46 protein-coding genes, 4 pseudogenes, 1 riboswitch and 2 other annotated features (1 of these 53 running past the window's edge) are annotated in these 57,671 nt (G+C 34.5%); of the genes and pseudogenes, 40 read left to right on the plus strand and 10 right to left on the minus strand.

The genetic code is table 11. The annotated features are described in order from the left end of the window. Positions 1–231 precede the first annotated feature (231 nt). Complete coding sequence (locus tag BAU27_RS15790) at positions 232–513, minus strand: hypothetical protein (RefSeq protein ID WP_071771405.1); 282 nt, start codon at positions 511–513, stop codon at positions 232–234. Positions 514–747: 234 nt separating this feature from the next. Between BAU27_RS15790 and BAU27_RS15795 the strand changes: the two genes are divergently transcribed. The 8 genes and pseudogenes from BAU27_RS15795 (at position 748) to BAU27_RS15830 (ending at position 10,602) form a co-directional block, all read left to right on the plus strand. After that, positions 748–1,893 carry an MFS transporter gene (locus BAU27_RS15795; protein ID WP_071771406.1) on the plus strand — a complete coding sequence of 382 codons (1,146 nt, stop codon included), beginning with the start codon at positions 748–750 and terminating at the stop codon, positions 1,891–1,893. Between the two features lie 263 nt (positions 1,894–2,156). Continuing rightward, positions 2,157–2,353 (plus strand): annotated as a pseudogene (locus BAU27_RS32650) (HesB/YadR/YfhF family protein); the annotation flags it as partial. A gap of 396 nt (positions 2,354–2,749) precedes the next feature. Further along, positions 2,750–3,871: a citrate synthase gene (mmgD, locus tag BAU27_RS15805; protein ID WP_071771407.1), complete on the plus strand. Its 1,122-nt coding sequence runs from the start codon at positions 2,750–2,752 to the stop codon at positions 3,869–3,871. 98 nt (positions 3,872–3,969) lie between these two features. After that, positions 3,970–5,406 carry a 2-methylcitrate dehydratase gene (gene prpD, locus BAU27_RS15810; RefSeq protein ID WP_071745524.1) on the plus strand — a complete coding sequence of 479 codons (1,437 nt, stop codon included), beginning with the start codon at positions 3,970–3,972 and terminating at the stop codon, positions 5,404–5,406. Positions 5,407–5,424: 18 nt separating this feature from the next. Then, positions 5,425–6,333 carry a methylisocitrate lyase gene (gene prpB, locus BAU27_RS15815; protein WP_071745525.1) on the plus strand — a complete coding sequence of 303 codons (909 nt, stop codon included), beginning with the start codon at positions 5,425–5,427 and terminating at the stop codon, positions 6,331–6,333. 155 nt (positions 6,334–6,488) lie between these two features. After that, positions 6,489–8,198 carry an acyl-CoA dehydrogenase family protein gene (locus tag BAU27_RS15820; RefSeq protein WP_071745526.1) on the plus strand — a complete coding sequence of 570 codons (1,710 nt, stop codon included), beginning with the start codon at positions 6,489–6,491 and terminating at the stop codon, positions 8,196–8,198. A gap of 16 nt (positions 8,199–8,214) precedes the next feature. Further along, complete coding sequence (locus tag BAU27_RS15825) at positions 8,215–9,105, plus strand: NAD(P)-dependent oxidoreductase (RefSeq protein ID WP_071745527.1); 891 nt, start codon at positions 8,215–8,217, stop codon at positions 9,103–9,105. Positions 9,106–9,141: 36 nt separating this feature from the next. Continuing rightward, positions 9,142–10,602 carry a CoA-acylating methylmalonate-semialdehyde dehydrogenase gene (locus BAU27_RS15830; RefSeq protein ID WP_071771408.1) on the plus strand — a complete coding sequence of 487 codons (1,461 nt, stop codon included), beginning with the start codon at positions 9,142–9,144 and terminating at the stop codon, positions 10,600–10,602. 70 nt (positions 10,603–10,672) lie between these two features. Here BAU27_RS15830 and BAU27_RS15835 read toward each other — a convergent pair whose 3' ends face one another. Continuing rightward, on the minus strand, positions 10,673–11,305 hold the full coding sequence (locus tag BAU27_RS15835) for a LysE family translocator (RefSeq protein ID WP_071771409.1): 633 nt from the start codon (positions 11,303–11,305) through the stop codon (positions 10,673–10,675). Between the two features lie 148 nt (positions 11,306–11,453). Then, a complete protein-coding gene (locus tag BAU27_RS15840) occupies positions 11,454–12,506 on the minus strand; it encodes an enoyl-CoA hydratase/isomerase family protein (protein ID WP_071771410.1) in 1,053 nt (350 codons plus the stop codon). 359 nt (positions 12,507–12,865) lie between these two features. On the opposite strand from BAU27_RS15840, the gene BAU27_RS15845 reads away from it, so the two are divergent. From BAU27_RS15845 to BAU27_RS15860, 4 genes are all read left to right on the plus strand, one after another. Continuing rightward, positions 12,866–13,123 carry a hypothetical protein gene (locus BAU27_RS15845; RefSeq protein WP_001119412.1) on the plus strand — a complete coding sequence of 86 codons (258 nt, stop codon included), beginning with the start codon at positions 12,866–12,868 and terminating at the stop codon, positions 13,121–13,123. Positions 13,124–13,305: 182 nt separating this feature from the next. Next, positions 13,306–13,545, plus strand: a complete 240-nt coding sequence (locus tag BAU27_RS15850) for a DUF2584 family protein (protein WP_071771411.1) — start codon at positions 13,306–13,308, stop codon at positions 13,543–13,545. Positions 13,546–13,560: 15 nt separating this feature from the next. Further along, positions 13,561–14,718 (plus strand): exonuclease SbcCD subunit D, encoded by a 1,158-nt coding sequence (locus BAU27_RS15855; RefSeq protein ID WP_071771412.1) that lies wholly within the window; start codon positions 13,561–13,563, stop codon positions 14,716–14,718. Further along, positions 14,715–17,804, plus strand: a complete 3,090-nt coding sequence (locus BAU27_RS15860) for an AAA family ATPase (RefSeq protein ID WP_071771413.1) — start codon at positions 14,715–14,717, stop codon at positions 17,802–17,804. Before BAU27_RS15855 ends, BAU27_RS15860 begins: the two co-directional genes overlap by 4 nt. 86 nt (positions 17,805–17,890) lie before the next feature. Here the strand turns inward: BAU27_RS15860 and BAU27_RS32370 are convergent, their stop codons facing one another. Next, the gene (locus BAU27_RS32370) at positions 17,891–18,064 is read right to left on the minus strand and encodes a hypothetical protein (protein WP_071745533.1); all 174 of its coding nucleotides are present in this window, start codon (positions 18,062–18,064) and stop codon (positions 17,891–17,893) included. Positions 18,065–18,447: 383 nt separating this feature from the next. Here BAU27_RS32370 and BAU27_RS15870 point away from each other — a divergent pair, with 383 nt between their 5' ends. After that, entirely contained in the window at positions 18,448–18,747 is a 300-nt protein-coding gene (locus tag BAU27_RS15870; RefSeq protein ID WP_071745534.1) for an ArsR/SmtB family transcription factor, read from the plus strand. Between the two features lie 58 nt (positions 18,748–18,805). On the opposite strand, the gene BAU27_RS15875 is transcribed toward BAU27_RS15870, so the two are convergent. After that, positions 18,806–18,991: a YkvS family protein gene (locus BAU27_RS15875; protein ID WP_000646796.1), complete on the minus strand. Its 186-nt coding sequence runs from the start codon at positions 18,989–18,991 to the stop codon at positions 18,806–18,808. A 646-nt stretch (positions 18,992–19,637) separates the two neighbouring features. Here BAU27_RS15875 and BAU27_RS15880 point away from each other — a divergent pair. From BAU27_RS15880 to BAU27_RS15925, 10 genes are all read left to right on the plus strand, one after another. Further along, entirely contained in the window at positions 19,638–20,840 is a 1,203-nt protein-coding gene (locus tag BAU27_RS15880) for an L-lactate MFS transporter (RefSeq protein WP_071745535.1), read from the plus strand. Positions 20,841–21,463: 623 nt separating this feature from the next. Further along, positions 21,464–22,249: a 2,3-dihydro-2,3-dihydroxybenzoate dehydrogenase gene (gene dhbA, locus BAU27_RS15885; protein ID WP_071771414.1), complete on the plus strand. Its 786-nt coding sequence runs from the start codon at positions 21,464–21,466 to the stop codon at positions 22,247–22,249. A gap of 177 nt (positions 22,250–22,426) precedes the next feature. Next, positions 22,427–23,626 (plus strand): isochorismate synthase DhbC, encoded by a 1,200-nt coding sequence (gene dhbC / locus BAU27_RS15890; protein WP_071771415.1) that lies wholly within the window; start codon positions 22,427–22,429, stop codon positions 23,624–23,626. 12 nt (positions 23,627–23,638) lie between these two features. Next, positions 23,639–25,255, plus strand: coding sequence for a (2,3-dihydroxybenzoyl)adenylate synthase (locus BAU27_RS15895; protein WP_071771416.1), 1,617 nt, complete (start codon positions 23,639–23,641; stop codon positions 25,253–25,255). A 31-nt stretch (positions 25,256–25,286) separates the two neighbouring features. After that, a complete protein-coding gene (locus BAU27_RS15900; RefSeq protein WP_071771417.1) occupies positions 25,287–26,180 on the plus strand; it encodes an isochorismatase family protein in 894 nt (297 codons plus the stop codon). A 33-nt stretch (positions 26,181–26,213) separates the two neighbouring features. Then, complete coding sequence (locus tag BAU27_RS15905) at positions 26,214–33,374, plus strand: amino acid adenylation domain-containing protein (protein WP_071771418.1); 7,161 nt, start codon at positions 26,214–26,216, stop codon at positions 33,372–33,374. Continuing rightward, positions 33,371–33,595, plus strand: coding sequence for an MbtH family protein (locus BAU27_RS15910; protein WP_071745541.1), 225 nt, complete (start codon positions 33,371–33,373; stop codon positions 33,593–33,595). Before BAU27_RS15905 ends, BAU27_RS15910 begins: the two co-directional genes overlap by 4 nt. After that, positions 33,595–35,037, plus strand: coding sequence for an MDR family MFS transporter (locus BAU27_RS15915; protein WP_071771419.1), 1,443 nt, complete (start codon positions 33,595–33,597; stop codon positions 35,035–35,037). Before BAU27_RS15910 ends, BAU27_RS15915 begins: the two co-directional genes overlap by 1 nt. A 64-nt stretch (positions 35,038–35,101) precedes the next feature. Continuing rightward, the gene (gene sfp / locus BAU27_RS15920) at positions 35,102–35,857 is read left to right on the plus strand and encodes a 4'-phosphopantetheinyl transferase Sfp (RefSeq protein WP_071771420.1); all 756 of its coding nucleotides are present in this window, start codon (positions 35,102–35,104) and stop codon (positions 35,855–35,857) included. 29 nt (positions 35,858–35,886) lie between these two features. Continuing rightward, positions 35,887–36,429, plus strand: coding sequence for a cold-shock protein (locus tag BAU27_RS15925; protein WP_071745544.1), 543 nt, complete (start codon positions 35,887–35,889; stop codon positions 36,427–36,429). Between the two features lie 44 nt (positions 36,430–36,473). Here BAU27_RS15925 and BAU27_RS15930 read toward each other — a convergent pair whose 3' ends face one another. Further along, positions 36,474–36,746: an HU family DNA-binding protein gene (locus BAU27_RS15930; protein WP_071745545.1), complete on the minus strand. Its 273-nt coding sequence runs from the start codon at positions 36,744–36,746 to the stop codon at positions 36,474–36,476. 203 nt (positions 36,747–36,949) lie between these two features. Between BAU27_RS15930 and BAU27_RS15935 the strand changes: the two genes are divergently transcribed. After that, positions 36,950–37,717, plus strand: coding sequence for a DUF3891 family protein (locus BAU27_RS15935; RefSeq protein WP_071771421.1), 768 nt, complete (start codon positions 36,950–36,952; stop codon positions 37,715–37,717). 14 nt (positions 37,718–37,731) lie between these two features. Next, positions 37,732–38,229: pseudogene (locus tag BAU27_RS31880) on the plus strand (DinB family protein). 272 nt (positions 38,230–38,501) lie between these two features. On the opposite strand, the gene BAU27_RS15945 reads toward BAU27_RS31880, so the two are convergent. Both BAU27_RS15945 and BAU27_RS15950 read right to left on the minus strand, forming a co-directional pair. After that, complete coding sequence (locus BAU27_RS15945) at positions 38,502–39,869, minus strand: alanine/glycine:cation symporter family protein (protein ID WP_071745547.1); 1,368 nt, start codon at positions 39,867–39,869, stop codon at positions 38,502–38,504. A gap of 107 nt (positions 39,870–39,976) precedes the next feature. Beyond that, positions 39,977–40,097, minus strand: a riboswitch (glycine riboswitch). Between the two features lie 218 nt (positions 40,098–40,315). Beyond that, positions 40,316–40,891: pseudogene (locus BAU27_RS15950) on the minus strand (hypothetical protein). Positions 40,892–41,022: 131 nt separating this feature from the next. Here BAU27_RS15950 and BAU27_RS15955 point away from each other — a divergent pair. The 8 genes from BAU27_RS15955 (at position 41,023) to thrS (ending at position 48,395) form a co-directional block, all read left to right on the plus strand. After that, positions 41,023–41,367, plus strand: coding sequence for a hypothetical protein (locus tag BAU27_RS15955; protein ID WP_071745549.1), 345 nt, complete (start codon positions 41,023–41,025; stop codon positions 41,365–41,367). A 149-nt stretch (positions 41,368–41,516) separates the two neighbouring features. Continuing rightward, positions 41,517–41,903: a DUF4440 domain-containing protein gene (locus BAU27_RS15960; protein ID WP_071771422.1), complete on the plus strand. Its 387-nt coding sequence runs from the start codon at positions 41,517–41,519 to the stop codon at positions 41,901–41,903. 402 nt (positions 41,904–42,305) lie between these two features. Continuing rightward, a complete protein-coding gene (locus BAU27_RS15965) occupies positions 42,306–43,124 on the plus strand; it encodes a nucleotidyltransferase (RefSeq protein WP_071771423.1) in 819 nt (272 codons plus the stop codon). A gap of 60 nt (positions 43,125–43,184) precedes the next feature. Further along, positions 43,185–43,568 (plus strand): PhzF family phenazine biosynthesis protein, encoded by a 384-nt coding sequence (locus BAU27_RS15970; RefSeq protein WP_083596038.1) that lies wholly within the window; start codon positions 43,185–43,187, stop codon positions 43,566–43,568. 2 nt (positions 43,569–43,570) lie between these two features. Next, positions 43,571–44,200 (plus strand): YdbC family protein, encoded by a 630-nt coding sequence (locus tag BAU27_RS15975; protein ID WP_071771424.1) that lies wholly within the window; start codon positions 43,571–43,573, stop codon positions 44,198–44,200. Positions 44,201–44,297: 97 nt separating this feature from the next. Then, entirely contained in the window at positions 44,298–44,663 is a 366-nt protein-coding gene (locus BAU27_RS15980) for a VOC family protein (protein WP_071771425.1), read from the plus strand. 456 nt (positions 44,664–45,119) lie between these two features. After that, on the plus strand, positions 45,120–45,827 hold the full coding sequence (gene rluF / locus BAU27_RS15990) for a 23S rRNA pseudouridine(2604) synthase RluF (RefSeq protein WP_071745554.1): 708 nt from the start codon (positions 45,120–45,122) through the stop codon (positions 45,825–45,827). Between the two features lie 125 nt (positions 45,828–45,952). Continuing rightward, positions 45,953–46,174, plus strand: a binding site (T-box leader). A gap of 35 nt (positions 46,175–46,209) precedes the next feature. After that, positions 46,210–46,431 (plus strand) — a binding site (T-box leader). Between the two features lie 44 nt (positions 46,432–46,475). Next, entirely contained in the window at positions 46,476–48,395 is a 1,920-nt protein-coding gene (gene thrS, locus BAU27_RS15995) for a threonine--tRNA ligase (protein ID WP_071771426.1), read from the plus strand. A 268-nt stretch (positions 48,396–48,663) separates the two neighbouring features. On the opposite strand, the gene BAU27_RS16000 is transcribed toward thrS, so the two are convergent. Beyond that, entirely contained in the window at positions 48,664–49,161 is a 498-nt protein-coding gene (locus BAU27_RS16000) for a DAPG hydrolase family protein (protein ID WP_071771427.1), read from the minus strand. Between the two features lie 159 nt (positions 49,162–49,320). Between BAU27_RS16000 and BAU27_RS16005 the strand changes: the two are divergent. The 7 genes and pseudogenes from BAU27_RS16005 to BAU27_RS16035 form a co-directional block, all read left to right on the plus strand. Then, positions 49,321–49,481, plus strand: a pseudogene (locus BAU27_RS16005) (TetR/AcrR family transcriptional regulator); the annotation flags it as partial. A gap of 26 nt (positions 49,482–49,507) precedes the next feature. After that, positions 49,508–49,822: a DUF2247 family protein gene (locus BAU27_RS16010; protein WP_302848837.1), complete on the plus strand. Its 315-nt coding sequence runs from the start codon at positions 49,508–49,510 to the stop codon at positions 49,820–49,822. 1,220 nt (positions 49,823–51,042) lie between these two features. Next, a complete protein-coding gene (hblC, locus tag BAU27_RS16015) occupies positions 51,043–52,362 on the plus strand; it encodes a hemolysin BL lytic component L2 (RefSeq protein ID WP_071771429.1) in 1,320 nt (439 codons plus the stop codon). Positions 52,363–52,428: 66 nt separating this feature from the next. Continuing rightward, entirely contained in the window at positions 52,429–53,649 is a 1,221-nt protein-coding gene (hblD, locus tag BAU27_RS16020; protein ID WP_071771430.1) for a hemolysin BL lytic component L1, read from the plus strand. A gap of 37 nt (positions 53,650–53,686) precedes the next feature. Further along, a complete protein-coding gene (gene hblA / locus BAU27_RS16025) occupies positions 53,687–54,814 on the plus strand; it encodes a hemolysin BL binding component B (protein WP_071771431.1) in 1,128 nt (375 codons plus the stop codon). Positions 54,815–55,076: 262 nt separating this feature from the next. Further along, the gene (gene hblB, locus BAU27_RS16030) at positions 55,077–56,477 is read left to right on the plus strand and encodes a hemolysin BL regulatory component HblB (RefSeq protein WP_071771432.1); all 1,401 of its coding nucleotides are present in this window, start codon (positions 55,077–55,079) and stop codon (positions 56,475–56,477) included. A 263-nt stretch (positions 56,478–56,740) separates the two neighbouring features. Continuing rightward, positions 56,741–57,037 (plus strand): gamma-type small acid-soluble spore protein, encoded by a 297-nt coding sequence (locus BAU27_RS16035; protein ID WP_139254660.1) that lies wholly within the window; start codon positions 56,741–56,743, stop codon positions 57,035–57,037. A 236-nt stretch (positions 57,038–57,273) separates the two neighbouring features. Here the strand turns inward: BAU27_RS16035 and BAU27_RS16040 are convergent, their stop codons facing one another. Further along, positions 57,274–57,671, minus strand: partial view of a DUF1259 domain-containing protein gene (locus BAU27_RS16040; RefSeq protein WP_071745563.1) — the 3' portion only. It continues 19 nt past the right edge of the window; only the last 398 of its 417 coding nucleotides appear in the window; its start codon lies off the right edge, out of view; it ends in the stop codon at positions 57,274–57,276.

Raw genomic sequence — 57,671 nt, forward strand, 5'->3', positions numbered from 1 at the left:
CACCGAACAACGGTGGAGGTCAGGGGGATACAACCCCACCGAATAACGGTGGAGGGGGCCAAGGGAATACAACTCCAACGCCACCAGCAACAACGCCACCAACTACTGGTGGGAACACAGGAGAAGCCCCTGTCAATAATGGACAATAAATAACGTATATAAAAAAGCACCAAAGGTACCGATAAAACGGTTCCTTTGGTGCTTTTTATATTATAAAGATTACTATTATTTTTAAATGTTAAAAGTACCATAGAAATTTTGAAAGTAAATTGATGGGAAATGATAAAAAATTTGAGTAGGAGGTACTGGAGGATAGCCTGGGTTATAGAAACCAGTACTACTAGGATGTGTGCCATGATTCCAATATACAGGGGTGACTTGCCCAGGAGTTTGGAATTGTTGCCAAGTAGCAGGAAGTTCAATACCAACATCGGAGCTAGCTGTATGAACAGAGGGGACATGTATTGAAGGAACTGACGGAACTGCAGTAACTATTCTTGGTGATACCCACATGAAACGATCACTCCTAAGTTTAATAATAAAATAGTATATTCTTTTAGAACATATAAAGGTACATATATAGGACTTTCGCTTAAAACATAGGTATAAAGTCGTAAGACCAACTTAAATTGATGGTAGACCATTTATTATGAAAAGATACGTCTATTAGCGGAGGGAAAGGGAGCATGAAAAATATACAATTGATGTGTTGATTGCAATATTTTGCGTGTTTATGGAGGAATTTTAATGGAACGATTATGGACGAAATCATTTATTCAAATGACTATCGCGATGTTATTTTTATTTACAGGGTTTTATTTACTTGTTCCAACGCTACCGCTCTTTATTAAAGAGATTAGTGGAAATGAATCACAAGTTGGACTGATGATGGGAATGTTTACAATAGCTGCAGTTGTAATACGACCGATTATCGGAGGAATGTTAGATCAATATGGTAGAAGATCTTTTATTATTTTCGGACTCATATTTTTTGGGATAACGATGTATTCGTATAATTTAGCATCGACTATTGTCCTTTTAGCTGTTTTACGCGTTATTCACGGAGTGACGTGGGCTGTTTCTACAACAGCAGTTGGAACAGCGATAACTGATATTATTCCAGATTCACGTCGTGGTGAAGGAATGGGCTGGTATGGCATGGCGATGACAATCGCGATGGCAATTGGCCCAATGATTGGATTATGGGTTGTACAAAATTATTCATTTCATGGTCTATTCTTGTTAGCGGCTCTTTTATCCTTTATGGCAGTCGTATTATCGTTAATAACGAAAATGCCATTCACGCCACAAAAAGAAAAAGGGAAAATCCAGCTGTTTGAAAAATCCGTTTTATCAATAACGATTGTTGTTTTCTTTTTATCATTTGCATATGGAGGAATAACAACATTTTTACCGTTATTCGCGTCATCAATTGATGTGAATCCTGGGACATTCTTTTTTGTATATGCAATTGCTTTAACAATTGTAAGGCCGATTTCAGGTAAATTATTAGATAAGTATGGAGAAGTATTTATCATACTCCCGGCACTATGTATTACCATTTTAGCGATAGTTGTATTAACGATTTCAAATGGTTTGACTGGTGTAATTATCGCAGCGGCATTATACGGTGTTGGATTCGGTTCAGCACAGCCCGCTTTGCAAGCAGCGATGCTGACAATTGTTGATCCTAGTAAAAGAGGAGTTGCTAACGCTTCATTCTTTACTGCATTTGATTTAGGTATTGGATTAGGTGCGATTTTACTTGGAGTTGTTTCACAAATGTTTGGTTACCGTATTTTATTTGTTGGTAGTGCAATTTCTGGATTAATAGCTTTAATTCTTTTCGTTGTTTTTGTAAAACAAAGATTAGGCAAAAAAGATTTTGCGTAAACAGGAAGGGCGAAGATGAAAATTTCAATTGAACATGATGCTCTACGATGATTTAAGGAAGAATTGCGTATAAAGTATGATGAATCGCTTTAATTTATTCCGCTATTTGCCGGGCAGTAAGACTCACACCTCAAAATTCGGCTGGAGCAAAGAAGTTAGGTGGTAGATAAACTGCTCGTAAACGCCCGATTGGTAAAGGCTAAAAATCAGAGGGAGATGAACAAAACCCCCACTGATTAAAGTTTCACTTTATTGAAATGTGCGGAGGAAATAGTGCAATTCATCCAGGATACTCTTTAGGAATTGTTTCTGAGAAACCAGTTCGGGAAATAGTGTCAGTTGAGAAAGACGGTATATTATTTTTATAGATTTTGATAATCTTTCGTACCTTCAAAACTATGATTTAGTTGTCAGCTATCGTAAAGAAACGGAAGAAATTCAATTTAATTATGTAAAATAATAACTTTATTAAAAATAAATAAATTTTATATAAGAATTATATTTATGAGAATATGAAATTAATATTATTAAAAACGAGCTGTGCATGAATGCAGCTCGTTTTTTTATATTTGTTAAATAAAAAGAGAGTAAAGGTATATTTAGTGGGATTATATGGATGATTGTTATATTTCGTTTTAAAAAATCGTAAAAGGATGTATGCCCTTTTCTTATAAAATATGAAAGTTATTTTTGAAAAATTGTATTATTACAGCAGAAAAAGTATAGGAAACTTATCATTATAAAATAAATTGAAATCTTCTAAAAACTCTGATACATTGAAATAGAAATGTAGTTTCACAGTATTGTAAAGGCTTACAGTTATGTGCACGAAGATCTATTAGGATTGGAGGAAATAATGATGAAAGCTGAAGAAAAATTTTCCCCGGGATTAGATGGTATAGTAGCAGCGGAGACGAAAATTTCGTTTCTTGACACAGTAAAAGGTGAAATTGTAATTCAAGGGTATGATTTAATCGAACTCTCAAAAACAAAAGAGTATTTAGACATTGTGCACCTTTTATTAGAAGAACATCTACCGAATGAAGATGAAAAAGCAACAATTGAAAAGAAATTAAAAGAAGAATATGCAGTGCCAGAAGGTGTATTCAACGTGCTAAAGGCATTGCCTAAGGAAACGCATCCTATGGATGGGTTACGTACAGGTGTGTCTGCATTAGCTGGTTACGATAGTGATATCGAAAACCGCTCGTTAGAAGTGAATAAAAGTCGAGGGTACAAGCTTTTAAGTAAAGTGCCAAATATTGTAGCGAATAGCTATCATATTTTAAATAATGAGGAGCCAATTCAGCCCCTTCAGGAATTGCCATATAGTGCGAATTTCTTCTATATGTTAACTGGTAAAAAACCAACTGAACTTGAGGAAAAGATCTTTGATCGTTCCCTTGTTTTATATAGTGAACATGAAATGCCAAACTCTACGTTTACAGCTCGCGTAATTGCATCAACGCAATCGGATTTATACGGTGCTTTAACAGGTGCAGTTGCATCTTTAAAAGGAAGCTTACATGGCGGTGCAAATGAAGCGGTTATGTACATGCTTTTAGAAGCTGGAAATGTTGAGAAATTTGAAGAACTATTACAGAAGAAACTTTATAACAAAGAAAAAATTATGGGCTTTGGACACCGTGTTTATATGAAGAAGATGGATCCAAGAGCACTTATGATGAAGGAAGCTTTAAAGCAGTTATGTGATGTAAAAGATGATTATACACTATATGAAATGTGTGAAGCTGGAGAAAAGATTATGGAGAAGGAAAAAGGAATTTATCCGAATCTTGATTATTATGCAGCTCCAGTATATTGGATGCTTGGTATTCCAATTCAACTGTACACACCAATCTTCTTTAGCTCTAGAACAGTAGGATTATGTGCGCACGTTATTGAGCAACATGCAAATAATCGTTTGTTCCGTCCACGCGTAAAGTATATAGGCGAGCGACATGCATTTAGTAAATAAAAACAACTGGGGAGTTGTTAGCGCCGCCCGCCAGATGGGTGTTTGACCGACACCCATCATTAATAATAACGAATTTTCGACAGAAAGGGAAGATTAGCATGATTAAAACAAATGAAATTAAACAAAAAGATGCATTATTAGAAGAAATTACAGATTATGTATTAAATAAAGAGGTTACAAGTGCGGAAGCATTCAGTACTGCTCGCTACGTATTACTTGATACACTTGGATGTGGAATTTTAGCACTACAATATCCAGAGTGTACGAAATTACTAGGACCAGTTGTACCAGGAACAATCGTGCCAAATGGTACACGTGTACCAGGAACATCTTATGTGCTAGATCCAGTAAAAGGTGCATTTAATATCGGATGTATGATCCGTTGGTTAGACTATAACGATACTTGGCTTGCAGCAGAATGGGGACATCCATCTGATAACTTAGGCGGAATTTTAGCAGTTGCAGATTATATTAGCCGTGTTCGCATTTCAGAGGGAAAAGAACCATTAAAAGTACGTGAAGTACTAGAAATGATGATTAAAGCACATGAAATTCAAGGCGTGCTTGCTTTAGAAAACAGCTTAAACCGCGTTGGACTTGACCATGTATTATACGTAAAAGTAGCAACAACTGCTGTAGTTGCGAAAATGCTTGGCGGAACACGTGACGAAATCTTTAATGCATTATCACATGCGTGGATTGATAATTCTAGTCTTCGTACATATCGTCATGCTCCAAATACTGGCTCACGTAAATCATGGGCAGCAGGTGATGCGACGAGTCGCGGTGTTCATCTTGCAATGACTGCTCTAAAAGGTGAAATGGGTTATCCAACAGCATTATCTGCGCCAGGATGGGGATTCCAAGATGTATTATTTAACAAGCAAGAATTAAAATTAGCTAGACCATTAGAGTCTTATGTAATGGAAAATGTATTATTTAAAGTATCATACCCAGCAGAATTCCATGCACAAACAGCTGCAGAATGTGCAGTGAAGTTACATCCGGAAATTAAAGAAAGATTAGATGAAATTGATCGTATTACAATTACAACTCATGAATCAGCAATTCGTATTATCGATAAAGAAGGTCCATTAAATAACCCAGCTGATCGTGATCATTGTTTACAATACATTACGGCAATTGGTTTATTAAAAGGAGATATCGTTGCGGACGATTATGAGGATGTAGTAGCAAATGATCCACGTGTAGATGAATTACGTAATAAGATGGTTGTTGTTGAAAACAAACAGTACAGTTTAGATTATCTTGAGCCGAACAAGCGCTCAATCGCCAACGCTGTTCAAGTTCACTTTAAAGATGGTACTGTAACAGAAAATGTGGAATGTGAATACCCACTTGGTCACCGTTTCCGTAGAGACGAAGCGATTCCAAAAGTTGTTCAAAAATTCACTGCAAATATGGCAGGTCATTATTCTAGTAAGCAACAAGAACAAATTCATGAAGTTTGTTTAAATGAGGAAAAACTAGAAAATATGAATGTAAACGAATTTGTAGATCTATTCTTAATTTAATAATAGGGGGAATTTAGAATGGCTTGGGTTGTGAATAAACAGTCAACACAAGAGGAGCTTGCGAATCGCTTTCGAATTTTAGTAGAAGCAAATGAAATTTTGCAAATTCCAGGTGCTCATGATGCAATGGCGGCTCTTGTTGCGAAAAATACAGGTTTTTCAGCTCTTTATTTATCGGGAGCTGCTTACACTGCAAGTAAAGGTCTACCAGATTTAGGTATCGTGACGTCTACTGAAGTAGCAGATAGAGCAAAGGATCTAGTAAGAGCTACAGATTTACCAGTTCTTGTTGACATTGATACAGGGTTTGGTGGAGTACTAAACGTAGCAAGAACAGCTGTAGAAATGCTGGAAGCGAAAGTAGCGGCTGTTCAAATTGAAGATCAACAATTACCAAAGAAATGTGGACATTTAAATGGCAAGAAACTTGTTACAACAGAAGAATTAGTTCAAAAGATTAAAGCGATTAAAGAAGTTGCGCCAAGCTTATATATTGTAGCACGCACAGATGCTCGCGGCGTGGAAGGATTAGATGCAGCGATTGAAAGAGCGAATGCATATGTTAAAGCAGGGGCAGATGCAATTTTCCCTGAAGCGCTTCAATCAGAAGAGGAGTTCCGTCTATTTAATAGTAAGGTAAATGCACCTTTACTTGCGAATATGACTGAATTCGGAAAAACTCCATATTATAGTGCAGAGGAATTTGCAAATATGGGCTTCCAAATGGTGATTTACCCTGTAACTTCACTTCGAGTTGCCGCGAAAGCGTATGAAAATGTGTTTACTTTAATTAAGGAAACAGGTTCTCAAAAAGATGCACTTTCTAATATGCAAACGAGAAGTGAGTTATATGAAACAATTTCATATCATGACTTTGAGGAATTAGATACTGGAATTGCAAAAACAGTATTATCAGAAGATCAATAGATAAAACAACGAAGGCGATGAGAATACATCTTTGGCAAAACGAACTGCTTGATGTGAAAAATCATCGCCTTCTGTTTTCAATAATAAGATATTCCACTCATCGTAGACGAGCATATGCAAAGAGCAATGAAGGCCGAAATGATAGGGGGATTCAGATGGAGAAAACGAAGTTACCTTGGGATGAATTCTTTTCACTCAATAAAGATGTGAACAATACTTTCTTTACACCAGAAGATTTTTCAGGGGATGAAGATTTAATTGCAAAAACGACAGAACAATTTGTAAAACAAGAAATTGTTCCGCAAATTGAGAACATTGAACAACATAACTATAACGTTTCTCGTCAATTATTTGAGAAAGCTGGGGAACTTGGATTATTAGGCATTGAGGTACCAGAAGAATACGGTGGGTTCGAATTAGGAAAGGCTGTCTCAGGTCTTGTAGCAGAGAAAATGGGTTACGCTGGTGCATTTAGCGTTTCATTTAATATACACGCTGGTGTAGGTACATTGCCTTACATATATTACGGAACGAAAGAACAAAAAGAAAAGTACTTGCCGAAAATCGCATCCGGAGAATGGATTGGTGCTTATGCTTTAACTGAGCCCAATGCTGGTTCTGATGCATTAAGTGCAAAAACGAGTGCAGTTTTGAATGAAGAGGGTACAGCTTGGAAGTTGAATGGTGAGAAGCAGTGGATTACAAATGCTCATATGGCAGATGTATACGTTGTTTTTGCGAAGACAAATAAAGGGATGACAGCGTTTATTGTCGAAAGAACATGTGAAGGTGTATCTATTGGATTAGAAGAAAAGAAAATGGGGATTAAAGGTTCTTCAACGGCGACGCTTATTTTAGAAGATGTAGTTATCCCTGCTGAAAATGTTTTAGGAGAAGTTGGGAAAGGGCATCACGTAGCCCTTAATATTCTTAACTTTGCTAGACTAAAACTTGCTTTTGGAAATATTGGAACAGCAAAACAAGCAATCGGTTTGTCGGTTCAATATGGAAAAGAGCGAAAACAGTTCCAAACGGAATTAGTAGACTTTACGATGATTCAAGAGAAAATTGCAAATATGATCATTGCTACATATGGAGCAGAAAGTGCAGCTTACCGTACAGCAGGTGTAATTGATGAAGCAATTCATGAGAGTGATGAAGATCTTATGAAAAAAATGTCCCAATTTGCAATTGAATGTGCACTGAATAAAGTAAACGCTTCTGAAACACTTGCTTATATCGTAGACGAAGCTGTACAAATTCATGGCGGGTACGGCTATATGCAAGAGTACGAGGTAGAACGTTTATATCGTGATGCTAGAATTAGTCGTATTTTTGAAGGAACGAATGAAATTAATAGATTAACAGTTGCAAAAATGTTAATGAAGCAAATCGAGCAAATAGAAGATGCTGAAGTAGAAATTGATGTAGCAAATGTAGAAAGAAACCATCGTTACATTTTATTAGCGAAAAAATTGTTGAAACAATCTTTGAAAACGCTCTCTAAAACTCCAGGATTAAAAATTGATCAAGAGCAAGAATATTCACGTGTATTATCAAATATGTTGACGGACGTGTACGTCATGGAATCAGCATTTTTACGTACGAGTAAAGCAATTAGTAAAAATGGTGAAGAAAAAGAGCGTACGAAACAAATGATAACGGATGTTATTTGTGAAGAAGGCTATCGTAAAGTAGAAGAATCGACGATTTCAATACTTTCAGCGGCTGTCACAGAAGAACAAGATAGACACGTAATGTTAGCTGAAATCCGTCAATTATTAGTGCCTTTATACACGAACGTATTTACGAAAAAGAGAGAAATTGCGAAAGCTATTATAAATCGTGGGAAATATATTGTGTAAATAGGAGGAAAGCGATATGAAAAAGATTGGTTTTATCGGCTTAGGTAACATGGGTCTTCCAATGTCTAAAAATTTAGTTAAATCAAGTTACACAGTATATGGAGTGGACTTAAACAAAGAGGCTGAAGCTTCCTTTGAAAAAGAAGGAGGAATTATTGGCTTATCAATCTCAAAACTAGCAGAGACATGCGATGTGATTTTTACAAGTTTACCTTCACCTCGTGCTGTTGAAGCGGTATATTTTGGGGAAGAAGGATTATTTGAAAATAGCCACTCGAATGTTGTATTAATTGATACAAGTACTGTATCTCCACAGTTAAATAAACTGTTAGAGGAGTCGGCGAAGGAAAAGAAAGTAGACTTTTTAGCAGCGCCTGTTAGCGGTGGGGTAATTGGAGCAGAAAATCGTACATTAACGTTTATGGTTGGTGGATCAAAAGACGTATATGATAAAACTGAATCTATCATGGCAGCGTTAGGGGCGAATATTTTCCACGTTAGTGAACAAATTGATAGCGGTACGACTGTTAAATTAATTAACAATCTATTAATTGGTTTTTATACAGCTGGTGTGAGTGAAGCTTTAACGTTAGCGAAAAAGAACAATATGGATTTAGATAAAATGTTTGATATTTTAAATGTAAGTTACGGTCAAAGTAGAATTTATGAGCGTAATTATAAAAGTTTCATTGCATCCGAAAACTACGAGCCAGGCTTTACTGTGAATTTATTAAAGAAAGATTTGGGATTTGCAGTTGATTTAGCTAAGGAAAGTGAACTCCACTTACCAGTAAGCGAAATGCTATTAAATGTATATGAAGAAGCGAGTAAAGCAGGATATGGTGAAAACGATATGGCTGCTTTATATAAGAAAGTTAGCGAACAATTAATTTCTAATCAAAAATAATAGACTTATATACATCATAAAAAAGGAGAGAATATAATGATTACAACTGAAATTAAACGAGTAAAAAATCATATTAATGGTGAGTGGGTAGAGTCTACTGGTACAGAAGTAGAAGCAGTTCCAAATCCAGCAACTGGAAAAATTATCGCTTACGTTCCGCTATCTCCGAAAGAAGATGTTGAAAAAGCTGTTGAAGCTGCAAAAGCGGCATACGAAAAATGGTCTAAAGTACCAGTTCCGAATCGTTCAAGACAATTGTATAAATATTTACAGCTTTTACAAGAAAACAAAGAAGAGCTTGCAAAAATCATTACGCTAGAAAACGGTAAAACACTAACAGATGCAACTGGTGAAGTGCAGCGTGGTATTGAAGCAGTAGAACTTGCAACATCAGCACCAAATTTAATGATGGGACAAGCTCTTCCGAATATTGCTAGTGGAATTGATGGATCGATTTGGCGCTATCCAATCGGTGTTGTTGCTGGTATTACACCGTTTAACTTCCCAATGATGATTCCATTATGGATGTTCCCACTTGCAATTGCTTGCGGTAATACATTCGTATTAAAAACATCTGAAAGAACGCCACTTTTAGCAGAGCGACTTGTAGAGTTATTCTATGAAGCTGGTTTCCCAAAAGGTGTATTAAATTTAGTACAAGGCGGAAAAGATGTTGTAAATAGCATTTTGGAAAATAAAGATATTCAAGCTGTTTCATTCGTTGGATCTGAGCCGGTAGCTCGTTACGTATATGAAACAGGTACGAAACATGGAAAACGTGTACAAGCGTTAGCAGGTGCGAAAAACCATGCGATTGTAATGCCAGATTGCAATCTTGAAAAAACAGTACAAGGTGTAATTGGATCTGCGTTCGCAAGTAGTGGAGAGCGCTGCATGGCATGTTCTGTTGTAGCAGTAGTAGATGAAATTGCGGATGAATTCATTGACGTGTTAGTAGCAGAGACGAAAAAATTAAAAGTAGGCGATGGTTTCAACGAAGATAATTACGTCGGACCATTAATCCGTGAATCGCATAAAGAACGTGTTTTAGGCTATATTAATAGCGGCGTAGCAGATGGAGCAACTTTACTAGTCGATGGCCGTAAAATCAATGAAGAAGTTGGGGAAGGTTACTTTGTTGGTGCAACAATCTTTGATGGTGTAAATCAAGAAATGAAAATTTGGCAAGATGAAATTTTCGCTCCAGTATTAAGTATTGTAAGAGTAAAAGATTTAGAAGAAGGTATTAAGCTGACAAATCAATCGAAATTTGCGAATGGTGCTGTTATTTATACTTCAAATGGTAAGCATGCTCAAACGTTCCGTGATAACATCGATGCTGGTATGATTGGTGTAAACGTAAACGTTCCGGCACCAATGGCATTCTTCGCATTTGCAGGAAACAAAGCTTCATTCTTTGGAGATCTTGGTACAAATGGTACGGATGGCGTTCAATTTTATACACGCAAAAAAGTTGTAACTGAGCGCTGGTTTTAATATAGAGTAAACAGCCAAATCAGTTATTAAATGAAAACCACCACTATTAATAGTGGTGGTTTTCGTCTTGTTAATTATTTCTTTCAAAAGCTAGTTTAATACCAAACCCAATTAAAACGATTCCCGTTAATCCTTGAATATAACGTTGCGTCTTCGGTTTCTTCATAAAGGCACTAATTTTATCAATTAAAAATATATAAAAAGCAAACCAAATGACTGTCAAAATGAGATAAGTAAGTCCCATAACGAGAAGTTGTATAAATGTATTATGATTTGGATTTAAAAACTGTGGTAAAAAAGTTAAAAAGAAGACTGCAATCTTAGGGTTTAGTAAATTTGTAAGGAAACCTTGGCGAAAGCAAGAAGTATGTTTATTTTCATTATTTATTGGAACTTCATTTGTATTTAAGTCCGATGTGTTTCTGACTGCTAAAAGGGCTTTAATACCAATATAGACTAAATATACAGCACCAACATATTTAAAAATAGAAAATAAAAGAGCAGACTTTACAATAAGTGCCGAAAGACCAATTACAGCAGCTAAAGTGTGAATTAAAAGCGCAACACAAGTACCAAAAACAGTTTTTACGCCGCCGATTTTTCCAGCAACCAATGTGTTTTTCGTAGCTATTGCTGTATCTGGACCGGGTAAAATGATAAGACAAATTGACATAATGATGAAAAGAAGATAATTTTCTATCATAAATTGTCCTCCTTTTTATTTTTAGAAAATTCGATTAAAGCTAGTGTAGCACACATTTTGGTTAAATTAAATTAAATTGTATTTAAAAATATTAAATACAAAAGGCTATATTTGTAATGTTGCATACACTACAAATATAGCCTTTTTGTTATGCATTAAGTAAATTAAAGAAACGATTTACGTCTTCTTCTGAAACATCACTTAACTGTTTATATTTATAATTCGGATTTTGATCTTTATCAACGACAACGGAGCGTACTCCTTCGAAGAAATCTTCATGTCTCATAAAATTTTTAGCTAGTATAAGGTCCGTAGCGAAACATTCTTCAACGGACTTATCTTGTCCATCAATAAACTGTTTTAATGTTACTTTTAGTGAAACAGGTGATTTTGATAATAGCGTTTCTTTCGTTTTTAGTGCAAATGAACTTTGGGCTTTCTCCAACGAGTGGATGATTGCTTCAATTGTATCGAATGCAAAATGTGAATTGATTACTTCTAAAGAAGGAGCAAGCTCGCTTTCTAAGTTTGGAGCAGTTGCAAATGTACGAATAACTTCTTTTAAATGAGTATGTACATCTTCTTTATTCCAATTTATATTTTCAAGTGCGGTAAGGAAATTTGGTAATGAATCGGATGTCATAAAATAATCAGCAGCGTTTATATATAATACATCAGGAGCTTTTAATATGGATGCTGTTAAAGCGACATATCGGCCAGTAGATCCTGGAGCTTTATTTAAGAAATAAGCAGCACCGACATCTGGGAAGAAACCGATGTTCATTTCAGGCATCGCCCACTTCGTACGTTCTGTTACTATTCGATATTTAGCTCCATTTGTCAGACCAACACCACCACCCATTACGATTCCATCTAAACAGGCGATAATTGGTTTTTTATATTGATAAATAAATGTATCAATTTCATATTCTTCTTCAAAAAATTGTTCTGCATGCTGTAATGCAATCTCATTTGAACGTGCTTCGTATAGCGTTTTAATGTCGCCACCTGCACAAAAACCTTTCGTTCCAGCTCCTTTTAAAACGATAACTGTAATCTGATCATCTTGTTCCCATTCTTTAAGTTTTTGTCCAATTGGTTTTAACATGTCATAGGATAAAGAATTAAGTGCTTTTGGACGGTTTAAAGTAATAGATGCAACGCCGTTTTCGCTAACAGAAAATAAAACGTGTTCAGTCATTATAAATCCTCCCTTACATATCTTCCTATTCTTATTTCTTGATACATGATGAAATGTCCTTTATAAATTTGTCTAATATTGGCGCTATAAGGATTAATATGTACTCCGCATATTTTGACGAGTTATATTTGCAGGATTCTGAAGAAGGAAGAGGAATATTACAACATTACTGTAAGCGCAATTATTTGGAATTATAGTGTTGAAGGCGCTATTATATGTATAACTTATATTGAGTTATTATGCGTGGCGTAACAATCTATTAAAGAGTGGATGTAGAAAAAATCAAAAAGCTGAATTGTCTAACTTTTAAAGGCAGTGGGGTTTGTATATAATTAGAAATAGAGAAAGGAGAGATCGGAATGCCAGGACCTTTACTATTGTCGGTAATTATTTTGTCATCTCTTATGGTAGGAATTACACAGTATTTTCATCATACAGATACGACAGAAGAAGTGAAGGATAAGGTGCGTCTCGTGTTTCCGATTTTTATAATATCTATTTCCATATGTTTTTTACTCAATAAAGATGGGTATGTAGTGGCTGTATTTGCGTTTTTTGTAGCGATTGTCTTAATAACTGTATTGTACTACGTTATGAAAGAGTACTTACAAAAATAAGGATGCCTGAATGGCATTTTTATTTTTGTAGATTAAAAATTTCACATACCGTATTTTATGTAAAAAACATAAAATACTTATAATTAAAAAAGTGTGTACATCGTAGTGTATTTACTTGTCAATCTTGCATGACCACTATACTATTAAAATGTAGAGATTAGAAAAAAGGGGTTGTATCTAGCATGAAATTTGAGATGCACACAAAAATTATTTCAAATGAAAAAGAAGTGAGATTACATATAGAAGATAATTTATTTCAATTAATTTTAGATGGTTATCATCTATTTACTATTCAAGAAATATTACCATTATATAAATCAAACGAAGAAAGAATCGGTAGTGCAATTGTCCAAAAGTTAAAATGGGAGAACGGAAAAACTACACTAAACTATCAGCTTGTTTCACTACAATCAGTAAACTAAAAGGAGAAGGGTAATATGAAGTTTTTTCATACAGCGGATTGGCATTTAGGTAAGCTTGTTCATGGTGTATATATGACTGAAGATCAAAAAATTGTGTTAGATCAGTTTGTACAAGCTGTTGAAGAAGAAAAACCGGATGCTGTAATTATTGCAGGAGATTTATATGACCGAGCAATTCCACCTACAGAAGCAGTAGACTTATTAAATGATGTATTACAAAAGATAGTTATTGAGTTACAAACACCAGTAATCGCAGTTGCAGGAAATCACGATAGTCCGGACCGTATACATTTTGGTAGTAATTTAATGAAAAAACAAGGATTACATATTGTTGGACAATTCCAGTTTCCATATAATCCTGTTGTTTTAAATGATGAATACGGAGAGGTTCATTTCCATCTCATTCCGTATGCGGATCCAAGTATTGTTAGACATATATTGAAAAATGAAGATGTTCGTTCTCATGATGATGCGATGCGTATTTTTATGAATGAACTTTCTGAAACGATGGATAAAGAAGCGAGACATGTATTTGTAGGACATGCATTTGTAACTTCTTCAGGAGAGGCAGAGGAAAATACAAGTGATGCGGAACGACCACTTTCAATTGGTGGTGCTGAATATGTAAATAGCCATTATTTTGATAAGTTTCATTACACGGCGCTTGGTCATTTACATCAAGCGCATTTTGTACGTAATGAGACAATTCGTTATTCAGGTTCGCCACTTGCCTATTCTATCTCTGAAGAAAAACATAAAAAAGGATATTATATTGTGGAACTGGATGAAAAAGGTGAAACAAAAATTGAAAAACGTTTACTTACACCACGTCGTAAAATGCGTACAGTAGAAGCAAAAATAGACGATTTAATACATCATCCAGTAAATGAAGATTATGTATTTGTGAAATTATTAGACGAAAATCCAGTCTTGCAGCCAATGGAAAAAATACGTTCTGTATACCCAAATGCAATGCATGTTGAAAGATCTATTCAAAGACGAGAGTTCACAGATGAAAATGAAGTAACTATTTCAAGACATAAAACGGATGATTTATCTCTTTTAAAAGCTTTTTACAAAGAAATGAAAGGGTTAGAGTTATCAGAAGAGAAAGAACGTCTATTCTTAGATGTGTTGCAAACAGTGCAAGAACGGGAAGGTGAGCGAGGATGAGACCGATTGAGCTTATTATGACGGCATTTGGTCCATATAAACAGAAAGAAGTAATCGATTTTAATGATCTTGGCGAACATCGTATTTTCGCTATTTCTGGAAATACAGGGGCCGGCAAAACAACGATTTTTGATGCGATTTGTTATGTGTTATATGGAGAAGCTAGTGGGGAAGAGCGTAGTGATACAAGCATGCTCCGTAGTCAATTTGCTGATGATAATGTTTATACAAGTGTGGAATTAACCTTTCAATTAAAAGGGAAAAGATATGAAATAAAGCGACAACTTGGTCATAAAAAACAAGGGAATAAAACAATTACAGGACATGCAGTTGAATTATATGAAGTAATTAATGAAGAAAAAGTTCCTTGTGTCGATCGTTTTCATGTAACGGATGTAAATAATAAAGTTGAAGATTTAATTGGATTAAGTAAACATCAATTTAGCCAAATAGTAATGTTACCGCAAGGAGAGTTCCGAAAGCTATTAACGTCTGAAACAGAAAATAAAGAAGAGATTTTACGTCGTATTTTTAAAACAGATCGTTATAAGTTAATGCGTGAGTTACTAGACCAAAAACGCAAACAATGGAAAGACGTCTTACAAGAAAAACAAAAAGAACGAGAGCTATATTTCCGTAATGTTTTTAAATTGCCAATACGTGATGGAGCATTATTAGAGACATTAGTGGAACAAGAACATGTAAATACGCATCAAGTAGTAGAAGTATTAGAACAAGAAACAGCTGCGTATAAGGCAGAGGTTGAGCAATTACAAGTAGAACAAAATGTTCAAACGAAGCAATTAAAGGATGCTGAAACACGTTTTCATGCAGCGAAATCTGTAAATGAGAAATTTATAGATTTACAACAAAAGAATGAGAAATATAATACTTTACAAGAGAACCGTACAGTTATTGAAATGAAAGAAAAATCTTTTAAGCGTGCGGAACAAGCGAAGCGCTTATTACCATTTGAACAATGGTACGAAGAAGCAATGCAAAATGAGCAGAAGGTTGAAAGTTTGTTAAAACAGATAATCGCCAAAAAAGAAAATATAACGAATAACTTTGAACTTGCTCAGGAGAAATATGAAGTAGTAAAGAATAAAGAACCTGAGAGAGAAAATGCAAAAAAACTCGTTCAAAGATTAGAAGAGTTACAACCGATCATTGCATCATTAGCTGAGAAACAGTTGAATTTACAAGATACAGAAATTCAAGTAGAGAAATTAAAAGAAAGTATGCAAAACTTAGATCGACAATTAGAGGAGCATACAAATCAAAAACAGCTAATGTCTGATGAATTACAGCAATTAGAAGTAGCGCTTGAACAATATGTAGCTAAAGTAGAAGAATTAACGAAAATGCGAGAAGATGCAAAAGTATTAAAGCAGGCATATGATGTATGGCAAGAAAAACAAAAATGCGAGCAAGAAAAAGAATCAGCATATAATAAGATGCAATTGGCAGTTAACGCATATGGAAATATGGAACGTCGCTGGTTAAGTGAACAAGCTGGTATATTAGCTCTTCATTTACATGATGGTGAATCTTGTCCAGTATGTGGTAGTACGAACCATCCGAAAAAAGCTACAGAGCAAAGTGATGCGATCGATGAGAAAGAGTTAAATGATTTAAGAGACAAGAAGAATGTTGCTGAAAAATTACATGTTCAATTAGAGGAGAAATGGAATTTCTATCATATTCAATATGAACAGGTAATAGAAGAGGTTAAGAAGCGAGGCTATCGCTCGGAAGAATTAGTTGAAACATACAGGGCGCTTGTTCAAAAGGGAAAACAATTAGCAACTGAAGTGAATACGTTAAAAGCAAGCGAAGAAACTCGTAAGCAAACTGCTGTGAATATAAAAAGCGTAGAAGAAAAAGTAGAGGGACTTCAGAAACAAAAGCGTGAGGTAGAAATAGAGCAGCATCGTATAGAAATGGAGTGTATGCAGCTTCGTACGTCATATGAACATGATAAGAAAAGTATTCCTGAAAGCTTACAAACAGTACAAGCTTGGAAAGTTCAGTTTGACCAAGCTATGCATGAACTCAGATTAATGGAAGACGAATGGAAGAAAGTGCAGGAAGCGTATCAACATTGGCAAAATGAAAATATACGTATTCAAGCAGAACAGGAAAGTGCTTCTAATCAATTTGAAAGTACAAAATTGAAGAAAGAAGAGACGTTTACACGCTTTATGAAAGAGCTTGAACAGAGCGGATTTACAGATCAAATCATGTATAAAGAAGCTAAATTAAATGATATCGAGATGGAGATGTTACAAAAAGAAATTCAAAGTTATTATTCATCTCTTGAAGTGCTTGCAAAACAAATTGAAGAGTTACATGCTGAATTAAAAGATAAAGAGTACATGGATATTACGGCGTTAGGTGAACACATAACAGAATTACAAATTAATCTTGATATAATAAAAGAAAAACGTCAACGTGCGCAAAATGCGGTAACATATATTACGGATTTACATGAAAACATTAAACGAATTGATGAACAAATTCATGAGGAAGAAAAAGCATTCCAAGAACTTGTTGATTTATATGAAGTAATGAAAGGGGATAACGATAGTCGTATATCCTTTGAACGTTACATCTTAATTGAGTATCTAGAACAAATCGTTCAAATCGCAAACGAACGATTACGTAAATTATCAAATGGCCAATTTTATTTAAAACGAAGTGAGCGAGTTGAAAAGAGAAACCGTCAAAGTGGATTAGGCTTAGATGTATATGACGCATACACAGGTCAAACCCGAGATGTAAAAACATTATCTGGCGGTGAGAAATTTAACGCATCACTTTGCTTAGCACTTGGAATGGCAGACGTAATTCAAGCGTATGAAGGTGGTATTTCCATCGAAACGATGTTTATCGATGAAGGATTCGGCTCATTAGATGAAGAGTCATTAACGAAGGCAGTTGACGCCCTAATCGACTTACAAAAATCAGGCCGCTTTATCGGTGTCATTTCACACGTTCAAGAGCTGAAAAACGCAATGCCAGCTGTATTAGAAGTAACGAAGCAGAAGGATGGGTGTAGTCAGACTAGGTTTGTGGTGAAGTAACAAGATCAAATTGCTGAGGATTTTAGTAAAATAATAAATAAAACGCCGTCTCCTTATTGGAGGCGGCGTTTGTATGAAGTAAGCAACTATGAGTTATCTGAAGAAGGTGGTGTATTAGCCAAACGATTAAAACTTTTAAAAGCAGAAATTGCTGATATTACACCACCTGTTAAAAATAAGGCTGATCCACCGACTAAAATAATACGACTGACATACGTCTCACGAGCTTCTTCAACTTGTTCTTGTAACGGTGTAGGCATATAAATTTCCTCCTAATAAAAATGTGTTTTGTAATAGTATATACAAACGCCTAACATGTGTTAAAAACGCTAGATAGTTAATTATAGGTAGAATTATTAGTTCTATAAAAAATATAGAAAGTTATATGAATCATATAGTATCAAAAAACGTTTTAATTATTTGAAAAATCTTCACCCTAAATTTATGCGAACTTCACATACAGCACAAATTGAAATTATATTATGTATATGTACTAAATAAATAAAATTTTATAACATTGCTGTTTTTAAATAATGAAAATCCAATTATTCCTATATAAGGGTCTTAATTGTATGTTAGAGATATCATTTTATGTAGAAGCAGTTATAAATAAAAAGGAATTTAAATAAAAGGGGAATGTCTTATGACAACACATACGAGCGAGATAAAAAAAAGTTTAGTAACTGAAGAAGATGTGGATATTTTAAAAATAATGGCGCATCCAATACGATTGCAAATCGTAAATGAATTAAGTGCACGTAAAACTTGTAATGTAACACAATTAACAGAAATATTAAATATTCCTCAATCGACTGTTTCGCAGCATTTATCAAAAATGAAAGGTAAAGTGTTAAGAGCTGAGAGAAGAGGGTTAGAAATTTATTATTACATTAATAATTTAAAAGCAAGCAAGATTGTTAGTGTTTTAGGATATATAAATTAATGAAGTGTTGTTATACAAAATAGCCTCTGCTGTTAAGCAGGGGCCATTTTGTATTGTTTTATTTATTTGCATTTAAAATTTTATAGTTTTTATGATTTACAATTGTTCGGTCAAATTCAAAAGTACCACCGCTCACATCTGTAACTTCAACTAAGACCGATTCAGTGTATAGTTTTAGTACAGATCCTGTAATCTTTAAGTTACTTCGTTGAAATAGTATAGTATCCCCTACGTTTGCTTTCATAGTACCTCCTTATAAAAGACAGAATTGTTTGTTTATTATATATATTAAACCACGTATAGATATATTAGTGAATGTTTAGTTTTATTTATCAATAAAATATTTTTTTGTTTAATGAACTGAAAGTGCAACATTATGTAAATAGATTATATATTTTCTATTTTTATGTACGAAATTGGAAATACAAAAAGAGTGGGATTTTTGAGCACAAGCCTTGTAACGAAAAGCAAGTTTATAAGGCAATTAAATGACTTGTATCAAGGAGTGCGGGCGTAACATGTTACAAAGCTGGAGAGTTAAAAAGAATATGGTGTTTTTTTGTTTGTATAGGATAATCAAAATTTTGAAGTCCAGCCATGGTGTAACTGGGCACATAACTTTTTATAAAAGAGGATATGAAAACACACATAAGTCGTATTGATGTAAACCATTATAAAAGCTGCTACGTATTTAACATGTAGTTTTTTGTATTTCATCCGTCGTTTTCTGTAACTGATTCCATATTTTTGACGCTCTATCTTGTAAGTGCTTACATGAGCGGAAACATCCTATACAATGAAGTTGTTAAATCGAATGAGGTGGCGAAAATGAAAATAAAAAAAGCATATTTAGAGAATAGCATTGAAATAGAAAGAGGAGGCGGAATGATATGAAAAAATCAACTGTTAATCCATGGCTTGTTGTCCTTGGCACGGTCATAGTACAAATGGGGCTTGGAACGATATATACATGGAGTTTATTCAATCAGCCTTTAGTTAGTAAATACGGTTGGAGTCTAAACGCTGTTGCAATAACTTTCTCAATTACTAGTCTTTCCTTAGCATTTTCAACTTTATTTGCGAGTAAATTGCAAGAAAAATGGGGACTTCGTAAACTTATTATGATAGCTGGACTAGCGTTAGGACTAGGATTAATACTTAGTTCACAAGCTTCTTCATTAATATTGCTTTATGTACTAGCAGGAGTTGTTGTAGGTTACGCGGATGGTACAGCATATATTACTTCACTATCCAATTTAATAAAGTGGTTTCCAGAGCGTAAAGGTTTAATTGCTGGTATTTCTGTCTCTGCATATGGTTCGGGTAGCTTAATCTTTAAATACATTAACGCACAGTTGATTGAATCAGTTGGTGTATCACAAGCGTTTATATACTGGGGTTTAATTGTTACAGCTATGATTGTAATTGGCGCTTGTTTAATCCATCAAGCTGCAGATCAAGGAGCAGTTCATGAAACAAAAACTCAGGAATATACAACGAAAGAAATGTTAGGCACAAAACAAGTATACTTATTATTTATTATGTTATTTACATCATGTATGAGTGGCTTATACTTAATTGGTATGGTAAAAGACATTGGTGTTCAACTTGTAGGGCTTAGCGCAGCGACAGCAGCTAATGCGGTGGCTATGGTTGCAATCTTCAATACATTAGGTCGTATTATTCTAGGACCGTTATCAGATAAAATCGGCCGTTTAAAAATCGTTACTGGTACTTTTGTTGTTATGGCGGCTTCAGTTTTAGTTCTAAGTTTCGTAGATTTAAATTATGGTATCTACTTCGTATGTGTAGCAAGTGTAGCGTTTTGCTTTGGTGGAAATATCACTATTTTCCCGGCTATTGTTGGTGATTTCTTCGGTATGAAAAATCATAGTAAAAATTACGGAATCGTGTATCAAGGATTTGGATTTGGAGCGCTTGCTGGTTCCTTTATCGGTGCAATTCTAGGTGGATTTAAACCAACTTTCATGGTTATCGGCGTATTATGTGTCGTGTCATTTATTATCGCAATTTTAATTCAAGCACCTAAACAGAAAAAAGAACAAGAAGAAGAGTATCGCAGCGTAGCATAAGTGTATAAATCTTCTATAGCACTATGATTACGAAAAAGCATCCTATTAAATAGGGTGCTTTTTTTATGAGTTATTTTAACAAGGTTAAATTACTTTTGGAATTTTTTTAGGTGTAAAAGTGAGTGAAATATCCATTTGGATTATATTGGAATATAATAAATCGATATATCGTATTCGAAATATGTAATAAATCTTAAATAATAAAGAAGACATTCATTGGTATTTGCAATATATATTTTCAGAAAAATATTGAGAAAATATATACTTGAGTTTTTCATAAAGCATTTTAAAAGAAGGTATATACAGTTTATTTTCTTCAATTTTAAAAAGAGGAGTTTGAATTTAATTTATAATGTAAGTACTTTTAATGCTTTTTATGATTTTATTAAGAGGCATTAAAATGTTTTATCTGAAAAATAAAAAAAGATTGACAAGTTCATTGAGAAACATTATCATTTCGTTGTAAGAATATTAAATGAAAAACATTATCAGTAAATATTATTTTGATGAAAAGTACACTTGACCAATTAGTTTAGTAAGTGTATTATTTTTTACATCGATAACGATAATCATTATCATTAATTGTTTAATTAAATTAATTTTCAAATGAAAGGATAGAGGAAATGAATTTAGGGGAATTTGATGGGAAGACCGTTATAGTAACAGGTGCAGCCCAAGGTATAGGTAGTGTTGTAGCAAAAATGTTTTTAGAAAGAGGAGCTACAGTTATTGCAGTTGATCAAAATGAAGAAGTGCTAAATATGTTATTAAATCATTGTGCATCATATGAAACACATATGAAGACATTTCATTTAGATGTGAGTGATAGCACTGCTGTTGAAGAGGTAGTAAACCGAATTGAAAATGACATAGCACCGATAGATATATTAGTAAATGTTGCAGGGGTTTTACGTATGGGAGCGATTCACTCTTTAAGTGATGAAGATTGGAATAAAACATTCTCTGTAAATACTACAGGAGTTTTCTATATGTCCCGAGCGGTAAGTAAACGCATGATGGTAAGAAAATCAGGGGCAATTGTTACAGTTGGCTCAAATGCGGCGAATACTCCGAGAATGGAAATGGCTGCGTATGCTGCATCAAAAGCTGCAACGACCATGTTCATGAAATGTTTAGGATTAGAGCTTGCAGCATACAATATTCGCTGCAACTTAGTTTCTCCAGGTTCTACTGAAACTGAAATGCAAAGATTATTATGGGCTGATGAGAATGGAGCTAAAAATATAATTGCTGGTTCTCAAAATACATATAGACTCGGTATACCGTTACAAAAAATTGCACAACCTTCAGAAATTGCTGAAGCAGTATTGTTTTTAGCTTCTGATAAAGCGAGTCATATTACAATGCACAATTTATGTGTCGATGGCGGAGCTACATTAGGAGTTTAATAAAGTGAAACTTTAATTAGTGGGGGTTTTGTTCATCCCCCACTGATTATTAGTTGAACCAATCGGGCTTTTACGGGCAGTTGATCCCCACCTAACTTCTTTGCTTCCGCTGAATTTTGAGGTGCGGATCTTACTGCCCGTTAATGCGGGATAAAAAATTCAGGAGGTTTTCATACTATGAATGAACTTACAACCGTAAAGGAACTGTCAGAAAAATTATTAGAAGATTATAAAACTGAATCTTCGTTCTTTTTCGCTTCACCAACTCGAACGATATTGACAGAAGGAGAGTTTACTACAGTAAAACATCATGAAATTGAAAGTTTTCCAGAACTTGTACAAGCGGTATTAAGTAATGCAAAACAAGCCGGAAATCCGAATCCTATCGTTGTTGGTGCTTTGCCTTTTGATCGTAGAAAAGAAGTTCAACTTATTGTACCGGAATATTGGAGAATTACTGAGCGTTTACAGTTGGAGACAACAAATGAGATAAAACGAAATGAGAAACTGACATTTGAAATGACACCGGTTCCAGCTCCTGAAGTTTATATGAATGGTGTGAAGCAAGGGATTGAAAAAATTCAGGACGGAGATTTAAATAAAATCGTTCTATCTAGATCGTTGGATGTTAAATCTTCAGAGAAGATTGATAAACAAAAACTACTTCGCGAATTAGCAGAACATAATAAGCACGGTTATACATTTGCTGTGAATTTACCGAAAGATGAAAACGAGAAAAGTAAGACATTAATTGGAGCAAGCCCTGAATTGCTTGTTTCACGTAGTGGTATGCAAGTCGTTTCTAATCCATTAGCTGGTTCAAGACCAAGAAGTGACGATCCAGCTGAAGATAAAAGAAGAGCAGAGGAATTACTCTCTTCACCAAAAGATTTACATGAACATGCGGTAGTAGTTGAAGCGGTTGCTGCTGCACTTCGTCCGTACTGTCATACATTGCATGTGCCAGAAAAACCATCAGTTATTCATAGTGAAGCAATGTGGCATTTGTCTACAGAAGTGAAAGGTGAACTTAAGGATCCGAATACTACTTCTTTACAATTAGCAATTGCTCTTCATCCTACGCCAGCAGTTTGCGGAACTCCAATGGAAGAAGCAAGAGAGGCTATTCAAAAAATTGAGCCATTTGACCGTGAATTCTTTACAGGAATGTTAGGGTGGAGCGATCTAAATGGAGATGGCGAATGGATTGTTACAATTCGTTGTGCTGAAGTGCAAGAGAATACACTTCGTTTATATGCAGGAGCTGGAGTTGTTGCTGAGTCAAAACCAGAAGATGAGCTAGCAGAAACGTCAGCTAAGTTCCAAACAATGTTGAAGGCTTTAGGGTTAAGAGATAATTCGTTGAATGAAAAATAGGGGGAAGAAAGAATGTTAACAGGTTATACGGAATGGCCAAAAGAATTTGCCGATCGTTACCGAGAAGAAGGGTGTTGGCTTGGTGAAACATTTGGCGGAGTGTTAAGAGAGCGTGCTGAAAAACATGGAAATCAGATTGCAGTTGTAAGCGGTAATACGCATATAACGTATAGTGAGTTTGATAAAAAGGTAGATCGCTTAGCTTCAGGTTTACTGAATTTAGGAATAAAGAAAGAGGACCGAGTTGTAATCCAGTTACCTAATATTATAGAGTTTTTCGAAATATGTTTTGCGCTATTTCGAATTGGAGCAATTCCTATTTTTTCATTACCTTCACATCGAAGTAGTGAAATTAGTTATTTTTGCGAGTTTGGTGAGGCGAGTGCTTACGTTATTTCAGATAAGGCTCTTGGCTTTGATTACCGAAAACTAGCAAGAGAAGTAAAAGAAAAAGTGCCTACTTTACAACATGTAATCGTAGTAGGGGAAGAAGAAGAATTTGTGAGTATAAATGAACTTTATATGGATCCCGTTCCATTACCAGAAGTTCAGCCAAGTGATGTTGCATTTCTCCAATTATCAGGAGGGACAACAGGACTTTCTAAATTAATTCCTAGAACACATGATGACTATATTTATAGTTTACGTGTTAGCGCTGAAATTTGTAATTTAAATGCAGAAAGTGTCTATATGGCAGTTCTTCCAGTAGCACACAATTACCCGATGAGTTCCCCAGGGACATTTGGAACTTTCTATGCGGGTGGAAAAGTAGTGCTGGCAACTGGAGGGAGTCCAGATGAGGCATTTGCACTTATAGAAAAAGAAAAAGTTACGATTACCGCTCTCGTTCCACCATTAGCAATGATATGGCTTGATGCTGCATCTTCTCGTAATGACGATTTATCAAGCTTAGAGGTTATTCAAGTAGGCGGTGCGAAATTTAGTGCCGAAGTTGCAAAGCGCATTCGCCCTACATTTGGATGTACGTTACAGCAAGTGTTTGGTATGGCAGAAGGGTTAGTAAATTACACAAGACTAAATGACCCTGAAGAAATCATTATTCATACACAAGGTAGACCGATGTCTACATTCGATGAAGTAAGGGTTGTTGATGAAAATGATAACGATGTAAAACCTGGTGAAGTAGGTAGTTTATTAACACGAGGTCCATATACAATTCGTGGTTATTATAAAGCAGAAGAGCATAATGCACGATCATTTACAAAGGATGGATTTTATCGCACAGGTGATCTTGTAAAAGTAAATGGACAAGGTTACATCATTGTAGAAGGAAGAGACAAAGATCAAATTAATCGTGGTGGTGAGAAGGTTGCTGCGGAAGAGGTTGAAAATCATCTATTAGCACATGATGCAGTACATGATGTAGCAATTGTATCTATGCCTGACGATTATTTAGGAGAACGTACTTGCGCTTTTGTTATAGCTCGTGAACAAGCTCCAACTGTAAGTGAATTAAAAACGTTTTTAAGAGAACGCGGTATAGCGGCTTATAAGATTCCAGATCGAATTGAATTTATTGAATCATTCCCGCAAACAGGTGTTGGAAAAGTAAGCAAAAAAGAATTACGTAAAGTAATTACTGAAAAACTTATTACAGTAAAACGATAAAAAACTATTAAAATCGGAAGGAAGTGATTAGATGGCTATCCCATCTATTTCAGTATATAAAATGCCAATTGAATCAGAACTACCAAAAAATAAAGTGAATTGGACGCCAGATCCGAAACGTGCGGTTCTTCTAATCCATGACATGCAAGAATATTTTCTTGATGCATATAGCGATAAAGAATCGCCAAAAGTAGAACTAATTTCAAATATTAAGGTGATAAGAGAAAGATGTAAGGAACTTGGCATACCAGTAGTTTATACAGCACAACCTGGTGGACAAACGTTAGAACAACGAGGGTTATTACAAGACTTTTGGGGTGATGGTATTCCCGCTGGACCGGATAAAAAGAAAATTGTCGATGAACTTACTCCTGATGAGGATGATATATTCCTAACAAAATGGAGATATAGTGCATTTAAAAAGACGAATCTATTAGAAATTTTAAATGAACAAGGACGAGATCAACTTATTATTTGCGGTATTTATGCGCATATTGGCTGCCTTTTAACAGCTTGTGAAGCATTTATGGATGGTATAGAGCCATTTTTTGTAGCAGATGGAGTAGCTGATTTTTCACTAGAGCATCATAAACAAGCATTGCATTATGCATCTAATAGATGTGCAGTAACGACATCAACAAACTTAATATTAAAAGATTTACAAAGTGTAAAAGGTGATGAGAGTAAAGGGATCACTTTACAGGAAGTGCACGAACTAGTTGCACAACTACTTCGTGAGCCAGTAGAGAGTATTAAAGTTGATGAAGATTTATTAAATAGAGGACTTGATTCGGTCAGAATTATGAGTTTAGTAGAGAAGTGGCGTCGCGAAGGGAAAGAAATCACTTTTGCAGATTTAGCAGAACGTCCAACTGTTGCCGATTGGTACAGTTTACTATCTTCACAAGCAGCACAGGTGTTGTAACAAATAGACTACATAATAAAGGGGTAGTAAAGAATGTCTAATTGTCAAAAGACTCGTCATTCGTTATCGTCTGCACAATCTGGTATGTGGTTTGCGCAGCAATTAGATCCGCTTAATCCGATTTATAATACTGGGGAATATGTAGAAATAAACGGAACGATTAATCAAGAAATTTTCGAGTTAGCTGTACGTAAAGTTATAACGGAAGCAGAGGCACTTCATGTTCGTTTCGAAGAGGATGAAATTGGCCCATGGCAAGTTATTGAGGGATCGTCAAAGTTTTATATGCATTTTATTGACGTCCGTAAAGAAGAAAATCCTGAAGAAGCTGCCAAGGTATGGATGAAAAATGATTTATCCATACCGGTAAATTTAAAAGAAGATAAATTATTTACTGAAGCACTTATTCAAGTTGAAAATAATCGTTTCTTTTGGTATCAGCGCATCCATCACATTGTGATGGATGGCTATGGGTTTTCACTTCTTAGCCAAAAGGTAGCCAATGAGTATACATCACTTATAGAAGAAACAAATAAGAATGAAAAGCAATTTGGCTCTCTTGCAAAAATTGTACAAGAAGATAATGAGTATCGTGGATCTAAACAATTTCAGGAAGATCGTACTTTTTGGTTAGAGAAGTTTGCAGATGAACCGGAAGTTGTAAGTTTGGCAGAACGAGCGCCGAGAACATCAAATGGATTTTTACGAGAAACCGCTTATTTATCAAATGCTAATACGAAAACTTTACTAGAAGATATAAACATTTCGTTAACGAGTTGGCCCGAATTTATTGTAGCCGTAACAAGTATTTATATGCATAAATTAACAGGTGCAAATGATATTGTTTTAGGTTTACCGATGATGGGGCGTCTTGGTTCTGTATCTATTCATACACCAAGCATGGTAATGAATTTAGTTCCACTTCGTCTCACTATAGCTCCAAATATAACTCTTGCGGAATTCATACAGCAAGTTTCTAAAGAAATTCGAGATGTACGTCGTCATCATAAATACCGTCATGAGGAATTAAGAAGAGACTTAAAGTTACTAGGTGAAAATCAAAGGTTATTTGGACCGTTAGTGAATGTTATGCCTTTTGATTATGGGTTTAACTTTGCTGGAAATCGTGGTATTACACATAATTTATCAGCAGGACCTGTCGATGATTTATCGATAAATGTATATAAGCGCTTCGATGAAAATGAGTTAATGATTCATTTTGATGCGAATCCGGAAGTTTATAGCGACACGGAACTAGCATTGCATAAAGAAAGATTTATGAATCTATTTGAATTAGTGATAAATAATTATCATAAAGACGAGCCAATTGGAAAAATAAACATTACTCTTCCTGAAGAAAATCATAAAGTTTTATTGGAATGGAATGAAACGAAGAAAGCTGAAGAGCTAATTAATCTACCTATATTATTTGAAAAACAAGTACAAAAAAATCCAAATAAAATAGCAGTTACTTGTAACGGGAAAAAACTTACGTATAAAGAGCTAAATGAACGAGCGAATGAATTAGCAACCTATTTAGTAGAAGAAGGAATACAAGCAAATCAGTTTGTAGCCTTAGTATTTCCAAGATCAATAGAAATGGTAGTTAGTATGCTAGCAGTTCTAAAGGCTGGTGCAGCGTATTTACCGATAGATCCAGAATATCCAGCCGAGCGAATTCATTATATAGTAAATGATGCAAATCCAGTTTGTATCATAACACATTCATCTGTTTCATCTACTTTAGTTATAGAAAATGATATTAAAAAAATCATATTAGATAGCGAAGAAACGAAAATAGCGTTAAAAACATATTCTCATATGAATCTACCATTTAAAAATGATGAATCACTTTTAAACCCAGCGTATACAATTTATACTTCAGGATCAACCGGAAATCCAAAAGGTGTAATTGTTACTATGAAAGGTTTAAGTAACTTCTTATTAGCTATGAAAGATATGTTTTCATTAAATGAAAACGATCATTTATTAGCAGTTACAACGTTTGCGTTTGATATTTCTGCTCTAGAAATTTATTTACCTCTTATTAGTGGTGCAAGTTTAACAATTGCACAAAAAGAAGTAATCCAAGAGCCTTCTGCGTTAACGACATTGTTACAAGAAGAAAGAGCGACAATTATGCAAGCTACACCGACGCTCTGGCAGGCGTTAATAACTGAATATCCAGAGAGGTTACAAAGGCTAAACGTACTTGTTGGTGGTGAAGCTCTTCCGGCACATGTAGCAAATACATTAAAAGAATTAGGTTGCTCTATAACTAACTTATATGGACCAACTGAAACGACTATTTGGTCTACTTTCATGAACATTGATGAAAGTGAAAATGGTATACCTCCTATTGGAAGACCAATTTGGAATACAGAAGTGTATGTTTTGGATGCAGGGTTACAACCTGTTCCACCAGGAGTTATCGGTGAATTATATATTGCAGGAGAAGGACTTGCGAACGGATATTTAGGAAAACCGGAGTTAACGGCTGAACGATTTGTTGCAAATCCATACGGAGAACCAGGGAAGCGTATGTATCGCACAGGTGATCTTGTGAAATGGCGTAACGACGGTGTGCTAGAGTACGTGAGCCGAGCAGATCATCAAATTAAAATTCGTGGTTTCCGAATTGAATTAGCTGAAATAGAAATGGTATTACAACGACATGAAAATGTTCAACAAGCGGTAGTAATGGTACGAGAAGATCATCCAAATGATAAACGGATTATTGCGTATATCGTTGCTGAAGAGAAGGAAACGATTCATCTTGCAGAAATTCGCTCTTATGTTTCAGAAAGTTTAGCGAATTATATGGTACCATCAGCATTTATTGTGCTAGAAGAATTACCGTTAACACCAAATGGTAAGGTTGATAGAAAGAAATTACCTGCTCCTGATTTTAATGGAATGAACAATGAGAGAGTTGCTAGAAATCCGAAAGAAGAAATACTATGTGATTTATTTGCAGAAGTACTTGGTGTTTCGCGAATTAGCATTGATGATAATTTCTTTGAAATGGGTGGCCATTCGCTTCTTGCATCTCGTCTAATGGTAAGAATTCGTGAAACGTTAAGTGTGGAATTAGGAATTGGAAAACTATTTGAATCGCCAACAGTTGCTGAATTAGCGAAACAATTGGATCGTGCAAAAAGCGCAAGGCCAGCTATTAAGAAAGTAAGTAGACCAAATGAAGTTCCACTTTCATTTGCACAGCGTAGGTTATGGTTCTTAAATTGTTTAGAAGGTCCAAGTCCTACTTATAATATTCCGTTAGTCATTCGTATGTCTGGAAAATTGAACGAGGAAGCACTGCAAGGTGCCTTTTATGATGTAGTGAAGAAACATGAAACACTAAGAACAATTTTCCCTAACGTATTAGGTAGTTCCTATCAGAAAATTTTAGATATGAAAAACTTAAATCTAGAAATGATTATAACAAAAACATGTAAAGATGAATTAGAAAGTATGCTTTCAGAGGCGGTAAGACATAGCTTTAATCTTGATGTTGAGCCAGCAGTTCGTTTACAACTTTTTAAAGTGAGTGATAACGAACATGTTTTACTAATTCTTTTACATCATATTGTAGGAGATGGATGGTCATTACAACCGTTAACGAGAGACTTTACACTAGCTTATAAAGCACGATGTCAAGGTGATAGTGCTCAATTAGAAACCCTTCCAGTTCAATACGCAGATTATTCACTTTGGCAACAGCAACTACTAGGTGACGAAACGACACCAGAAAGTCTTATTTCAACACAATTAGACTTTTGGAAAGAGGCACTACAAGGTTTACCAGATCAAATGGAGTTGCCTACAGATTATCAGCGTCCAGTGGAAACGAGTTATCGCGGGGAAACAATTCATTTTTATATAGATGAAGGTATGCATAGTAGGTTAGTAGAGCTTGGTCGTAAAAATGGAGTTAGTTTGTTTATGGTGCTGCAAGCGGGACTTAGTGCACTATTTACAAGATTAGGTGCTGGAACCGATATACCAATTGGAAGTCCGATTGCCGGAAGAAATGACGATGCGCTATCAAATATAGTAGGTTTATTTGTAAATACATTAGTGTTACGTACAAATACATCAGGAGATCCAAGTTTTAAAGAATTATTAAATAGAGTAAAGCAGGTAAATCTTGCAGCTTATGAAAATCAAGATGTTCCATTTGAACGACTCGTTGAAGTGTTAAACCCAGTACGTACCCGAAATAGTCATCCGCTGTTTCAAGTTATGTTAGCTTTCCAAAATACGCCTGAAGCGACGTTTGATGTCCCGGATTTAGAAGCGAGCCTTGAAATTCAAAGTGTTGGTTCTGCAAAATTTGATTTAACATTTGAAATTAGCGAGAGTAATGGAGTTGATGCTACTCCAAACGGCTTACACGGATTGTTAGAGTTTAGTACCGATTTATATAAACGTGAAACGGTTCAAAAAATAATAGAACGATTCATTCTATTATTAGATGATGCAGCGAAACATCCGGATCAATCAATTGGTAGATTAGAAATATTAACTTTAGCAGAGCGAAATACAGTTTTAGAAAAGTGGAATGGTGGTTTTCAAATTGTGCCTGAAATGACATTGCCACAATTATTTGAAAAGCAGGCTCATGTAAATCCAAATTCTATTGCTGTCGTCTTTGAAGGTGAAAAGCTAACTTATGAAGAGTTAAATAGAAAAGCGAATAAAATAGCTCGTTCGTTAATAGCAAAAGGAATCGGTCCTGATCAACTCGTTGCTTTAGCGATGCCGAGATCTTTAAATATGGTTGTGAGTTTACTTGCGGTTCTTAAAGCAGGAGCAGGTTATCTTCCATTAGATCCAGAGTACCCGTCAGATCGTATTTCATTTATGCTTCACGATGCGAAACCATCATGTGTTTTAACAAATTTAGATGTGGAAATTGAATGTGATGAGGCACTAAAGATTTTAATTGATGATGTGAACGTAATAGAAGAAATTGAGAAATATAGTGAAGACAATATTGATGAAATGGAGCGTATGAAGCCGTTATCTCCTTCACATATTGCTTACGTTATTTATACGTCAGGCTCAACAGGTAGACCGAAAGGGGTTATGATACCTCATCAAAATGTAGTAAGACTTTTAGGAGCAACTGATCATTGGTTCCAATTTGACGCAGACGATGTGTGGACGATGTTCCATTCATACGCTTTTGATTTCTCGGTTTGGGAAATTTGGGGACCTTTATTATATGGAGGGCGTTTAGTTGTAGTACCACATACTGTAAGTCGCTCGCCGAAAGAATTTTTACAGCTTCTTGTTAAGGAAAAGGTTACAGTTTTAAACCAAACTCCATCAGCGTTCTATCAATTGATGCAAGCAGATCGTGAAAATGAAAAGATTGGTCAAAAATTATCTTTACGATATGTTGTTTTTGGCGGAGAAGCACTTGAACTAAGTCGATTAGAGGATTGGTATAGTCGCCATCCTCATAACGCACCGAAACTTATTAATATGTACGGTATAACGGAGACGACGGTACATGTTAGTTATATTGAGTTAGATGAGAGTATCGTTTCTTTACGAGCAAATAGTTTAATCGGGTGCAGTATACCAGATCTTAAAGTATACGTATTAGATAACTATTTACAACCAGTGCCACCAGGAGTAGTTGGAGAAATGTATGTTGCAGGTGCTGGACTAGCTCGTGGATATTTAGGAAGAGCTGGATTAACTGCTGAACGCTTTATCGCAGATCCATTTGGTAAACCTGGTACAAGAATGTATCGTACAGGAGACTTAGCTCGCTGGCGTCAAGACGGGACGTTAGATTATATAGGACGTGCAGATCATCAAATTAAAATTCGTGGATTCCGAATTGAATTAGGGGAAATAGAAGCGGTCATAATGAAACACGATAAAGTTGAACAAGTAGCCGTTATTGTCCGAGAAGATCAACCAGGGGATAAACGATTAGTTGCTTATATCGTCGCATCAAATAATGAAACGATTGATACGAATGAAATGCGTCAGCATGCTGGAGGTAGTTTGCCAGATTATATGGTTCCATACGCTTTTGTAGTAGTAAATGAGTTACCTTTAACTCCAAACGGTAAATTAGATAGAAAGGCATTGCCAGCTCCAGAATTTATTGCATCATCTTCTAGCCGCGGACCGAGAACACCGCAAGAAGAAATGTTATGTGACTTGTTTACAGAAGTTTTAAGTGTGTCTCAAATTGGAATTGATGACGGATTCTTTGATCTTGGTGGTCATTCACTTCTTGCTGTGCAGCTTATGAGTCGTATTAAAGAGGCACTTGGAGCTGAACTGAATATCGGAACTTTATTTGCAGCACCTACTGTTGCAGGTCTTGCTGAAAGACTTGAAATGGGAAATGGGCAAAGTGCACTTGATGTGTTACTTCCATTACGAGCAAGCGGAGACCAATTACCACTATTTTGTGTACACCCAGCAGGTGGATTAAGTTGGTGCTATGCAGGACTTATGAAATCTTTAGGAACAAATTATCCAATCTATGGTGTACAAGCGCGTGGTATCGCTAAAAATGAAGAACTTCCAAAAAGCTTAGAGGAAATGGCGGCGGATTATTTAAAACATGTTCGTGAAGTACAGCCTCACGGACCATATCGTTTGCTTGGTTGGTCGCTTGGAGGAAATGTTGTTCATGCAATGGCGGCGCAACTACAAAATGAAGGAGAAGAAGTAGAATTACTCGTTATGCTCGATTCTTATCCTGGTCACTTCTTACCGAATACGGAAGCGCCTACTGAAGAAGAAGCGTTAATCGCATTACTTGCTTTAGGTGGATATGATCCAGATAACATGGAGGGTAAACCACTTACTATGGAAAGTGCGGTTGCAATACTTCGTAAAGATGGAAGTGCATTAGCAAGTCTTGAAGAAGAGACTATTTTGAACTTGAAAGAAACATATGTAAATTCGGTAGGGTTGTTAGGAAAATATGTACCGAAAGTTTATAACGGGGATATTTTATTCTTTAGATCTACTGTTATACCAGACTGGTTTGATCCTATTTCTCCAAATACATGGCTAAATTATTTAGATGGAGATATCGTGCAACATGATATTGATTGTAGACATAAGGATTTATGTCAGCCAGGGCCGCTTACAGAAATTGGACAAGTGCTAGCGAAATATTTGCAGAATAAGAAAGGGGTAAGTAGAGTATGACGAATCCATTTGAAAATGATAATTACACATATAAAGTATTAATGAATGAGGAGGGCCAGTATTCTCTCTGGCCGGCCTTTCTCGATGTACCTATTGGATGGAATGTCGTACATGAAGAAGCTAGCAGACAAGTTTGCTTAGAATATGTTGAATGTAACTGGAAAGATTTGAATCCAAAAAGTAATCAAGTTAGCGAAAAAACATTAGTAGGAAAACGATAATGAAAGCAAAAATAAATCCAAAAGTAGTTGTAAGCATCGTTTATATAACAGCGATGTTTATGGCTGCGATGGATGCAACGATTGTGAATGTAGCACTGCAAACGATAAGCAAAGAACTGCAAGTGCCCCCATCTGCAATGGGAACAGTAAATGTTGGGTATTTAGTTAGTTTAGCTGTTTTCCTTCCGATTTCTGGTTGGTTAGGAGATCGCTTTGGTACGAAAAGAGTATTTTTAATTGCTCTTTTCGTATTTACAATTGCCTCTGCTTTATGCGGAATGGCTAACGATATTACTTCATTAAATATTTTCCGTATCATTCAAGGTGCTGGTGGAGGGCTTTTAACACCGGTCGGAATGGCGATGTTATTCCGAACATTTTCACCAGAGGAAAGACCGAAGATTTCCCGGTTCATTGTACTTCCAATTGCTGTAGCACCAGCGATTGGACCAATTATTGGTGGTTTCTTTGTAGATCAAATGTCTTGGCGCTGGGCATTTTATATTAATCTGCCGTTTGGTATCATTGCGTTGCTATTTGGACTTCTATTTTTAGCAGAGCATATTGAAAAATCAGCTGGTCGTTTTGATTCTCTCGGTTTTGTTCTTTCAGCACCAGGTTTTGCGATGCTAATCTATGCACTTAGCCAAGGACCATCAAAAGGTTGGATTTCTCCAGAAATAATAAGCACTGGGATAGCTGGGATTCTGTTCATTACATTGTTTATTATTGTAGAACTGAAAGTAAAGCAACCGATGTTAGATTTACGCTTATTAAAAGAACCAGTTTTTAGAAAAATGAGTCTCATATCCTTGTTTTCATCTGCTGGTTTACTAGGAATGTTATTTGTTTTTCCGCTTATGTATCAAAAAGTAATCGGAGTTTCCGCGCTGGAATCAGGTCTTACGACATTCCCAGAGGCGATTGGATTAATGATTTCTTCACAGATTACGCCATGGTCATATAAGAAATTAGGAGCTCGAAAGGTAATCTCTATTGGATTAATAAGTACAGCGGTTATATTTGTTTTATTAAGTTTTGTAAATCACGATACGAATCCATGGCAAATACGGGCACTATTGTTTGGCATAGGTATTTTCTTAGGTCAATCTGTCGGTGCAGTTCAATTTTCTGCATTTAACAATATCACACCACCTTCTATGGGGAGAGCAACTACTATATTCAATGTGCAAAATCGATTAGGATCTGCAATAGGAGTTGCTGTTTTAGCTAGTATACTATCTGGATTTGGAAGTAATAGTGTACAAAATGATGCTCCAGCCGATTTCTTGCCATATCAAGCAGCATTAATTGGATCGGCAATATTTTTACTTCTAGCATTACTATTTTCTTTACGTATTTCTGATAAAGAAGTAATGTCAAAGAAGAATAAAAAGCCGTTATCTGTATTACAAAAAGAGAAAGAAGTTGTAAATGAATAAGTTGTAGCATGTTAATACTCTTTTGAAATAAAGTGATATTGGCATTTAAAAGGAGAGAGTTTACATGATAGAAAGTAAAGTTGTAGATTCTATACCAACTTTGAATGAGAATGATTGTCAAATATGGTGGGCGAGAATTTCAGATTTACAATCATGGCATTACAATTTACTAAATGATGTAGAGAGAGAGAAAGCAAATTCATATCATCATTCGGCAGATCGTGCACGTTTTATAATAGGTTGCGTAATTAGTAGAATAGTCCTTGGAAAGATACTTTCCATGTCACCAGTTCAAGTGCCGATTGATCGAATGTGCCCAGTATGTAAGTTACAACATGGTAGGCCGCAATTACCAGAAGGTATGCCACAATTATCAGTTTCACATTCGGGTGAGTGGGTTGTCGTTGCATTTACAAAATCTGCATCTGTCGGCGTTGATATTGAACAAATGAATCCAAATGTAGACGTGATGAAAATGGCAGAGGGCGTATTAACAGACATTGAAATAGCACAAGTTATGAAATTACCTAATGAGCAGCGACTAGAAGGATTTTTAACATATTGGACTCGAAAAGAAGCAGTGCTGAAAGCGACAGGTGAAGGGCTATTGATTCCACCAGTAGAAATTACTGTATCAGCTCCAAATGATCCTCCTAAATTGTTGGTTTTTAAGGATAGACAAGAGTTAGCAGAAAATACAAGGATAAAAGATGTAAGACCTAGTTTAGATTATATGGCTTCCATTGCAATATTTAGTAAAGAAGTAACTGAAATTAAGCAGTTAGACGCGGTATCGCTATTAAATTATAAATCAATTTAATAAAATATTTTATAGAAGAGGTGTTCCTCATGTTAGTGGCGGAAAATAGAAAAAGTGAATTAACTTATAATGTACAAGCAATTAAAAATATTTTATTTTCTAGAGATACATCATCTATTCTTGCTTTAGAAAAGCTTTTGAATGATACAGTTCAATTTGATGTTCTAGAACAAGAAGTAATGGATAGGCAGTACATTCCGAAAGAAGCAAAGAATTTCTTTGATAAAAACGGAACATTTCTTTATCGTGTATCTAATGTTAGTTATAAAGGCAAGGTGTTATCTGAAAATCTAATTTTTGCGGACACTTCGTTTTTACCGGACACGATAAAGAGTGAATTAGAGAGTGAAAATATTCCAGTTGAAAAGCTTATAGAAAAGATGGAAGTAAGAAGAAACGTATTATACGAAGGGTATCAGCCTTCTGGAAATATTATCGAGTTGTTTGATGGATGCTCGGTAGCGGCAAATGTGTATCCAACTAGAAAATATCAAATTGTAAGTAATTGCAAATGTATATTTTATATTTGTGAAGTTTATCATGCAGAGAATATAAAGGAAGTACTTAAATAAGAAATAAACAAAAAAACCAGCCATTTTATAGGCTGGTTTCTTGTTTATTTAACAGCTTCTTTTAATTCTTTACCTGCTTTAAATGCTGGAACTTTACCAGCTGCAATCTGAATTTCTTCTCCAGTTTGCGGGTTACGACCTGTGCGAGCAGATCTTTCACGCACTTCAAAAGTTCCAAAGCCAATCAGTTGAACTTTATCGCCAGATTGTAATGCAGTGGCAATTGAGTCAAATACAGATTGTACAGCTGCAGAAGCGTCCTTTTGAGAAATATCAGCTGATTGTGCCACATTTTTAATTAATTCTGTTTTATTCATGTTTTCACCTCATAAAAATTTTTTAGAAAGAATGTTTTAGTATAATGGATAGTAAAGATAAGGCTAACTTTGTGATTAGAAAGAATGCTGTATATTAATGTTAATTTCGTTGAAAGAAACTGAATCCCTGCAAATTAAAAGGGATTTATTAAGAATTGATGCATACGACAAGCTATAATATGAAGATGAGGGGGAGTATACAGATGATTTTTCGTGAAAAGAATGAGAAACAAAGTATATTAATTCGTCAACATGATCATGGTTTTTTAGCTGGAGAGATTGCAAAGCATATAAAAGAAGAATTTTTTGAAGGTAAAACATATTTAAAAGAAACAGTTGATGCAATATATGAGCATGACAGAGGATGGATAGAGCTTGATAAAGTACCAATTTTGAATGATGCTAAAAATATTCCATATACATTTATGGATTGTCCAAGTTCATTACGCTTTGTTTTTTATACGATTGGTTTGAATGAAATTGAAGATTCTAATCCATACGGGGCGCTACTTTGTAGTAAGCACTTTTTATCATTTCCATTAAATGAGGAAGATGAAGAGATGATGTCTTTTTATAAACATGAATTAGAACGACAAAAAAGAATTTTGAAAACGCTAACAAATGAACGATATGCGATGTTCGATAAACATTATAGATTATTAAAGTTGTGTGATGAACTTTCTTTATATGTATGTATGAATAAACCTGGTGTAAAAAAGAAAGATGAAATTGATTTATTTAAAGATGGTTTTGAAGGAACAGAAATGTTTAATAGTAAGGGGGAGAAGCCTATTCAAGCTGAATGGGTGGATGAAGAAACAATTCAAATTACACCGTTTCCATTTAAAGCGGAATTTTATACGTATGTAAAATATAAAACTATAAATAAACATGAAATGAATGAAAAAGGGATTGTAAAAGCTGATAGAGAATCGGAAATGAAGAAGCAAAACATTCGTTTCATACAATAAGGAGACGATTTAGATTGAAAGATTACATGTTAAAACAGTTTAATTACCATGCTTGAGCTAATACACGATTATTCAACCGACTAAAAGAGTTACCAAACTATGAGACAATTTTTAATGAACAGATACAGAGTGTATTCCCCTCAATTAAGGATACTTTTTTACATATTTATATTACCGATCACGTATGTTTACACATATTACATGGTAAAAGTATGATTGAGGCAATATAAAATCGTGAAAAACTACAAAAACAAGTCGTTACATGAATTAGAAAAAATGTTTATAAATATGGCAAATCAGTATAAAGAATTTCTAAATACACTAAAAGAAGTAAATGCTGTATTTGCTATTGAGAACCCTTATGTAGGGAAATTAGAAACTTCAATTTTAGAGCTAGTACCACACGTCGTAAATCATTGTACATATCATAGAGGGAATATAACAGCGATGCTTCGTCAACTATGATGGATTTTGTACTTTATTTACATATGGTTCAGAAGGATGGGGAGTAATATAGTTTGAAAAAAAAAATGCTCATTATATATGAGTCATTCCTTTTTTGATAGATTAACTGTGACTTTAAAATAAAGTTATACTGTTTAAAGAAAGTGTTATTTATGTTAATCATGAAGGGATATTCTTAAACTAACAGTTGTGTTTGTTTAAGTGGACAATAATTAAAACCCACATATTTTGAACAATCATTTTTCAAAATGTGTGGGTTTATTCTATATACAATCGATATTTGTAATGAAATTTGAACTGATTTTATTTCAAGCAAACATTAACTTGCCTGTTTTTTATTGTGTTTTTTTAATTTCTCTGCTTGTAAAAACCGATTTGTTTCAGCGACAACTACACCACTTAATCCAATTAGACCAATTAAGTTTGGAATCGCCATAAGCCCATTCGCGATATCGGCAAATGTCCATACAACACCTAACTTTAAATTAGCTCCAATAGCAATCATAACGATAAAGATTGCTTTATAATATCGTACAGCACCTTGTCCAAATAAATAAGCTACACACTTCTCACCGTAATACGACCATCCTAAAATAGTAGAGTAGGCGAATAATATAATGGCGATACCGAGAATCATACTACCAGCAGTACCGAATACGGATTGGAATGCTAATGTTGTAGCTTCAACTCCGGTTTTACCAGATTTCCATGCACCTGTTGTAATTAATACAAGTCCTGTAATTGTACAGACGATAAATGTATCAAGAAAAGTACCAGTCATAGAAACTAAAGCTTGTTTTGCAGGTGAATCTGTTTTTGCTGCAGCCGCTGCAATAGGAGCACTACCTAAACCAGCTTCGTTCGCAAATACACCACGCGCCATTCCTATTTGAATAGCTGATGCAACTGTCGCTCCAATAAAACCACCAGCGGCTGCTGTACCTTGAAATGCACCAGAAAAAATAAGTGAAAATGCTTCTGGAATTTGATCAAAGTGATAGAAAATAATAATAAGACCAGCAATTATATAAAAGAAAGCTTTAATAGGAACGATAAATCCCGTCACTTTCCCGATTTTTTTTACACCGCCTAAAATAACAATAGCGATTAAAAATGACATGAATATACCAGTTAAAGCAGGGGGGAAAGAGAAGTTGATTCGCATTGCCTCTGCAACTGAATTAGATTGCACCATATTACCGATACCGAAAGATGCAGCTGTGCCGAATATAGCGAATAAAACAGCCAGCCACTTTTTCCCTAAACCACGTTCTAAATAATACATTGGTCCACCGGAGTATTCACCATTTTCATTACTAACACGGTATTTCACCGCAAGGATTGCTTCGGCATACTTTGTTGCCATTCCGAATAAAGCAGTAATCCACATCCAAAAGATTGCGCCGGGTCCACCAATTGTTACAGCAGTTGCGACACCCGCTATATTTCCCATACCAATCGTTGCAGCCATAGCTGTCATCAGTGCTTGAAAGTGACTAATATCTCCAGAAGATGATGTATCCTCTGATTTTTTAAAAGCTAGTTTGTGAGCGTATATTAGTTTACTAAACTGTAAACCTTTTAAGCGCACTGTGAGAATGATACCAGTTCCAACGAGTAGCAACAAAGTTGGTAACCCCCACACATACTGATTAATTTGTTCTAATACTTTACTTACTGTCTCCATCTGTATTCTCCTTTTTTAGAAAAAATAAAAACCACTTCAAGGAAATGAAATGGTCTCTGGAGAAACAAGGAATAGAAAAATAAACCGATACAAATCGGCATTTTCTTTCGCTTGTCTCTGTCCTTTTTACCTGAGAGATTATCCGCTAGATTAGCGGATTTGCTCCTTCGGCGCTCTTTTTCCTCCGCGCTATTAAAAGCGAGAGGGAGTCTCTCCAGAGATTCGTCCCCATGCAGTTCTACTTGTAACCAAGACCTGAGAGTTTCAAAGTTGGTATTACAACTTTTTGCCCCGTCGGTAGATCAATAGACCTTCTCCTGAATGGTTCATCCGAATTATAAAATTCAAAACTTAAACGCATTGATTGTGTATAGAATCAATAAAAACATTATAGATATACAATTAGTGAAATGCAATCATTTTTTATTTTGAAATAGTAAACAGTTTTATTTTTTAGAAATTCCTAATTTATCCTTAACTTCATTTAAAGTAGATAAAGCAATGACAATATGTTGATCGGCAAGCCCTAAAGCCTGTTTTGTATTTTCAATTATTTCATTGGTTGGAGTAGAATTATTGTATTTATCAATAATTAAATCTGCTGCATTTTTCATGTAATTTGATGCGGATTTAAACTGAGTTCTGAATTGGATTAGTTGTTTTTGTATATGTATATCCGTTATGTTTTCTTAGATTTTTATCGTGTCTATTTCGTTCATAATTGTTTCATATTGTTTGGAAACTGCACTCATTGTAATTAATAGTTTATTGCTATCCACTGAATCTCCGTTCGTGTTAATCTCTTCCCAGGCAGGCAACCAATCTTTTTCGATAATGTCATTATAATTAGTAGTCAATTCCTTAATTTTAGGTTGTAATTTAGTTTTGAATGCTTTTGTATCAACTGTTTCTATGGTTACTTTTTTGTTATTATTTTTATCTTTAATTGTGTAGAAAATGGTAATGGAAATGATAAAAATAGAAATTACAACCATCCATTTATTAAAAAACAATTTCTTCAATGTGCAACGCCTCCAAAAATAAGAAACTTATAATTACAATATACAACAATAATGTTATTGAAGGTAGAGAATATAAGCAGTAGTGGTTTGAATTACAATTTTTATATACGTAAATAATTAAAATAGGTAAAATGTTGAAAGTAATATGTGAGAAAAGGGGATTTTTAGTGGAAATGAACAGAAAAAAACTAGTTTCAAATATTTCAACAGCTATGTTATTAGTTGGTTTACTTGCACTCATATATATGAACAAAGAATCCAAAATTGAAGATTTTCCAATACCAATGTCAGCAATACATGTTAATGATGATAATGAAGGGAATTATCAATATATAAGTGTTATGCCTATTACGGAGGCAACCGGATGGGAGAACTTAGGGGAAAACGGACATACTGTTAGTTTTAAAAAAGGGGATCGGAAAGTAACTGTATTACATTATCCGGGAGAGATTACTTATTATTTATTTGAAAAGTAAATAGAATGAGCCATAAACAATGAGGCTTTCCTAATTTGTTTATGGCTTTTTATATATTAAAAATTGAAGTTTGAACGATATTATGAAGGGGAATTTTATATAGAAGAGAATATAAAAATGATATAAGAAAATATAAGGAGATATATTCTATGAGGAACGAAGCTTTACATGCGGTAGAGGAATATCGTAAAGATTTAAATGCTGGTAATATTGAAAAAATAAATAGTTGGGTATCAAATGATTTTATAGGTTACTTTGGGTATTACAGTGATAGAGACTATGAGGTATACCGAGGCGATACATATAAAGAAGATAATATTGAAACATTAAAAAGTTATGAAGGACAAAATCCTTATTGGAAATATAAAGACTTAACACATAGTTTAAGAATGGAGAACGAACTGATATTATCTGCTATTGTAGAGTTTTATTTGCAGGATAAAAAAATAGCATCTGTTTTAGCGATGGAAGTTTTTAAGAAAGAAATGGATGGGTGGAAGTTATATAGACAGCATATGGAAAGATATGCGGAATAATTTGAAGGATGCTGATTTTATGTAGATTATCAATTTAAACGTAGTATCTTGAACTATCTGTTACTTATCTAAACTTGAAGTGGTGCACTCCTACGAATACTAACATATCTATTAGTTATTTTAGTAAGTTTTATTGTAGTTACTGTAGCTTAAGGATTTCTGATATCAATGTCAGAAATACATATTTACCAGGATAATGAAGTTATAACTGTATCACATGATTCCGAACAGAATAGTTATTATGTATTTGAAAAATGAATGATGATAAAAGAGATAGAACGTAAACGACCCTATAGGAGTGTTTACGTCCTATTTTTTTGTTTTTAATTCTGAATTATTCGAATTATAATATGTGTAATATGGGGAGTAAAACAATATTTTGAAGGGGAATGAGTTGATAAATTGCCAAGAATAAAAAAAATAGGGCGTTTTTGTCCTGTGGATGATCAAGGATTTATTATAAACGATGCACATTTGAATAAAATTCAGCCTGTGTTTTGGGAGGTAATACAAGAAATAAAGGATACTTGTTGTCAATTGTTACGGGATGATTTGCATAGTGTTTATATAAGAGGTTCTATTCCAAGAGGGATTGGAATAGAAGGTATTGCAGACGTAGATATGATTATTTTAGTTCAAAAGGACCCTAAGGCAATAAACTTAAGCTGGAGAAAGAAGCTAGAAGTCCAAATTACACAGCAGTTTACTTGTATATCAGGAGTGGAGTTAAGTTTTTATAGTGAAAAAGAAGTAATAAACTCAGAGGATTTTTCTTTTATAGGATTTATGATTCAAACACATAGTGTGTGTATATTGGGTGAAGACGTAAAATTATTTTTACCTAAATATAAAGTAAGTCAGGAGATAGCGTATGAACATCTCATTCATTTGCGGAAACAAATTGAACAAGCACACAAAGAGTTAATTCATAATCAAGACGAGGATGATATAGAGGATTGCTGTCGGTGGATTATGAAAATAATAATCAGAGCCGGTCTAGCATTAACAATTGATAGAGAAGGGCTTTATTCCAGGGACTTATACCCAGCGTATGCACTATTTAGTAAGCATTTTTCCGAGCAAAAAAAGAATATGAGGAAGGCATTACAATATGTAATTGAGCCTATAAAAGATATAGAAGAAATTTTATCGTTTTTAGATACCTTTGGTAATTGGTTGATAGAAAGAGCGGTGGATTATTTGAAGAATATCCGTTTTTAATTCATCATAATTTTGTTATGTAAACAAAAGGTATTGAAGTAAAGTAGATGAGTGAGGGATTTGGATTTTTATATTGTAGATGTCTTCTCACGAGGTAAGTATACAGGGAATCAACTTGCAGTGTTTATGGAAAATCAGGAAGTTTCCAGTGAGGAAATGCAGACAGTAGCAAAAGAAATGAATTTTGCAGATTACTATGGAATCCCAGAGGATACGGCAACAGGAAGCTCAAACGAATGTTTAGCAGCGTATCTTCTAAAATATCGTTATTTTGGAACAGAAAAGGTAGATATGCGTGTTGAACAAGGATATGAAATAAACAGGCCTTCTTTAATACATATACAAGCTGAAAAAGTAGCGAGTAAAATTAATGTTAGTGTAGGCGGAAAAGTAGAAAGTATTGCAAGTGGGAAATGGATCGTATCATATCAAAAGGGGGAATAGAAATGCTATTAAAAACAATATTTTGCAAGGTGGAAGAAGAGAAAAGGGAATTGTTTTCTGATGCGCAAGAAAAATGGCGTGATTTACAATATTTAGACGGATTCTATGGACAATTTGGTGGGTGGAATGAAGATGAAGCATGTGTGTATACTTTATGGAAAGATAGAAATGCATATCAATCATTCATGAATGACGCCCATGATACAATTTTTTTTAATAGTAATCAAGAAGGCACATATACTTCCTGCAATATTGAAATGTTTCAAACGTTGTATGATATAACAGAAATTTCTTTGAAAGACGTAATTGCACAAGGTTCATTTGTAAGAGTTGCAATTTGCGATGTGGGGGAAGGGAAAGAAAAATACTTTTTACATGCGCAAGAAACAATTTGGAATAAAGGAATGGAAAATGCAAAAGGGATATTAGGTGGAGTTGTAGGGAAGTCTTTAAAGACTGAAAATCGTTACATAGTATTAGCGTATTGGCAAGATGAAATAGCACATGAACGTTATATGAAAGAAATTTTTCCTGCGTTATATCAGTTAGCAAATGTAAATGATTATGTTGAAAATATAAATGGGAAGAGAGTTATTCGGAAGGAAGAATGGTCTGTTGCCACTTCTAAATAAAGTTAGAATTTATTAGAGTAGCTAGTTTCGAAAAAATCGATTAAGAACGTTTATTCTTGTATAATTGCTTTGTACAAGAATAAGAGGGGGTATTTAAATGAGTAAAGTTTTAAGATTTGAATTGCAAGTCCCAAACCCTGAAGAAGCTATTCAATTTTATACAAATAGTTTTGGATGGAAGTTTGAAAAAATGCCTGGGCCACATGACTATTGGTTCATTATAACGGGTGAAAGCAATCGACCTGGTATCGATGGTGGATTAATGAAATCACCTGATGGTGCTACTAGAACGACTAATTCGATTGAAGTACCTTCAGTTGATGAGTACATAAATAAAGTCATTGAAAATGGTGGACAAGTAGTTGTACCTAAAACCGCTATTCCTAATATGGGTTACTTTGCTTATTGTATAGATAATCAAGGGCTTCTTTTTGGAGTATGTGAAGAAAATATTGAAGCGTAAAAAATTAGGGGATTTCGAAATTATCTTGTTTGTTGAACGATATTGAATGATGTTTTCAATTAAAGGTTATAATTATTAAAAACCCTTTTGTATAAAAGCTAGCACAATTTTAGCTGAAGAAGGATCCATTTTGATTATTTTCAAAAGGATTCTTTTTTGTTTTTCACATATTGTGAGTTATTTAGGCATCATTAATCAAACTTATATCGGTATATTATCTATGAAAAAAGTAAATAAATGATGATATATTCAAGGGTTAATCTATGGACTGCTAAACAGTTTGAGGTGAAAAGGAAAAGAAGACCAATTATTTTCGTGTAAACATGTAATTAAGTGAAGACGTCATATACCCTTTCATGTTAATATATTTAAGTTATAATAGGAGGCTTACCCTTTTGTATTGTACGGTAGAAGCAGTGTGAGCTTGAAATTTTTTATGAAAAGGATGTGCCTAACTTGCGTATCAATAAATTTATTAGTGAAGCTGGAAAAGCGTCTCGACGTGGAGCAGATAAGTTAATTAACGAAAGAAAAGTAATTATTAATGGTAAGGTTGCAAAAATTGGTGACCAAGTAAATCCAGGTGATGACGTACGAGTAAATGGAGAGCAACTTCGTATTGCTCGAGACCATGTGTATATCGCTTTAAATAAACCAGTAGGTATTACATGTACAAGTGAAAAAGCAGTAAAAGGTAATATTATCGATTTAGTGAATCATCCTTTACGAATTAGTCATATTGGACGTCTCGATAAAGACTCAGATGGTTTAATTTTATTAACGAATGATGGCGATATAGTTAATGAGATTTTACGTGCTGAAAACAAGCATGAGAAAGAATATATCGTTTCAGTAGATAAGCCGATTACACCTGATTTCTTAGAGAAAATGGCAGCGGGTGTTAAAATTTTAGGAACAAAAACACTTCCTTGTGAAGTAACACAGTTATCAAAATATGAGTTCCAAATTATTTTAACACAAGGGTTGAATCGTCAAATTCGCCGTATGTGTGAAGCTTTAGGTTATCAAGTATACACGTTAAAACGTACGAGAATTATGAATATAGAATTGAATAATTTACCAGTTGGGCAGTGGAGAGATTTATCGAAGAAAGAGAAAAGACGTCTATTTTCAGACTTAAATTACGAACCACAAGATTGGTAAAATTGAGAAGGGGAAATCAAAAATTTATTTTTGGTTTCTTTTTTTATTAAATAAAATATCTTTTTTAAACACTTGCAAAAATAAAATGAATAAGATAAAGTAAATAACAATTAATGGATGTACTTTTAAAAGCAAAGAAAAGGACACGAGTTATTTTACCCGGTTATACAGAGAGGGAAGGAAAGCTGAGAACTTCCTAACGCAGAAAAATAACTTACCACCTTAGAGCTGCACTAGGGAAACTAAGTATCTAGTGCCGTGTATGCGACGTTATCGCAAAGGAAGCCATTGCATTTTGTGATGGGAATCTGGGTGGAACCACGGATATAAGCATATTCGTCCCTATTTTAGGGATGAATATGCTTTTTTGCATTCAATTTCATAATAAGCGAAGAAAAGGACACGAGTTATTTTACCCGGTTATACAGAGAAGGAAGGAAAGCTGAGAACTTCCTAACGCAGAAAAATAACTTACCACCTTAGAGCTGCACTGGGGAAATTAAGTATCTAGTGCCGTGTAAACGACGTTACCGTAAAAGAAGCCATTGCATATTGTGATGGGAATCTGGGTGGAACCACGGGTATAAGCACGCTCGTCCCTATTTTAGGGATGAGTGTGCTTTTTATTATGAAATGGAGAGATGAAAAATGAAAGAACAGATGATTGAAATTAAATTTCCAGATGGTAGCGTTAAAGAATTTGTGAAAGGCATTACTTTAGAAGGAATTGCTAGTTCGATTAGCAGTAGTTTAAAAAAGAAAGCAGTTGCAGGAAAAGTTAATGATCAGTCTTTTGATTTACGCCGAAATATTGAAGAAAATGCGGAAGTAGAAATCATTACTATGGATTCAGATGAAGGGGTAAAAATTGCAAGACATTCTGCTGCACATATATTAGCACAAGCTGTGAAAAGAATTTATGGTAATGTGAAGCTTGGAGTAGGACCAATCATTGAAAATGGATTTTATTATGATATGGATCTTCCGAGTAGTGTAAACGTAGAAGATTTACCGAAAATCGAAAAAGAAATGAAAAAGATTATAAATGAAAATGTAAAAATAGAACGAGTTGAGGTCTCGCGAGAAGAGGCAAAAAAACTGTTTAAAGAAATGAACGATCACCTGAAATTAGAACTTTTAGAAGCAATTCCTAATGGGGAAAGTGTAACACTATATAAACAAGGTGAATTTGTAGATTTATGTAGAGGACCACATTTACCGTCAACAGGCTATTTGAAAGCCTTCCAATTAACTCATGTTTCTGGTGCATATTGGCGAGGCGATAGTAACAATCAAGTGCTTCAGCGTATTTATGGTGTTGCATTCTCTTCTCAAAAAGAATTAGAAGAATATTTACATTTTGTTGAGGAAGCAGCAAAGAGAAATCATCGTAAGTTAGGTAGTGAATTAGAGTTATTTATGTTTTCAGAAGAGGCTCCAGGAATGCCGTTTTACTTGCCGAAAGGACAGATTATTCGCAATGAATTAGAAGCATTTTTAAGAGAAATTCAAAAAGAGTACAATTATCAAGAAGTACGCACTCCGTTTATGATGAACCAAGAATTATGGGAGAAATCAGGACACTGGGGGCATTACAAGGACAACATGTATTTCTCAGAAGTAGACAATAAAAGTTTTGCATTAAAACCGATGAACTGCCCAGGACATATGCTTATGTTTAAAAATAAATTGCATTCTTATCGTGAATTACCAATTCGCATGTGTGAGTTCGGTCAAGTGCATCGACATGAATTTAGCGGGGCATTAAACGGATTATTAAGAGTTCGTACTTTCTGCCAAGATGATGCTCATTTATTTGTAACACCAGAACAAATTGAAGATGAAATTAAATCCGTAACGGCGCAAATTGATTACGTATATAAAACTTTTGGATTTGAGTATGAAGTAGAGCTGTCTACTCGTCCAGAAGATTCAATGGGTGATGATAAGTTATGGGAGCAAGCAGAAGCCGCATTAGAAAATGTATTACATTCATTGAATTATAAATATCGACTAAATGAAGGTGACGGCGCATTTTATGGACCGAAGATTGATTTCCATATTAAAGATGCTTTAAATAGAAGTCACCAGTGCGGTACAATTCAGCTTGATTTCCAAATGCCAGAGAAATTCGATTTAAATTATATAGATGAGAAGAATGAAAAGAGAAGACCAGTTGTCATTCACCGAGCAGTTTTAGGATCTTTAGACCGCTTTTTAGCAATATTAATTGAGCACTTTGGAGGCGCGTTCCCAGCATGGGTAGCACCAGTTCAAGTGAAGGTAATTCCAGTTTCAAATGCAGTACATGAACAATACGCAAATGAGGTTGTAGATAAATTAGCACAAGCTGGAATTCGTGTTGAGCAAGATATGCGTGATGAAAAATTAGGGTATAAAATAAGAGAAGCACAAATGCAAAAAATTCCTTATGTTCTTGTAATAGGGGATAAAGAAATGGAAAACACAGCAGTAAATGTACGAAAATATGGGGAAGAGAAGTCGGATGTTGTTTCGCTAGATGTATTTGCGGCAAGTATTGAAGAGGAAATAAAGAATAGAAAATAATAATTGATTAGAAAATACGCCATTATAATGAAGTGAACTCGAATAATGGCACATGAAAAAAACACCTCCTGAATTCGCATACTAAGTATGTCAATTCAACGGAGGTGTTTTTCATTTGAAGGGAAGAGTACATTACCCGAATGAAGTAAAGTGGAAAGTGATTGATTTGATATTGAAAGGCCCCCAACATTGTAGACATATCTAAAATGTTGGGGGCCGATTTGTTTTCTAGTTATTCACTTATTAAAAGTAAAGCTGTTAACTTGCCTTACAAATTTTCTTCAAAAAGTTTCGGTAAAAATTTGCTGAACTCACTCATTTCTTCTACATTGTGTTTATATAAACCACTTAGATTAATAAATGGTGGTAATCCTTTTGGGAAAATGAATGTAGAGGTCATAACTGTACCGTTATCAGATTGTTCGTATTGATGTATTACTTGTGAAATGACATCGTCATCATCATCTAAACATGAACCTATTAAAACATGGCTGTAATGGATATTGATAGGGCAATCTTTAGGATCTTCCCATCTAATTCTTAGCGGGAATTCCAGTCCATCCCCCGCAGATTCGATTGAAGCTGATATGGCTCCTACGTGTCCATGTACTTTAGGGTCAATTAACCACTTAAAATCAACATGTTCTTCTGGGTGCCATAGTTTATATCGTTCAGGGTTATCAATATTATCCCACCACCAGTCAATCATTTCTGGTGTTACGTCATTCAATTTATGTTCAACTACTAGTGATACTTGGTTTTTCATTTCTATACCTCCTGTTTTTTTAAAACCAACATGGTGTTGGTTATTTGTATTAAGTATTATAGTATGGGTATCTTATGTGTTCAATAAACAGAAATAGCTGATCTGTTGTATTCTGAACATTATATAAAAATATGTCTAAAAAAATTAAAGAGGTAAAAAGTGGAATGTGTATATGCTGATTTACGCGTAGCTCGTACTAAAGAAGCGATACGTGATGCAATGCACTAACTGAATTAATAAATGACAAAGGGTTTGATTCCATTACGGTTAAGGATATTACAGCTAGGGCCAATATTAATCGAGGGACATTTTACTTACATGGGGAAAATATGATAAAGAAAAAGCTATTGAATTAATAGTAATCATAGTCATGGATTTAGCAATACATTGGAATAGTGAAATTGAGCAACGAAAATGGAAGTGCTCTATTTTAATGTCTATGAGAGAAAAAAATAATGATTATGATACTTTATTAGAGAATGTAGCTAACCTGTATAGTGATTTTAATTATCCAGAGGATATGAAAGGGTTTATTTATTATTTAGAACCGGATGAAGGCTATGATTCAAGTAAGTATACCAAAAATGAAAATATTAGACGACTGATAGATAAACTAGATTCATTCTTACAAAATGAACAGAAAGCTTTACAGGAGGTTTAAATCGTAAGAATAAACCTTTAGAGGATATTTTATAGTAAATCGAGATTCCTTTACAAAGTCGTAGGTTATACTCCTACGGCTTTTATCATGCATTATTTAAGTGAAAGCTACTTTTTTTGAAGAGAATGAAAGATCCAATGCTAGTTCGGATGGTTTTCGATTTGAATCAATATGCTACTTTCCAAATCGATTTACATGTACTGTAATGTAGGGACTTAAATAACAAATAACGACACGTTTTTTAGAAATGTTGTTATTTGTTGCTTATTTGTCTTCTATTTGTTGTTATTTGTTATTTATCCGTCTTGTATTTATTGTTTATTTGTTGTTTTTATCTATGGAGAAATATGTAATGATGCATATCTAAATAAAGGGGATCGATATGCAGAGTGTGATTAAATTATATTAAACAAAATTCAAATTATATTAATTATTTTATATATATTAAAAATGACGCCATTTAACTAAGTATATCAAGTTGTAACTGCTATAATTACTTAAAAAAATTAAAAAATCATTTTATAAGTATAACATTTTCATTCGTATTAATACTTAATAGTTAAATTATTGAATGTAATCGACAAAATTCTACTATTTACGTATTAAAAATTTAATGTTTTAATAAAGGTGTAAATGGTATGACCACTCAAGGGGGGAGAAGATTGCACTAATAAATGTGCAGTAAAGTTGCAAGTAACATTATGTTGAAATCAATTATCTTAATATTATGTCGATTTTAAAAGGGGCTAGAATCTCGAAAGTATAGCATTTGAAAAAAGTGTTTTAAGTTTCTACATAGCAAAAATGATTTTATTCCGTAATAAAAGTATAAGCAATGTACAGTATAAATTCATCTTTTGTAATCTTGTAGGGCCCTGTTGACAAAACTAGGAGAGATATTATGAAATTATTATCAAAAAGGTCATGGCAGGGTTAGCAGTAGCAGCAACTCAAGAGAAAAATAAATATTATACTTATCATTGGGCAGTTAATTCAAATATAGGTGATGAAATTTTATTATTTACTTCCAAAAAATTTAATATTCGAATTAAAAGAAAATAATATCCTTACTTTCTATGAGAAGTAAATAATAACGAGGTTTAACACTCTATCCGAAAGATTTCTCCTTCCTAGAGCATGTGACAAAAAGAGCCTAGCGCAAGGTCGTTCAAGATGTATGTGTAAGATTGTAAATAGACAATAGTAAAGGGGCGTACGGAATGAAAAATAAAATAATTTCAGGATTTTTTATAACATCAATTGTAACTGGGGCGACTATTCCTATCAATACTCTCGCAACACCAATCGTTCATGCAGAAACTCAACAGGAAAGCATGGATATTTCCTCATCATTACGAAAATTAGGTGCACAATCTAAATTAATCCAAACATATATTGATCAAGGTTTAATGAGCCCTAATGTACAGCTAGCAGAAGTCCCAGCTTTAAATACAAATCAATCCCTAATCAAGCAAGATATGAAGGAATGGTCATCAGAACTTTATCCACATTTAATTCTAGTAAATTCAAAAAGTAAAGGGTTTGTAACTAAATTTAATAACTATTACCCAGCATTAAAAGAGTTTGTAGACAATAAAGAAGATAAAGAAGGGTTTTTGGATAGACTTGAGGTTCTTCAAGATATGACTATGACGAATCAAGAAAACGTACAAAGACAGATTAATGAATTAACAGATCTTAAATTACAGCTGGATAAAAAACTTCAAGATCTCGATATGGATGTAGCAAAAGCACAGGGTGTACTAAGTTCAGACGGAACAGGGAAAATAGATCAGCTAAAAAATGAATTACAAAATACCCAAAAATCAATTCAAAATGATTTACAACAAATAGCATTATTACCAGGAGCTTTAAATGAACAAGGGTTTGTTATATTCAAAGAAGTCTATAACCTTTCAAAAGATATCATTGAACCTGCTGCTCAAACTGCAGTAGCAGCGTATAACAAAGGCAAAGAAATTAACAACTCTATTATAGAAGCAGAGAAAAAAGCAGAGCAAGAAGCGAAAGAAAAGGGTAAATCTGCTCTAGAGATTGAAGCTGCCAAAAAAGAAGCCCGTGAAGCAATTGAGAAAAGCAAACAAGCTGAAATAGCTGCAGCTGCAGTTGCAAAAACAAAAGAGTATGACCTTACGAAAGCTATTGACCCTGAAAAAATTAAGAAAACATATAGTGCTTTCGCTGAAGTAAATAAATTAACAGCAGAACAGCGAACACATTTAGCAGATTTAGAGACACAAAACCAAAAATTTTATGATTTAACTAAGAACCTAAAAATAGCAGATTTACAAAAATCAATGCTTCTTATTATGCAAAATGATTTACATACCTTTGCATATCAAGTAGATGTAGAACTTGACCTACTAAAACGTTATAAGGAAGATTTGGGTCTAATAAAAAATAGCATCACAAAATTATCTACTAATGTTGATACAACTAACCAGCAGTCTCAAAAAGATACATTAAGACAATTAAAAAATGTAATAAGTTACCTTGAAGAACAGGTCTATAAATTTTAATATTATGTTTTTGGAAATCTAAAAAGATTATAAGAATCTAGCGAAAGAATGAGAAGGAGAATAGTTATGAAAAAATTTCCATTTAAAGTGTTAACTTTAGCTACTCTGGCAACGGTTATAACTGCTACTACCGGTAACACTATTCATGCATTTGCACAAGAAAAGACCGCTCAAGAACAAAAAGTAGAGAATTATACATTAGGGCCTGAGGGACTGAAGAAAGCATTGGCTGAAACAGGATCTCATATTCTTGTAATGGATTTATACGCAAAAACAATGATTAAACAACCGAATGTAAATCTATCCAATATTGATTTAGGTTCAGAAGGAGGAGAATTAATCAAAAACATTCACCTTAATCAGGAACTGTCACGAATCAATGCTAATTATTGGCTAGATACAGCGAAACCAAAGATTCAAAAAACAGCACGTAATATTGTAAATTACGATGAACAATTTCAAAATTATTACGACACATTAGTAGATACTGTACAAAAGAAAGATAAGGCAGGCTTAAAAGAGGGTATAAATGATTTAATAACTACAATTAATACAAATTCAAAAGAGGTTACAGAAGTAATTAAGATGTTACAGGACTTCAAAGCAAAACTATATACAAATTCTACAGATTTTAAAAATAATGTAGGCGGCCCAGATGGAAAAGGTGGATTAACGGCACTATTAGCGGGTCAACAAGCACTAATTCCACAACTTCAAGCTGAAATTGAGAAGCTACATTCTACTCAGAAAGAACATTTTGACAATGTATTAGCATGGTCAATTGGCGGTGGATTAGGAGCAGTTATTTTAGTTATTGGCGCTATTGCAGGAGCGGTAGTGATTGTTGTGACTGGCGGTACAGCAACACCGGCTGTTGTTGGTGGCCTTACAGCTCTTGGTGCAGCTGGAATTGGTTTAGGAACAGCAGCTGGTGTCACGGCATCTAAGCATATGGACTCCTATAACGAAATTTCTAACAAAATCGGACAATTAAGTACAAAAGCTGATCTCGCTAGCCAAGCTGTTATTTCGCTTACTAACGCGAAAGACACTTTGGCATATCTGTATCAGACAGTGGATCAAGCGATACTGTCTCTAACGAATATTCAACAACAATGGAATAAAATGGGGGCTAATTATACAGATTTGTATGATAATATCGACCAAATGCAAGAGCATAAACTCTCGTTGATACCTGATGATTTAAAGGCTGCTAAACAAAGTTGGAATGATATTCATAAAGATGCAGAATTCATTTCGAAAGATATTGCTTTTAAACAAGAATAGAATTTAAAAATCATAACCTATATTGGAGGAATATAAAATGATTAAAAAAATCCCGTACAAACTAATCGTTGCATCAGCTCTTTTAACTATGACAACAACTTCTATAGTCTCACCAGTAGCAGCTTTTGCAAGTGAAATTGAACAAACTAACAATGGAGATACGGCTCTTTCAGCAAATGAAGCGAAGATGAAAGAAACTTTGCAAAAGGCTGGGTTATTTGCAAAATCTATGAATGCTTATTCTTATATGTTAATTAAAAATCCAGATGTGAACTTTGAAGGGATTACTATTAATGGATATGTAGATTTACCTGGTAGAATTGTACAAGATCAAAAGAATGCAAGGGCACATGCTGTTACATGGGATACGAAGGTGAAAAAACAGCTTTTAGATACATTGACGGGTATTATTGAATACGATACAACATTTGACAATTATTATGACACAATGGTAGATGCGATTAATACAGGAGATGGAGATACTTTAAAAGAAGGGATTACAGATTTACGAGGTGAAATTCAACAAAATCAAAAGTATGCACAACAATTAATAGAAGAATTAACTAAATTAAGAGACTCTATTGGACAAGATGTTAGAGCATTTGGAAGCAATAAAGATCTCTTACAGTCGATTTTAAAAAACCAAGGTGTAGATGTTGAGGCTGATCAAAAGCGTCTAGATGAAGTTTTAGGATCAGTAAACTATTATAAACAATTAGAATCTGATGGGTTTAATGTAATGAAGGGTGCCATTTTGGGCCTACCGTTAATTGGCGGTATTATAGTGGGTGTAGCAAGAGATAATTTAGGCAAATTAGAGCCTTTATTAGCACAATTACGTCAGACTGTAGATTATAAAGTAACATTAAATCGTGTAGTTGGAGTTGCTTACAATAATATTAGTGAAATGCATAAGGCGCTTGATGATGCTATTAATTCTCTTACTTATATGTCCACGCAGTGGCATGATTTAGATTCTCAATATTCGGGAGTACTTGGACATATTGAAACTGCCTCTCAAAAAGTGGATCAAAATAAATTTAAATTCTTAAAACCTAACTTGAATGCAGCGAAAGACAGTTGGAAAACATTACACACAGATGCGGTTACTTTAAAAGAAGGAATCAAAGAATTAAAAGTGGAGCCTGTTACTCCGCAAAAATAAGGAAATATTAATTCTGTTACAAAGTCACCTAAAACATAGAGAATCTATGATTACGTTGTTAAATAGTAATGCGACAATTAATAAATCCTTATACACCAGAAAGGCGGAGTCTCATTAATGACTTCGCCTTTCGTCTTTATAAAATTTGTACCCAGATACCAAGATAACCGTGCTGTATTACAGATTTTCAAAAAATTTGAAAGGCGTTGCTTTTAAAGAAGAATAGAATTAAAAATCAAAACCTATATAGGAGAAGTATAAAATGATGAAAAAAATCCCTTATAAAATACTCGCTGTATCGACACTTTTAACTATGACAACAACTTATGCAGTTACACCGGTAGCAGCTTTTGCAAGTGAAATTGAACAAACTAACAATGGAAATATGTCTCTTTCAGCAAATGAAGAACAGATGATAAAAACTGTGCAAGATGCTGGGTTATTTGTAAAATCTATGAATGAATATTCTTATTTGTTAATGAATAATCCGGATGTGAGTTTTGAAGGAATTACTATTAATGGGTATGCAGATTTACCTAGTAAAATTGTACAAGATCAAAACAATGCAAGAGCACATGCAGTTTCATGGAATACGAAAGTAAAAAAACAGCTTTTAGATACATTGACAGGTATTATTGAATACGATACAAAATTTGAAAATCATTATGAAACATTAGTAGAGGCGATCAATACTGGGAATGGAGATACTTTAAAAAAAGGGATTACAGATTTACGGGGGGGAATTCAACAAAATCAAAAGTCTGCAAAAGTATTAATAGAAGAATTAACTGAATTTAAAAATGCTATTGGAGAAGATGTTAGAGTATTTGGAAGCCATAAAGAGACCTTGCAGTCTATTTTAAATAACCAAGGAGCTGCGGTTGAGGATGATCAAAAGTATTTAGAGGACCTTTTAGGACAAATAAACTATCAGAAAGACATAGAATCTAAGGGCTTAGACATGGTAAAGATCCCCTTTCTCCCAACATTGATTGCTGGTGGGATAATGATAGGTGATGCAAGAGGTAAGTTAGGCTGGCTAGAGCCGGAATTAACAAAATTACGTCAGAATGTAGATTATAAGATAACATTAAATCGTGTAGTAGGAGTTGCGTTTCATAATATTAGTGATATGCATAGTGCGATTGATAGTGCTATTACTGCTCTTACTTTTATGTCCACGCAATGGGATGATTTAGACTCTCAATATTCGGGCGTACTGGGACATATTGATACAGCTAATCAAAAAGCTGATCAAAATAGATATAAATTCTTAGTACCTAACTTGAATGCAGCAAAAGATAGTTGGAAAACAATAAGAACAGATGTTGTCACATTACAAGAAGGGATAAAAATTGCAGAGAAAAAAGAACAAGATTTTATGAATCAGCTTCGTCCATCAAGCGTTTCCTACTTTTATAAAAAAATTCATAACGCATATACATTTGAAATAAAGACCGGATCAAATGCACCAAATGCGTCTTATAAAGTTATGAATTTAACTAAAAACACGGTTCATAATATGTGGGGGGGAGGACCAAATACAAGCATGTGGGCTGACTGGCTTTCATTTAATCTAAAAGATGAATTTGCGGTGGTAGCAGTAGTGGATGGAAAAGAATATGTTGTATATAAAGACAAAGTAGAAAATATAATGAACTGAACCTGAAAATGAATGAGCAAAAAGAAAGAGCTTTTTTTGCTTTAGTAATTGCCAACTTTTTTATTTGATAGACGTGTAAATAGACTACTATTTTAGTAAGTCGATGAAAAATTTGTCGAAGTATTGAATATTTAAACCGCGTAGGCAAAACATTTAAATATACGCCTAAAGGTCCAGAAGGCCTTATTGAAAGTGACGTATATACGGAAGTTTAAAAATAAAATTAAGGATAGCTTTTAAATGGATTGGCTACAATATTGATTGTGGAGGTGAGAAAGGTGAACAAAAAACAACAAGGTTACAATAAGGAAACTTCTGGTGCTAGCATCCAAAGTACAAATGCTAGCTATGGTATAGAATTCGCAACTGAAACAAATGTACAAGCAGTAAAACAAGCGAATGCACAGGCTGAGGCAAAGAAAGCACAAGCTTCAGGTGCACAAAGTGCGAATGCTAGTTATGGTACAGAATTTGCAACTGAAACGGATGTGCATGCAGTGAAACAAGCGAATGCACAAGCTGAGGCAAAAAAATCCCAATCTTCTAGTTCTAATCAATAATGAAGGAAAAAGACTTCTCTATCTTAAGAGAAGTCTTTTCTCAGACCGTGGAGAAAGTCTTCTCCACGGCCTATTTTTGTGTCTGAGCCTTTATAGAAGGGGTACCGCCAGCATTTTTGAAAAAAACAAGCTAAGCAAAAAATATAATAAGCCGCCCATATGGACAGCTCATTTACATAATTCTCATTATCGGAATTCAATGTATCTAGAAATGAATAAATATGATCTACTTAACATTAGCCTCCGTTATCAGTAATTGGATAACTACTTAAAACAGAAAAGGAATTTGCCAGTTTTTTTGCAAAACTTAATGGTGGTTCAACAGATTGGATATGAATATACATAATCAATGGTTTCATATATAACCAATGATTATGTAAGGCGCTAACAATAATCCCTTGTTGAACAATTGATTGTATAAATAAAGGAATTTCTTCTTGTAAAATAGCGATTTCCCCTAAGTTCAACGCATTGCCATTTTGATCTAACGATTCAAAAGATATCCCAACCGGTATCACAGAGGTGCTTGGTCGTCCTTGAACAAACACTTTAATATTACGACGCAAGGAGACAGAACAAACACCCTGATTTATGTTGCTCTTTCCATTAAAAATTTTAGCAAATTGCTCACAAA

The organism is Bacillus sp. NH11B, from assembly GCF_001884205.1.
Classification (GTDB): Bacteria; Bacillota; Bacilli; order Bacillales; family Bacillaceae_G; genus Bacillus_A; species Bacillus_A proteolyticus.

What these genes read in the sequence shown, in the direction of transcription:
- hblD (WP_071771430.1), top strand. Translation starts at nt 52,429, where the DNA reads ATGAAAAAATTTCCATTTAAAGTGTTAACTTTAGCTACTCTGGCAACG.
- BAU27_RS15975 (WP_071771424.1), top strand. Translation starts at nt 43,571, where the DNA reads ATGCTATTAAAAACAATATTTTGCAAGGTGGAAGAAGAGAAAAGGGAA.
- BAU27_RS15875 (WP_000646796.1), bottom strand. Translation starts at nt 18,991, where the DNA reads ATGAAAGCAAACGTAGGGGATACTATACTATTTCAACGAAGTAACTTA.
- BAU27_RS15900 (WP_071771417.1), top strand. Translation starts at nt 25,287, where the DNA reads ATGGCTATCCCATCTATTTCAGTATATAAAATGCCAATTGAATCAGAA.
- prpD (WP_071745524.1), top strand. Translation starts at nt 3,970, where the DNA reads ATGATTAAAACAAATGAAATTAAACAAAAAGATGCATTATTAGAAGAA.
- BAU27_RS15835 (WP_071771409.1), bottom strand. Translation starts at nt 11,305, where the DNA reads ATGATAGAAAATTATCTTCTTTTCATCATTATGTCAATTTGTCTTATC.
- BAU27_RS15930 (WP_071745545.1), bottom strand. Translation starts at nt 36,746, where the DNA reads ATGAATAAAACAGAATTAATTAAAAATGTGGCACAATCAGCTGATATT.
- sfp (WP_071771420.1), top strand. Translation starts at nt 35,102, where the DNA reads ATGATAGAAAGTAAAGTTGTAGATTCTATACCAACTTTGAATGAGAAT.
- BAU27_RS15825 (WP_071745527.1), top strand. Translation starts at nt 8,215, where the DNA reads ATGAAAAAGATTGGTTTTATCGGCTTAGGTAACATGGGTCTTCCAATG.
- BAU27_RS15850 (WP_071771411.1), top strand. Translation starts at nt 13,306, where the DNA reads ATGAAATTTGAGATGCACACAAAAATTATTTCAAATGAAAAAGAAGTG.
- BAU27_RS15855 (WP_071771412.1), top strand. Translation starts at nt 13,561, where the DNA reads ATGAAGTTTTTTCATACAGCGGATTGGCATTTAGGTAAGCTTGTTCAT.
- BAU27_RS15870 (WP_071745534.1), top strand. Translation starts at nt 18,448, where the DNA reads ATGACAACACATACGAGCGAGATAAAAAAAAGTTTAGTAACTGAAGAA.
- BAU27_RS15905 (WP_071771418.1), top strand. Translation starts at nt 26,214, where the DNA reads ATGTCTAATTGTCAAAAGACTCGTCATTCGTTATCGTCTGCACAATCT.
- BAU27_RS15845 (WP_001119412.1), top strand. Translation starts at nt 12,866, where the DNA reads ATGCCAGGACCTTTACTATTGTCGGTAATTATTTTGTCATCTCTTATG.
- BAU27_RS15935 (WP_071771421.1), top strand. Translation starts at nt 36,950, where the DNA reads ATGATTTTTCGTGAAAAGAATGAGAAACAAAGTATATTAATTCGTCAA.
- hblB (WP_071771432.1), top strand. Translation starts at nt 55,077, where the DNA reads ATGATGAAAAAAATCCCTTATAAAATACTCGCTGTATCGACACTTTTA.
- BAU27_RS15880 (WP_071745535.1), top strand. Translation starts at nt 19,638, where the DNA reads ATGAAAAAATCAACTGTTAATCCATGGCTTGTTGTCCTTGGCACGGTC.
- BAU27_RS15820 (WP_071745526.1), top strand. Translation starts at nt 6,489, where the DNA reads ATGGAGAAAACGAAGTTACCTTGGGATGAATTCTTTTCACTCAATAAA.
- BAU27_RS15795 (WP_071771406.1), top strand. Translation starts at nt 748, where the DNA reads ATGGAACGATTATGGACGAAATCATTTATTCAAATGACTATCGCGATG.
- dhbC (WP_071771415.1), top strand. Translation starts at nt 22,427, where the DNA reads ATGAATGAACTTACAACCGTAAAGGAACTGTCAGAAAAATTATTAGAA.
- prpB (WP_071745525.1), top strand. Translation starts at nt 5,425, where the DNA reads ATGGCTTGGGTTGTGAATAAACAGTCAACACAAGAGGAGCTTGCGAAT.
- BAU27_RS15910 (WP_071745541.1), top strand. Translation starts at nt 33,371, where the DNA reads ATGACGAATCCATTTGAAAATGATAATTACACATATAAAGTATTAATG.
- mmgD (WP_071771407.1), top strand. Translation starts at nt 2,750, where the DNA reads ATGATGAAAGCTGAAGAAAAATTTTCCCCGGGATTAGATGGTATAGTA.
- BAU27_RS16000 (WP_071771427.1), bottom strand. Translation starts at nt 49,161, where the DNA reads ATGAAAAACCAAGTATCACTAGTAGTTGAACATAAATTGAATGACGTA.
- BAU27_RS15955 (WP_071745549.1), top strand. Translation starts at nt 41,023, where the DNA reads ATGTTGAAAGTAATATGTGAGAAAAGGGGATTTTTAGTGGAAATGAAC.
- BAU27_RS15840 (WP_071771410.1), bottom strand. Translation starts at nt 12,506, where the DNA reads ATGACTGAACACGTTTTATTTTCTGTTAGCGAAAACGGCGTTGCATCT.
- BAU27_RS15790 (WP_071771405.1), bottom strand. Translation starts at nt 513, where the DNA reads ATGTGGGTATCACCAAGAATAGTTACTGCAGTTCCGTCAGTTCCTTCA.
- BAU27_RS15960 (WP_071771422.1), top strand. Translation starts at nt 41,517, where the DNA reads ATGAGGAACGAAGCTTTACATGCGGTAGAGGAATATCGTAAAGATTTA.
- BAU27_RS15895 (WP_071771416.1), top strand. Translation starts at nt 23,639, where the DNA reads ATGTTAACAGGTTATACGGAATGGCCAAAAGAATTTGCCGATCGTTAC.
- BAU27_RS15945 (WP_071745547.1), bottom strand. Translation starts at nt 39,869, where the DNA reads ATGGAGACAGTAAGTAAAGTATTAGAACAAATTAATCAGTATGTGTGG.
- thrS (WP_071771426.1), top strand. Translation starts at nt 46,476, where the DNA reads ATGAAAGAACAGATGATTGAAATTAAATTTCCAGATGGTAGCGTTAAA.
- BAU27_RS15925 (WP_071745544.1), top strand. Translation starts at nt 35,887, where the DNA reads ATGTTAGTGGCGGAAAATAGAAAAAGTGAATTAACTTATAATGTACAA.
- BAU27_RS15860 (WP_071771413.1), top strand. Translation starts at nt 14,715, where the DNA reads ATGAGACCGATTGAGCTTATTATGACGGCATTTGGTCCATATAAACAG.
- BAU27_RS32370 (WP_071745533.1), bottom strand. Translation starts at nt 18,064, where the DNA reads ATGCCTACACCGTTACAAGAACAAGTTGAAGAAGCTCGTGAGACGTAT.
- BAU27_RS15915 (WP_071771419.1), top strand. Translation starts at nt 33,595, where the DNA reads ATGAAAGCAAAAATAAATCCAAAAGTAGTTGTAAGCATCGTTTATATA.
- hblC (WP_071771429.1), top strand. Translation starts at nt 51,043, where the DNA reads ATGAAAAATAAAATAATTTCAGGATTTTTTATAACATCAATTGTAACT.
- hblA (WP_071771431.1), top strand. Translation starts at nt 53,687, where the DNA reads ATGATTAAAAAAATCCCGTACAAACTAATCGTTGCATCAGCTCTTTTA.
- BAU27_RS15830 (WP_071771408.1), top strand. Translation starts at nt 9,142, where the DNA reads ATGATTACAACTGAAATTAAACGAGTAAAAAATCATATTAATGGTGAG.
- dhbA (WP_071771414.1), top strand. Translation starts at nt 21,464, where the DNA reads ATGAATTTAGGGGAATTTGATGGGAAGACCGTTATAGTAACAGGTGCA.
- BAU27_RS15980 (WP_071771425.1), top strand. Translation starts at nt 44,298, where the DNA reads ATGAGTAAAGTTTTAAGATTTGAATTGCAAGTCCCAAACCCTGAAGAA.